Genomic DNA, 57,671 nt, shown 5'->3' with positions numbered 1-57,671 from the left:
GTAAACAAACAGCTTAAATAAATTCCAGTTCCTTGAGTTTTCCTAAAAACTCAAAAACTGATTTTTCACATTCTTCTTCAGAAACCTCATATTCAGTAAGAAGCTTTTTGATAATATCATCCACTGAAACCTCTTCCTGAATCATGTCCCATATATCATTTCCGGATCCTTTGATCATAAAATATTTTCCGGACTCAAAATCAATCATTACCTTTTCCCCTGAAAGATCTGTAACATTCAATTTCTTTTTAAGCTGAACCCTTTCACTTCTCTCCATTTTCATCGCCTTAGTACGCTCCCTTTCTTGTAATTAAAACCTTTATTGTCTTCAATATTATTTTAAAATCCAATAACAAACTCCAATTATCGATATAATTAAGATCAAACTCCACTACCTTATCGAAACTTGTTATGTCATTTCTCCCATTTACCTGCCACATTCCGGTTATTCCCGGTTTTATACTTATTCGTCTCCATTGTGATCTCCTGTACTGTGAGACTTCATCAACAGTCGGAGGTCTTGTGCCCACAATGCTCATTTCACCTTTAAGTACATTAAAAAATTGTGGAAGTTCATCAATACTGGTTTTACGGATAAATCTTCCGACCTTTGTAACTCTTGGATCATCTTTTAAAACGAACATACCTCCATCCATTTCATTCTTATCCAAAAGTTCCTTTTTCATATTTTCAGCATTTTCACACATACTTCTGAATTTATAGATACTGAAATTCCTACCGCTCTGTCCGACTCTAACCTGTTTAAAAAGAACAGGTCCCGGTGAATCCAGCTTGATCGCTATTGCTGTAATAATCATAATTGGTGAAGTAAGTATTATTCCTACAACACTTATAACTATATCTACTGCCCTCTTTACAAATTGCTCATAAGTATTAAGTGTAACCGTATGATATGTGATTAATGGATATGTACCCACCGAGCTCACATAGCTGTTTGGCCGGCTTAAGAGCTGGCCCCCCTGAACATCCATGATTACCTTAACAGTGACTCCCATTTCAAGGCATATATCTATATATTGCTGAATACTTTCAAGATTATCGTTTTCATGTAGCATGAAGTATATGTTATCAAGCTCATACTTGCGGATTATGTTTTCCAGATCCGAAAGATTTCCAAGTACATTGAATACCTTCTGTTCAAGAGTTCCTCTCTTAAGAATGTATCCTACATTATCAAGCTTCATGCTGGTTTTGTTCAAATAGTAATTGAACCTCTCATACTCCTCAAAAACGCCTACAAAGGCAGATCTTGGAGCCTGCTTGTCTGATGTCGACATCTGCGCAAATCTGCTGACAAGCATATTCAGACAGATAGCCACATACATCATCAGAAGAAAATGCAAATGAAATCTCCTGGCACCGAGGCCCGGATTATATAAATACATAAAAACGATAGTTGTAATTGACGCTATAAGCCAAGATTTACTAAGAAGTTTCCAAAAACGATCCAAGTAAAAGAAAAGTGTTACATTGTATATTCTGGCTTCTTTATTTGCCAGAATATATACCACTCCAAAAACAATAACAAGTGCAAAGCACTTAAGGTAAGTTGTTTCCCTTAGATAATTCCCATATAAAGCCTTTTCAATAGCATAGACAAAATACACGAGTAGGATGTCTACTATCATTTGGGCAACATTCGTATTAGCCCCTCTGTTACTACGATTCATTACCTTTAACCTTTATCAAACATCTCCATGAAGTGAAGAATCTTCTCCTCCACATTTCCACCCTTAACTTCGTAAGGCTGAAAATTATAAGACCTTGCTTTTTCTATATAATTTGCCAGTTCATCTATATCAGTACAGCTAAGTACCGATCCCTTATTAGAGAAAGCCTCAGCTATCTGAGTCTGATGATCATCAACATGTTCCCCGAACTTTGCCAGTCTCGGAACAACTATTACCGGTTTATCTGCTTTAATACCTGTTATTATTGTCCCAACTCCTGCATGAGTTATCAGCATGCTGCAATTCTTAATGTTATCATCATACTCATTTGTATCCATGAATTCTGAATACCTGCAGTTCTTAGGCTTATAAGTTGATGAGCCAATCTGAAGATAAAATTCCTCCTTCACTGCTCTACTGCCTGCAAGCTCATCAACGGCCTTCACTAATCTGTTCATCTGAAATTTTTGCGTTCCAAGTGTTACAAAAATCAAGATCTTTGCCTCCTAGATGCAATCTATCAGAACATTTCGCCTCCAAGCATTGATTTAGGATAGCTCTCAAGCATATCTTCCCACTGAACCATGAAAAGATCCGCCATATTGTAAACAAGCCTTCCTGTCAATGATGGATTATTCACTCTTGCAAAGGATTCTATGTAGATAACCTTGATCCCCATCAGCTTACCTATAACACAGAACGGATATGCAATCAGTGCCCCGGTTGTTATAACAAAATCAGGTTTCTCCTTAAGCAGTATCTGTGTTGCTCTTATAAACAGCCAGATAAACTTTGGAAAGAAAAGTACTTGCTTCCTGTCCATTTTGGGCAGCAGGTATTTCTTTTCACAGAAATTCTTAAGCTCAAAATCACTTTTCTCAGTGATCAGAAAGCTGTCATACTTTTTTTCAATACCCTTAAGCTTGGATATCTCTTCGAGATGTCCGCCTGAAGATGCAACAAACGCTACTTTGTTCTTGCCATTCATTTAGTTTTTCCCCCTCATATTGCATGAATTATTTATAGTTTCTTTATGGTAAATTTATAATTCTAACAATATTGTTACAAATATACACCTTCCACAATAAAAAAATCTATCAAATTAGTAAGAAATAATTTTTTTCGACTTTTTAGACAAATCTCAGACCATAGATTTTAGATGAATTAGTGCAATTTGTATAGTAATTTGTAAATAACAAAAAGCCGGAAAACGCAATATTTCAAAATGTTTTCCGACTTCAAAGTGAATTAAAATTCTTATGTTGATATCGATAGGTAGGTGGTGCCGAACATTTCATTTCTTAAATAAATCTTAATAAATAGATTCTATCATCAAGTTTATTTAATTAAAATTGGCAATTCTATCAAATTTGAAATATTATTTTCTATGATTTTGTCAGTTATGTAATTAAATTTCACGCAAAGGGTCACTTATCCCCCAGAAACTACTTACCAGCTGTTTAGTATTATATTTTGCTTTGTCCAACAAATGTCCAACACAAACTCTAAAGAAATATATAAAAAAATAAAGCATAGGTCTTCAACCTATGCTTTATTTTTAGTAGCGAGAGGGGGATTCGAACCCTCGACACCGCGGGTATGAACCGCGTGCTCTAGCCAACTGAGCTATCTCGCCATATTATGATGTTTATTTGTTTCGGTCTCTCGCCGGCCGACTTGATTAGTATATATCGACATGCATTTTATGTCAACAACTTTTTTAAAATTTTTTTCAAAATTTTTTTAGAAAATTTTTAATGTTTTTTTCCTATAGTTTTTTATCTTTTTGTATGCAATTTATTGACATGTAATGATTGTAATTTTACCATTAAATAGAACACAAATAATTGATTAATCGTTGGGAAATGCTTTAATACACAGATTTCTAAGCAAACTGTAAGGATATACTAACTATGGTAAATGTCGCTTCAGTTCTATCCTCAAATATAGTCGGTTTCCTACTTATGACGGTACTTCTTTTTAGCAGGGGCTGGCGTATACAGACCAAGAATTCCGAGAGTTTGATTATATTGATAATGATTCTCTCTGTCATCGTGGGTTGTTTCGTAGATCCGATAGCATTCTATTCTGATGGTAAGCCCGGGAAACTCCCATATTTCCTAGTACATGGTTCAAATACTATTCTTTTTAGCTTAAATGTGATAATCGGTCCTGCATACATCATACTGATAGTGCGTCACATTCATGAAAAATTAAGCCAAAAGCAGGTGCTATTGGTTGCCACTCTCTGCATCTCAGAGTCAATTATTCTGATAACTAATATATTCACACCTATTATTTATTATGTCGATGAGAATAATGTATATCACAGATTGTTCTTATATTGGTTCTATGTTGTGGTTGAGTTGTTCTTCTTATTATATGGTCTTTTTGTATATGTTTCTGCGAGAAGAAAAGGCCATTATTTAAGATTTTTTCCTGCATGGCAGTTTATTTTCCCGATTCTGGCCGGAATGTTTATCCAATCATTTTGTTACGGTACATCTCTAATATGGCCCTGTGTAGGTGTTGCAATTTGCTGCATTACAGTTTCACTGCAAAATGAAAGCATATATTGTGATAAGCTGACCGGAGCCTTTAACCGTTTTTATATACCCGAATTGGAAAAATCCATGTCGAAAGGCGATGGCAGATTTGGCGCTTTGATGCTTGATATGAATGGTTTCAAACAGATAAACGACCAATACTCTCACTCAGACGGTGACAGAGCCCTTATAGCCATGGCAGAAATACTGGCCGGTGTAGTCGGTGATAACGGCGTTATAATTCGTTTTGCCGGTGATGAATTTATAATTATCCTGAATGCCTATTCACCGGAATATGTTCAAACAATAAAAGAATCTATTCTTAAGGCAATCGATGATTTCAATGCTTCAAAAAAGCTCCCCTTTGAAATCTCAGCCTCCATTGGTGGCTCCATTTTCAATGCAAAAAATGACAGTGAGGAATCATTTATTCGCAAGATTGATGAGCTGATGTATGAGGATAAAGCAAAATACTACGCCAATCATAATCGCAGAACCCATTAAGATATTTTAATATTTAACTCTACCACCTGATAAATCTTGCTTTTAACACACAATATCATTATGATAAAAATTGAGCCGAAAGGTCATATGTGATAATTTATCACAGGGCTTTTCGGCTTTACTATTTTATAAGGCGAGGAATATTACTATGAGCTATGAATTAAATGAAAAAAGATTTCTTGATGAACTTGAAAAGGAGCTGGCAATTGATTCCGTGACAGGTCAGTATCATGAACTTCAGGATTATCTTGTTAAAGAGATTGAGGATCTTGGATTCAAAACTACCACCCTGCATAAAGGTGGCATAATTGCTGACATCGGAGGCGAAGGCAATCCGCTTCTTATCACTGCACACGGTGATACCATAGGCATGATGGTCCGTCATATAAATGACGATGGAACTATCAAAGTATGCAAGGTTGGTGGTCTCTATGCATACCATACTGAGCGTGAAAATGTCCGCGTCCACACCCGCAGCGGCAAGGTTTTCACAGGTTGCGTGCAAAGAAAAAATGCTTCAGTACATGTAACCGAAAATGAACTCAATGAAGAAGTAGCAAATTTTGATACAAATTCTTTTGTGGTACTCGATGAAGACGTTTCATCTGCTGATGATGTAAGAAAGCTCGGAATTGATATTGGCGACTATGTAGCAATTGAACCCAGATTTACATATTCAAACGGTTACATTAAATCTCATTATATTGATGACAAAGCTCTGGTAGCAGTTCTTATGGAATTACTTGCAGACGTTAAAGAAGGGAAAATAACGCTCAATCGTAAAGTATATCTCTATATCTCATTCTATGAAGAAATCGGTCACGGCGGATCCTTCATTCCTGATGATGTAAAAGATTTCCTTGCAATAGACATTGCCTGCATCGGTCCTGAGCAGACAAGCTCAGAGCACAAGGTTTCTGTATTCTGCAAGGACAGCCGTTTCCCTTATAATCTTGATATGACCAGAGAACTTGAGGAGGCAGGAAAAAAAGCAGGTGCTGACTATGTGCCCGACATCTTCACTCCTCACTATGGAACCGATGCTGATCCCGCACTTGTAGCAGGTTATGATATCAGACATGCTGCCATAGGCCCCGGCACAAGAGCAAGCCATGGTTACGAGAGAACTCACATTGATGGAATCAAAAACACATATAAACTTCTGGCTCAATATGTAAGTGAGTAATTCATTGATTCAAAATACTAATTGTAAACAGACTCGACCAGGTTCGAAAGAGCCTTGTCGAGTCTGTTCAAACATATTATTATAATTTATTCACTCTTCAAAATCATGATCTATCCATTTTCTTCCATTGGAAAGACCCGAAATTCGGTTGCCATATTTTAGCACATCCTTCTTGACACTTTCCGGAATTTCAACCGACTTAAAGATATCTTTCATATTGATATCAGGCATGAACATTTTCCAGGGTTTGAACGGATCAAAGCCATTAAAGAAGTTGTTACCTGATGCTGTATCCTTTTTATCCGATGTCGAATCCGCATTAAATATATCAAAAATATTATAGGCTGAATTATTCTCCATCCCGGCAGGAATTGTGCCTGCTGTAAAGCTGTTTGTCTTTTCAACATGTTCGCACTTTATGTCGATAAGCTTTTTCCCTTCTAGGACAGGAACCAGATTGTATGCATCACCTGCAAGTCTCTCGCGGGTAATGCGGTAGATATCAAGTTTTCCATTGGCATTTATCGGAATATCATCAACTATCATAAATTGTGTTGGCAGATTTTTAGGCTCAATCTTTTTATCTTTCACATAGACATCCTTGAAAGCTTTAAGTATGTTATTAACAGCATCTTCTCCCTTCTTTGCCGGAACTACATATAATACCGGCACGGTGTCATGAATTCTCTTATCCATAACCGGAACTACTGCGCATCTGTCAATTGCCTTGTGCTCAGCCATATTCATATCCACTAAGCCCGAATCGAACTCTTTTCCGCTGTTATTGACAAAGTACTTATCTGCTCTTCCGGCAAAGGAAATGCTACCGTCCTCATTTACACGAACAAGATCATGCGTACATAAAAAGTCCTTGCCATCAATCTCTGTATACTCAAAAAGCTTAACATTATCGAGTTCATTTTCACAATGCCCCTGTGAAAGCCTATACAGCACTCCAGTACGTGGACCATCCTCGACTTTATAAAACTCTCCGTCTTTTTCATCTTTTATACGTACTTCTTCACTGTTTTCAACATATCCCAGAATATCTTCTTTATTCTCTTTCGGAGCAAAAATCGGCTTTCCTCCGGTCTCAGAAGCACCATATGCTGATGTAATACTGTATTTAAATCCATGTTTTCTGAAAAATTCAGTATACTTTTCCATCTTTTCAGGAGAGACATATCCTCCTGACATTCCAACTACCTTCAGTGACGAGAAGTCCACATCATCGATATCCGTTCGGTCAAGCCACTTGTCCACCATGAATCCCGTTGTCATAAGGACACTTACATTGTAATAGTCTATAGCTCGTATAAACTTAGGATGCATGAATCCAAAGTATGTGACAATAATCTTTTCACCAGCAGCAAAACCTGAACATAGCTGCGCGGAAAGAGCCATTACAGAACTAAAATCAAACAGTTGAAGAATAGTAATAGGCTTTCCATCATCTTTTCCCTCGATAAACGAACGAAAGCCCTTAGGTATCACAGACACGCCTTCATTAAAGGCCTTATCAGTAAATGGTAATGGTTTTCTTGTTCCCATGGTTGTACCGGAGGTATGCGCAATAAATGCCACTCTGTCCCCTTCAGACTCATCAAGCTTTATATTCTCATCCTGATATTTCTCCAAAAGGTCATTCATGAAAACTGCACCATTTGTGCGCCTTAGCATATGATAATTAAGCTCATTGTAGGTCAGTTCTGCAGGCCCTACTGTAGGTCCGCCCATTAGAGAATGCATATAGATCACATTACGGATTCCAAATTCTTCTTTTATCTTTTCAATTTCATCTCTGATTTCCGGAGTCACCATGATATCAGCTATTATAATATCTGTGATTTTTTCTTTCTCGATCATGGTTTTCCACATTCCCCCGGGCAGGAAATCAGGATATGAAAAAAGCGAAACCTCAGCACCTGTCATATTAAGGCCAAACAATGCAAAAACAGTTTCAGCAGAAATCACACCGCAAAGTGCTGTTCTTGAATTGTTTTCCGCGCAGATATCCAGTGCAGAGTATACCCTTGCATAGTTCTCCCATTCCTCAAACATCTGCTCATAGGTGTATTCTCTGGTACAGTCCACTAAAGCAGCACGCAAAAGTATCTTCTCATCATATGCAGTCCTCTCTTTGATACTTTTCCATACCTTCATGTTATTGAATTCGCCGGATGCTATCCGTTTAATGTTTTCTGCTCTCTTATTATCCATTGCCGAATCATTTTTTCGGCTGTCACGTCTTATATCAGCCTGCTGTTCAAACCATGCAAGCATCTTATCAGTCACTTCAAGACTCCTTGGATGCTCAGGGTTTGTAATAGGAAAAATATGCTGAAGCTCTTCATTTCCCAAATAAACAAGCTTTGAAGTTCTACCGCGCTTCTTCAATGCCTGATTAAATTTAATGGAGTAGTTATTAAATGTATCTCCGCAGCTCGTTATAAGAAATGCAGGCGGAAGGTTCTGAATTATTTCAGGATGCTCAATATTCATGTATTTGAGGAATTTCTCATCATTACGCCTATCCCCATATATCAACTCCTGAAGAGTCTTATTGGTATAAAACATTCCGGATATATAGCCAACAGCAGCATATACCATTCTTGAAGGCTTATGTCCAATGGCATTTTGCAGTTTTTCAGAGCCATGCATCGCAGTGACATACGCCGCAAGATAAGCACCTGCACTGTCAGCCACCATGAAAATTCTGCTAAAATCCACATCATAATCAACCAGCATTTGGCCGACTCTATCGAGTCCTGCACATACATCATCAAGCTGCTCACAGAGAATAGCCTTTGGTACAAGTCTGTATTCCAGTGAAAACACGAGGTAACCCTTATGCGCAAGCAACCGGCAATAAGGTCTTTCAAGGCTTCTGTCACCCATAAAAAGGCCGCCTCCGTGAATTGCAATAATAACGGGAAGCTCTTTGCCACCATCATCCTTTGGTTTGAAAATATCCATAGCAAGAGCAACTTCATCCCTGTTTACATATGCCACGTTAAGAGTTTCCTCAACATCATCATATATAAGAGGTTCTTTTGCCCCGAACATAGCCATGCTCTTTTGCAGGTCCATACTCTGTAAGCGTTCGAGCATTGCTCTGGTAATTTCTCTTTTCACTTTTCTTCCGAAACTATCATTTTTATTCATAGAGAGCCCTCCTGGAAAATCATTTCTTCTGTTCAGGTATGGAACCCAGAACAAAATCAAGCACCTTCTGAAGTTTTTCAAGATTCTCAGGAGACATATCCATCTGCATCAGCTTTTTTAAAAGTTCAGGAGGGATAGTAATGCTTCCAAGCTTAAACCCTTCCTGCTGCCCCGCAGCCACTTCGGAAGCTTCCTGCACACCACCTGTATTAGCCTCACCATTCATTTTCATCACGTTCATTAAGCCCTGTAAAAACTGCATCTGCATCATAGACATATTCTGCATAAACTGCATTTGCATCATAAAGGACTGCTGTATTCCCTTCATGGGATTCATCATATTCATAGGATTCATCATATTCATAGGATTCATCATATTCATGGGGTTCATCATGTTCGTGGGATTCATCATGTTCATGGGATTCATAAAATTCATGGGATTCATCATGTTCATAGGATTTGCCATGTTCATGGAATTCATCATGTTCATGGGATTTGCCATATTCATACCTGATGAATTTGATCCGGTATCATTTACTTCCATGAAACAGTTTTTACCATTTTGATCATTGCCAAAGAAATCAAACATGCTATTTTCTCCTCGTCTAAAATGTACCGACACGATTAGTTCGTAATCCTGCCCGGTCTAAAATAATTGATGTCACTTATCCGTTAAACAGCTCGTACAGGTTAAATGCTGATCTTCCCTCCATTCCCTCCGGAAGTGTACCTGCTGTTATGCTTATCGCTTTTGGATCATGCTTTGTCTCAATATCAATCAGCTTATCACCATCTCTTACAGGAACTATGTCATAGGCATCTCCCTTGAGTCTTTCCCGGGTAATCCTGTAAATATCTATTTTTCCATTAGCATTACAGGGTATATCATCTACCAGGATAAACTGAGTCGGTAATACACTTTTCTTAATCAGGTCTTCCTCGATAAAAGCATGCATCAGAGCTTTTCTTACCATTCCTGCTGCGTTCCTGCAGTTCTTTTCCGGAACAATATATAAAACCGGAACAGTATCATGTATGCGCTTGTCAAGCACCGGTACAATGGCGCTCATCTCAACACCTTTGAACCTTGAAATTGCAGTCTCAACTATACCTGCATCAAAATGAACTCCGTCATTGTTTACAAAAAATCTGTCCGCACGACCTGCATAGGATACACTGCCATTTTCATTGACCCTGACAAGATCGTTTGAACACAAGAAGTTTCTGCCATCTATCACCGTATATTTAAAAAGTTCCTCACCATCCAGAACATTCATACAAAGGGAATCTGAAGCAATGTACATCACCCCTGTCCTTACCCCATCATCTACAGTGTAGAATTTATTATCATCCACATCCTTGAACCTGAAATTCTCTTTCGGCTTTGGAAATCCCAATATATCTTCCATAGAGCCCTCTGGTACCGAAAGCTGAGCGCCACCGGTTTCCGACATACCGTATCCTCTCTCGATATTGCCGTAGTAGCCATGCTTTCTCAAAAACTTATAATATTTCTTCAGCTTATCTACTGGCAGATAAGATCCACCACATGAAAAAATTCTAAGGGATGAAAAAGCATTACTCTTCAGATCAGGTTGTCTTATCCAGTTATCTACCATAAAGCCTGACGTAAATAGCACATTGATCTTGTAATAATCAACAGCCCTTACAAACTTGGGATGCATGAAACCAAAAAATGTCAGCACTATACAATCAGCGACCGCAAAGGTTGAGTTGACGACTCCACACATGCACAGATATGAGCTGAAATCAAAACTGGGAATTAGTCTGTACTGTTCGATACCCTTAGTATCTCCTCCCATCACATGAAAGCCCATCCCGAAATTCGATGAAGTTATATTCACGGATTTTTCGGTATAAGGAAGTGGTTTCCTTGTTCCCTTGGTTGTACCGGATGTGTGTGTAATAATAGCTAAATGATCCGGATTCCCTGTTCCATACTTAATCGGATTTAACGGATAACTCTTAAGTAGATCCTCCATGAATACAGTACCGGGAGTTCTCTTTAGCCTGTGATAATTGACTTCGTTATAAGTAAGCTCAGCCGGTCCGACACAAGGTCCTCCAAGTTTTGAATGCAGTAATATAATATTTCTTACACCCATCTCATCCTTAACGGCTTCTATCTCAGGCCACATTTCCGGTGAAATCATGATATCTGAAAGTATCAGATCTGTGATCTTTTCTTTTTCCACCATGGTTTTCCACTGTCCATGCGGCAGAAAATCGGGATATGAAAGCATCGATACGCTGGCTCCCGTCATATTAAGTCCATAAAATGCAAAGAGCGGTTCAGCTGATATCGTCCCTGCAATGCCCACACGAGAAGCATTTTCCTCTGTAATATCGAGAGCGGAAAATACTCTTGCATATCTTTCCCACTCTGCAAACATCTGCTTATATGTGTACTTTCTCGTGCAGTCTATAATAGCCGTCCTAAGAAGCAGTTCAGGATTCCATGAAACTTTTTCTATCAGGTAACTGTATATACTCTGCTCATTTATGCTTCCATCTTCTAGTCTTTTATTTATTTGCTTAAGTCTGTCTTCGTTCATTCTAAAACCTTATATTACTCACCTTTTTTATTAGTTTTCGCGGTAGAAGTTTTTGTAGTTTTTGCTCTCGTTGATGTTTTAACCGGAGTCTTCTTTGTTTTAGTCTCTTTCTTTGCCTCCTCTTTGGGTATTTCCGAATCATCTGATGTTGTCACACTATCAGAGATATCAACCTTATCTTCTTTAGCTTCTGTCTCCTTCTCCTGCGATGCATCATCAGAGTTATCCGCAGAATATGTGCCTTCAGTCATATTCTTCATTGCCTCATAGAACCGGTTTGTCATCTTTAAATTTTCTTCGTACATTTTCTGCATTGCATCAATGGAAATCTGATTCATTCTTGTCATGTATCCCATCATCTCTTCCATCTGCTTTAGCATCATAGGTCCCATATTCTGAGTCATATTCATTGTTTTACCCTGGAAAAATGGCATCATGTTCAGATATCCCTGCATCATATTTTGAAAAGCAGGCATCATATTCTGACACCCGGGCATCATGCTCTGGAATCCCTGCATCATGTTCTGCCAATTCGACATCATATTTTGGAAATTCGGCATCATGTTCTGGAAATTCGGCATCATGTTCTGGAAATTCGGCATCATGTTCTGGAAATTCGGCATCATGTTCTGTGCTCCCGGCATCATGTTTTGGAAGCCTTGCATCATGTTCTGGAAGTCAGGCATCATTCCCGGGAATAATGGCATACCGCACTGCGAACCTCCCATCTTACCCATCATGTTATTCATCATCTGCATTCCCATCCGATTCATGCTGTTAAAACTTTCAAATGCTTTTTTTGCTGAACTCATATTGGTATTTTCCTGCCTTTCTTCATTTTCGTTGAACGATACTTTACTAAACGGGATAGAACTCTTCATTTCTTTCGAGATATTATCAAATACTTCTTTTATCATGTCCGCTTTGCCTTCTTTATAAGGCTTTAACTTAAAATCAGTGATATGCTTAAATTTTTTCACATTGTCGACTGTGAAAACTTCACCCTCTACTTCGCCTCTCCCAATTTTATATAAATCTATCTTTCCATTTCCGTTTCTTGGAAGGCTCTCAGTGATCATAACCCTGAAGGGGATGTAGTCTTCGGGAAGCGTCTTTTCAACCACAAAGACCTGCCTCAAAGCATTTTTGATAGTATCTTTTGCATCCATCTCTCCCCTAAGGGTTTGCACACAAAGCATTGGCATATTGTCATGTAGCGTCTTGACATATATCGGAACCACGCAGCAGTTTTCAATGCCGGACTGCCTTGCTATCTCTGTTTCCACTCGCCCGGATTCATATTTTCTTCCCTCATCATTTATAAAGTACCGGTTGGCTCTCCCAAGAAAAGTTACTTTTCCATCATCGTCAATCCTCACAAAATCGTTTGTACAAATATACGGTCTGTCATCTATATACTCTGCTTTAAGTATCTCTTTATCATTGATCCTGGTTGTTGCAACAAACGGTGCCCAAAGGTACATCACGCCCTCTGAAGATCTGCTCTCTTCCGGAAGGAACCGGTCTTTTTCCTCATCATAGAGCCTTATGCTTACACCCGGAAGCGGATATCCTATAGACTCATCATCAAGATCCGGTAACGAGAGACAGCACGCTCCACAAAGCTCTGAGATTCCATATCCGTTTAGAATTGTGATATCTCCAGCACCATGCTCCTGTAAAAATTTGTAAAACCTTTTCTTGTCGGCCGCTGATACTGATGATCCACCAATAGCCACAAACTCTAGACTTGAGAAATCAAGCCCCTTACTTTCTGGCATTTTCATCCATCTCTCAAACATCGCACTTATCGTAAACAGAAAAGATATCTTATACTTGGGAATAGCTTTATAGAACCATGGATTCAGAACTCCACAGGGCACCATAACAACAGCAGCTCCCATGGCAAAAGGAAGATGAACCTGATCCACTATCCCATATGCATTGCTAAGATCAACTATGACAGCCGTAACCAGATCTCCCTCGGGAAGCTTTAGATTTTCCATCTCAAAGAAACTTGATACAGCAGCGTTAAAAGCAAAGTCTGAAAGAACGATTGGCTTACCCACACCGTTTGTGGTCCCCGATGTGTGCAGAATAAAAGCCTCATTATCACTGTCTTCCAAGTCATAGCTAACAGTTGTGTTTCCATAAGCCGCAAGAAGCTCATCCATACATATAGGAGCAAAACATCCCTTTATCTGCATATATTTCATTTCCTGCGCAACAGATATAAAAGAATTGACCGTAACTCCACTTATAGGAGTATGCAGTATGATTACATTATTTATTCCAAGTTCATTCCTGTGGATCAAAAGATCATTTATGAGATTGACCTGAGCTAAATCATCTGTGATTATGAAGTCAGTAAGCATCTCACTTTTTATGGTGTCCATTATCTTATGTGGGAAGAAAGCATTATAAGATGGCACAATTGAAACAGATGCCCCTGTCATATCAAGGCCATATACAGCAAAAATTACTTCCGCACTTGTTGTTCCCAAAATGCCAACTCTTGATTTATTGGCTTTAGTCATGCCCAGATGAGAAAACACTGCAGCATAACGCTCCCACTCTCTGAACATCTGTCCATACGTATACGTTAAATCTCCATCATATATCGCCACAATGCTCAGATTCTTAAGCGAAATCCCATTCACATCCCGGATAAATTTCCAGGCTTTCTGATTTCTGTTTACTCCGCGCCTCGCTTCAATTGATGAATTCATATATGCCTCGCTCAACTCTCTATCCCCCACATAAATTAAATTATATCTACTGTAATTTTATTACACGAGTTAATCAAATTGTGTTAACATGCAAATATTTAATATATTTTTAATTATTATTATGAATTGTATTTGAGAACTAAAAAGATAAAATCCAACGGAATTTCTATATGACAAAAATGAGCCCGGAAATAATTGCTATTTCCGGGCTCATAACTATTAAATTATCAAATTTTACATTCTGTCAGGTGCACTGAATCCAAGAAGATCAATACCTGTCTCAAGGACTTTAAGTGTCACATTAAGAAGTGCAATATATCCACTCTTCTTCTCTTCGTCAGGCTCAGACAAAATCTTTGTTGAGTGATAGAAGCTGTTAAGCGCATTTGAAAGCTCATAAATATATGCACAGATTCTGTTTGGCATAAGGTCTCTTGCTGCGCTTTCGACTGCATCTGCAAATCTTGTCAGAAGAAGCATAAGATTCTTTTCATCTGCAGATTCAGCATTTCTCAAAAGTGCTTCCTTAACATTTCCGCCTTCCTTCTCATATTTTGAAAGAATAGACTTGATACGTACCATTGTGTAAAGAATGTACGGACCTGTATCTCCCTCGAAGGAGGTGAATTTATCGATATCAAAAATATAATCTTTTGAAGGCTGGTTTGAAAGATCGCCATACTTGATTGCAGCAAGTGCAACTTTGTGCGCTGTATCCTTTGCTTCAGCATCATCAATATCCTGATTGCCTTCTTTAATACGGTTATACATCTGCTCATCAATTTCAGCAATGAGCTTTTCAAGACGCATTACGCCGCCCTCTCTTGTCTTAAAGGGCTTTCCGTCCTTGCCGTTCATGGTTCCAAAGCCTACGAAATGAAGCTCTGTCTCAGGAAGAACCAGCTTGGTCTTTCTTGCGCAGCGGAATACCTGTGTGAAGTAAAGTTCCTGACGCTTATCAACCACATATATAAGTCCTTCAGGCTTAAACTCTTCCATTCTCTGCTGAATTGTAGCAAGGTCAGTTGTGTTATAAAGAGAAGCTCCGTCTGACTTAAGTATCATGCAGGGAGGAATCTCCTTGGTATCAGTTTCCTCTGCAACATCTACTACAAGTGCTCCCTGGCTCTCATGGGCATATCCGTGCTGCTTCATGTACTCAACCATTCCGGGTATCACATCATGAACATCAGATTCACCTCTCCAGAGATCGAAATTAACATTAAGGTTCTTATAATTTTTCTTAAGGTCATTAACAGATACGTTAAGGATGTGGTTCCAAAGTGCACGATAACCCTTATCTCCATCCTGAAGAAGCTTAGTTGCTTCCATCGCTTCAGCCTTAAATGCCTCATCTTCTTTAGACTTAGCGCTGGCTGCAGGATAGATTTCTTCGAGCTCACTTATTGTAAAAGGTGCTTCCTTCGGATACTGTCCCTTATGGTCTTTATCAAAATATGGAAGATCAGGCTTACGTCTCTTAAGCTCAGTAATAATAAGCCCCATCTGAAGTCCCCAGTCACCAAGGTGGATATCTCCTGTTACCTTGTAGCCTGCATACTTAAGAATTCTCTTAAGGCTCTCTCCGATAACTGCTGAACGAAGATGTCCAACATGAAGAGGCTTCGCAACATTCGGTCCGCCATAATCGATCATGAAATTAGGCGCATGTAAAGGCATCTGAACACCAAAGTGATGCTCGTGAAGCATTTTTACAATATAGCTTCTCACAAATTCTTCACTTACTTTAAGATTCAAAAAGCCGGGCTTAACTGATTCTACTGATGAAAAGATATCACTTCCCTGAAGCTTCTCCGCAACAGCATCAGCTATCATGAAAGGAGCCTTACCATATTTCTTCGCTCCTGCCATAGCTCCGTTGCACTGATATTCACAAAGGTCAGGTCTGTTTGAAAGTGTTACCTTTCCCAGTTCAGCGTCATAACCTGCTGCCTCAAACGCAGCGGAAACTTCTTTTGATATAACTTCTAAGATTTTTTCCAAAGTCGTAGTCCTTCCCATTTACTGTATTATTTAAACAAACAATTAATCACATAGCATTCTAACACATTTCTAAAATATATGTTACTAAATTAATAATTTAACTACCCTGCTGTAACTCTTCGCGTTCTCTCTGCTGCCTCGAGAACTCACAACCGCAGAAATCCTGCCTGTAAAGTCCGAATTTGTGCGACAGCTCGATGGACCGCTTATATCCTTCTTTTTTCTTAAAATCAGATGGCAAAAAGCTAACACCATATTTTTCACTCATGCTCTGTCCGATTCTGTTTAATCTGTCAGCATCCTTAAGAGGCGAGATTGTGAGGGTTGTTGTAAAGAACTCAAATTTTTCCTTCAAAGCTATTTTTGCAGTCTCCTCAAGTCTAAGCTCAAAGCATTTTGTGCATCTGTCTCCGCCTTCATGACAATCCTCCAGCCCTTTAACCGCCTCAAGAAAATCACTGACTATATAATCACCTTCGATTATTTCTATTTTCCCTGCTCTCTCGTCCGAGTTCATTCCTTCGAAGGTCTGCTCATCGACCTGTCTGTTGTACTCTGCTATCAGACGCTTTTCCTCATCCACACGCTTTCTATATTCCGCAGCATTCATTATGTTGGGATTATAGAAAAAAACCGTAACATCAAAATACTGCCTAAGATACTCAAGGCAGTAGGATGAGCAGGGAGCGCAGCAGGCGTGAAGTAGAATCCTTGGACGCCGCCCCTCTTTCTCAAATTCCTTTATTTTCTTTTCAAGTTCTTTTGCATAATTAACTTTATTCATTATTTTAAATCCATTAATCGAATTACATCTTATTCCGACACATATAATAAGGTTTGCTCTATTGCAGACAAACTTCATCTATTTAGACAACACACTAGTCATATCCAGCATTTTTTTCAAAAAGAATCTTCTCTATTTCTTCTGTCACATTTATTCAGAAAGGATCTGCTCCATGCCTATCTTATATGGTGTCATCCCAACAGATTCATAGAATTTCATGGCACTTTCATTGCAGGTCCATACATTTAAAGTCACATTGTAATACCCCTGTTCCTTTGCCCAATTAATCACATACTCGTAGAGGCTCTTGCCAACATGCTGGCCACGGGCATTCTCATCAACACAAAGGTCATCAATGTAAAGCGTCTTTATAGGTGTCAGAAGGTTATCATCTTCCGGGTGCTCCTGATGTACACAAAAAGCATATCCAAGCATCGTATCCGTATCATCTGCAGCTGCAAATATCGGTCTGGTATCATCCTTTAAAATACCGGCTATTTCCTCATCTGTATATTTATTTGCTTTCTTAAAAAGATCAGGCCTTCCAATATGATGCACCAGATTAACCTGTCGTAAAAGTTCATGAATCTGTGGTATGTCTTTTTCATTAGCGCGTCTAAAGTTCATAATAAAGTCTCCCATTGTTAAACCAGCTTACATCATTAAACATTCTTCTTATGTTAATAGTGTGCCGTTAGTCTATATCAAGAATTTTCCCATCAAGAACAGCCTCTGTCAGTTCGCCGCCCTCATAGGTAAGTTTTAATGAAAAGAAGGGCTGATCCGGATTTTTTATCAGATCAAGGAAAATCAAATCTCCTTTCCAAAGATTAATATCTAAAAGCGAATCCTTTGATATCCATTCAAGCGTGCCCTCATCACAATCAATCAGCTCTCCATCGAAATCATCAGACGTAAAAAGGCACATGTAGTCTGTGATGTCTTTTGTAAATGCTTCATTCACATTACCGTCTGCGGCAACTTCCAACTCCTTTGCAGGCTTAGAGATAAAGGTCACGATACCTCTAAATCTTGCTGAATTCAATGTAAGACCTGTTTCTTCAAGCACTTCACGTCTTACGCAGTCATCCGGACTTTCTCCGTTTTCGAGGTGCCCTCCGGGAGCAATCCATTTTCCTTCGTTGATGTCATTCTTTTTCTTTATCCTGTGAAGCATGAGATATTTATTATCTTTTTCTATATAGCATAAAGTTGTTATTTCCATAAGCTTTTCCTTGTGAAGTATTTCCTTACTAAATTGGTAATTCCAGGTATATCAAAAGAATAGTTATATCAGTTTATGAATGTCATCGATAGCCTATTCTTTGATATTTTATTCACTTATAATTTATCCCTTGATAATTTATTCTTCTCTACTTTATTCCTTGATGATTTCTTCCAGGTCATTTACATCCAAATCCGGATACAGTTTAATTCCATACCAAAGATCTTCATCCTGCCAGATAGCCATCTTGCGATTATAGTAATCAGCATAAACCGCTATAGTTTTATCATCTACTACTATACCGTCTTCCTCAGTAAAGCTATCAGTTCCCAGTAGTTTATTCTGTATTGCAGCTTCATTATCAGAAATATAATAATACACCGAATTATCTTCAAGAGTATACTGTATCTCCCCGAGATCTTCATAATATGAATAGTAAATGTGATCTGCCTTACTATCAAGATTCGTCAGTGTCTTAAAATCATAGCCCAAAGCTTTAGCAAGTTCCTCTTCTGAATCTACAGAAGTTCCAAAATCCTCAGACTTGATATTCTTATCTGGAGTCCCAACAGTTTGTTCTGCTGCCTGATCTGAATCTGCATCATCTTCATAGGTATTCCCTTCAATGCTGTCTGCTTCTTCAGTACTTTCCATAGCAGCCTCAGCTAAAGCACTCTCATCAGCATCTTGCATCGGACTTGACTCTTCCCGAGTACCTGCAAAAGCTTCTGCTTCAGCAGAACTATTATCTATATTAAGACCTGCTGCCTCTTTTTTATCATCAGAGGAATACTCAGCAGCTTCTTCCTCGATTAAGGAATTATCTTCCGTTTCATATTCATTAACCGAATTGTCTGCTGCCTCTTCCGTTGCCTCATACGCATAGTCAGCACTTTCCGTTGTCTCAGCAGCATACTCAGATGAGCTGGTTGCAGACTCGGAATTGTTGTTAAGAAGTCCCATTCTTATAACTCCATAAGATCCGGCTATAATCAAAGCAAAAATTGCAACTTTAGATCCATAAGAGCGTATAAATCTAATGATCTTAGCAGAAGCATTTACCCTCTGATCATTTTTGCCTAAGTTACTTGATTCTATATGATTTGCACCTGGATCATTTATTCCAGAATTACTTGATTCTGTATTAGAGCTTTGCTCATTTAATTCTGAATTATCAGCTCCAGACTCATTTGAGTCTATTTCCATTATTTCCGTACTATTCTCATTAATTCTGTCTTCACCTACCGAGCCATTGTCATCAAGCTTCTTTTCAACATTTTGAAGGATTCGGCTTCTCATTTCTTCGGAGACAGTAATCTTTTCCATAACTTCATTATATTTACTCAAAGTCATACGCCTCCTTCAAAATATTTTTTAACTGCTGCCGTCCACGATTCAAGTCGGATCTGATGGTAGACTCATTTCTGTTAAGAATTTTTGCTATTTCTTTAGTTGAATATCCCTCCTGATAAAAAAGGTGAATGACCTCTCTGAATTTTTCAGGAAGCTGTTTAACAGCATCCCAAACAAAGGCAAGGTCCTCTTTGTTTTCAGCCACCAGTTCTTCTGAAAGCTCATCAGTTTTCCTGATTCCAAGATATTCAAGCTTGTTCTTGCTTAAATTAGCAGCCACAGTAAGGAGCCAGGCTTTTTCATGCTTTTCATTTTCGAATACAGGCGCATTTTTTATGTACTTTATCAGAGTATCCTGAAGAATGTCCTCAGCATCACTCATGTTATGCAAATAGGAGTATGCAACTCTCAGTATTGAATTACCATACTGATCAAGGATTTTCCCTGCTTTTATTACAGTATTATCATCCGGCTGAACGAATTCGGATTCTGCCTTAATTGCAGCATTATCAGCTGCATATACAGTACGATTCTCTGCCTTTCTTGCAGTATTATCATCTGATAGCATAATCAATGTTTTTGCCATTCTAACAGATGAAGATAGTGATTCTGAATATGTCTGATGTTTTTTCCCGAACATCATATTCAGTCCGGATATTATTCTGTTTTTCCCAAAAGCTTTTCCCATCTCAGATATTATTGTTTTAAGCCTATCAGGCAGATCATAAAATATCTGAGTTCTATGCAGTGTTATGACGTTCATAGTTTCCCCTAACATTTTTTCATCCTAACACTGCATAGTATAACATAGATTATTATTTTTCCTCAGAAAAATAATAATCGTAGTTGAGCAGGTCCTCGCATAGCTGTTTTTATCTTTTTGCTACCATTCTAACAAGCTGATTGAATTCATCTTTATACTCATCTCTGTTCTTTACTGTCTTATACATATCCATGATGTCTTCTAATGATGCTGTTCCTTTATACTCACTATTTCCAAGTATCATTGCAAATTCAGCTACCATCCCTGCAAATCGTATATTTTCACTTCCCTGATCACTAAAGTTTCTGCCATCAACAACTACTGAGAAAAGCTGTGACTTATCAGCTCCGGGCTCTTTGTAACGAACACTTACTGTTGCATATTCAGAAGCATATTCCTGATCAGAATTGTCGTTATCTGCCTCTTTATTATCCTGATACTTAAGCTTTATTGCGCTCTTGCTGTCTTCAGGTACGATTTCATACAGTGCAACTACGCTATGACCTGCGCCTATTTCGCCGCCATCCTTTGTATCATCGTTAAAATCGGCATCGTTCATGATTCTGTTCTCATAGCCTATAAGCCTGTAAGAATTAACCTTCTGCGGATTAAACTCAACCTGGAGCTTAACATCCTTTGCAACAGTTACAAGTGTCTGTCCCATCTCGTCAACAAGAACTTTTTTACCCTCAAATAAGGAATCAATGTATGAGTAGTTACCATTTCCGCAGTCAGCAAGTCTTTCGAGATTGTCATCCTTATAGTTACCATCACCAAATCCCATAATTGATAAAAAGATTCCATCATCCTTTTTATTGGTAATAAACTTCTCAAGATCGTCAGGGCTTGATATTCCTACATTTAGATCTCCGTCAGTAGCAAGGATTACTCTGTTTATTCCTCCCTTTATATAATTCTTCTTTGCAATTTCATAAGCCTTCTGTATTCCTGCCTCTCCATTTGTGCAGCCATTTGCTTCAAGTGAATCAATAGCGCTTATGATCTTTGCTTTTTTCTTCATGCTTACACCTGAGAGCACCACCTTCTCTTCCCCTGAGTAGGTAACTATGGAAATAACTCCTCTATCCGGTAGTTCATCCACAAGCGCCTTAAATGTCTTTTGTAAAAGAGGGAGCTTGTTATCTTCATCCATTGATCCCGATACATCTATAAGAAAAACAAGATTGCTCTCAGGAGCCTCACTAAAATCTATATCCTGTGTCTTCATGCCCACAAACATCAACTGATGATCCTCATTCCAGGGGCAGCTGGCAATTTCTGTGGTTATTCCGAACTTGTCTCTTCCCTCAGGTTTATTCAGGTTATATGAAAAATAGTTGATAAACTCTTCGGGGCGCACTGCATCAGGATTGATTTCAGAAAGTGTATAACCATCCTCTATCATTCTCCTTACGTTTGAATAAGAAGCGGTATCTACATCAGCAGCAAAGGTTGATAACGGTTTTGACAAAGTGATGTTGTATCCGTTTTCCTCATCCTTTTCATAGGACTCTGTATTATTCTCTAATGCTTTACCTGAATATGGATCTTCATAAAAAGGAACATCACAGCCCTCATCTCCAAGCATCTGTGGCATATAAGCATCATTGCTCTCACCCTCATAATAGCCGTCTTCCTCATATTCTGCGGCCTCCGTAGTATCATAAGACGCCACCTCTGCCTCAGCAATTTCTTTTTTGTTACCGGTTGCCTCATAACCTTTATCTACTGCAGTATTTGTTTGGGCATCATAATTCCTGTTTTCTGCAGCAGATGAATTATTACTTGTAGTTTCGGAATAAGTTGATTCCTCAGAATAAGTCTGCTCACTTGTAGCAACTGTTTCGCTGCTTTGCCCGCATCCGCTGACAGAGCTTGCCAAAATTGCTCCGCTTAATATCATTGATATTGCATTCATTTTTCTTCTCATAATAATATCCTCCAAATGTATATAGTGTTTTTGCTGTTCTAACCTATATACAGATGGAGGATATAAAATGTTGCACTTATTCTAAAAAAATTTAAAAAATTTAAATTTTGGCAATATCAACCAGTTCAAGTGTATCTTCCTTGTAAGCATCCTCAAGGCTTGTTACCAGGGCTCTTGCTGTATCAAGAGCTGTAATTACGTTAACGCCTGTCTCGATGGCCGTTCTTCTGATAAGGAATCCGTCACGGCTCTTATCGCGACCCTGAGTAGGTGTATCAATAACAAGGTCAATTCTGTGGCCTAAAATAAGGTCGATGACTGTAGGTGATTCCTGATTGATTCTGTTGACCTTTCTTGCCTTAACACCGTTTTCATTTAAGGTATCAGCAGTTGAGCGGGTTGCATAGATTATATATCCAAGCTTTTCAAAACGTCTTGCTATATCTATAACTTCGCCCTTGTCTGAATCCTTAACTGTGATGATCATCTGCTTGTGCTTAGGCAGTCTGATACCGGATCCAAGGAATGCTTTATACAAAGCCTCACTGTAGGATTTGCTTATTCCAAGGCATTCTCCTGTACTCTTCATCTCAGGTCCAAGGCTTATCTCTGCTCCTCTTATCTTTTCAAAGGAGAACACAGGCATCTTAATTGCTATATGCTCTGCCTCAGGCTGAAGTCCGGGCTTGTATCCAAGGTCAGTGAGCTTTTTACCCATCATAACCTGTGCAGCAAGATCAACAATCGGAATTCCTGTAACCTTACTGATGTAAGGAACAGTTCTAGAGGATCTGGGGTTAGCTTCAATGATATAAACCTCATCACCTACTGCTATGAACTGTACATTTATAAGTCCGACTACGTGAAGTGCTTTTGCAAGTCTCTCAGTGTAATCTGCAATTGTCTGCTTAACCTTATCTGACAGTGACTGTGCAGGATATACTGAAATTGAATCTCCGGAGTGAATACCTGATCTCTCAATGTGTTCCATTATTCCGGGGATTACTATATTCTCACCGTCACATACTGCATCAACTTCTGTCTCAATTCCCTGCAGATACTTATCAACAAGTATCGGATGATCCTGAGCAATTCTGTTAATGATATTTATGAACTCTTCTATTTCACGGTCAGAAAGTGCAATCTGCATGCCCTGTCCGCCAAGTACATAAGAAGGTCTTACAAGTACAGGATAACCTAATCTGTTTGCTACTTCCTTAGCTTCTTCGGCTGTATAAACGGTAGCACCTTCAGCACGCTTAATACCTGTCTCTTCAAGGATTCTGTCAAAGATTTCTCTATCCTCGGCAGCATCCACATCCTCTGCCTTGGTTCCGTAAATCTTAACACCCATTTTCATAAGATCCTGAGTAAGCTTGATTGCTGTTTGTCCACCAAACTGAACAACCGCTCCGTCAGGCTTTTCAAGTCTTACGATGTTTTCTACATCTTCAGGTGTGAGAGGCTCAAAATAGAGCTTATCAGCTATATCAAAGTCTGTAGAAACAGTCTCAGGATTGTTGTTTATGATAATTGTTTCATATCCGGCCTTTTCAAAAGCCCAGGTAGCGTGTACTGAGCAATAGTCAAACTCAATACCCTGACCGATTCTTATCGGTCCTGATCCAAGAACAAGAATCTTCTTTTTCTTTTCAGCAGATTCACCACTGCTATCAAGAGCTTCATTCTCCTCATCCTGATCGCTGTAAACTGAGTAGTAATAAGGAGTCTCTGCAGCAAACTCGGCAGCACAGGTATCAACAAGCTTGTATGCAGCTTTTATGCCATAAAAATCTCTCAATGCTTTAATAGTATCAACTGAGAATCTTGTAAGTCTGCTTATTACCTTATCAGGATATTCAAGCTTCTTTGCCTTAAGAAGTGTATCATAGCTGATGATTTTCTTAGCTTCTTCAAGCTCAGGTACATTTTCCTCAGATACCTTGTGTCTGGCTATAGTGCTCTTTTCACCCACTCTGAGGAGCTTTAATTCCATCTTGACTAAAGTGTGGATCTTATCAATAAACCACAGATCGATCATGGTTATATCATGTATCTCATCATGACTCATGCCGCGTCTTAACGCCTCTGCGATAACCCATATTCTCTGGTCATCAACAACTGTAAGGCGGTTTTTAAGCTCTTCATCATCAAGCTCTGAAAAATCATAGCTTGTAAGGCAGTCCACATGCTGTTCAAGCGAACGGATAGCCTTCATCATTGCACCTTCAAAATTGGTGCAGATACTCATGACTTCACCGGTAGCCTTCATCTGAGTTGTAAGTGTACGTTTTGCCGTAATAAACTTATCGAATGGAAGTCTGGGGAATTTGACTACGCAGTAATCAAGCGCAGGCTCAAAGCTTGCGTAGGTCTTTCCAGTAATGGCATTCTTAATCTCATCCAGTGTATATCCAAGTGCTATCTTTGCAGCTACTTTTGCAATCGGATATCCGGTTGCCTTACTTGCAAGTGCTGATGAACGGCTAACTCTGGGGTTAACCTCGATAACGCAATATTCAAAGCTTGTGGGATGAAGTGCGAACTGTACATTACATCCACCTGTGATCTGAAGCTCATCAATAATATTGAGTGCAGCACTTCTGAGCATCTGATACTCTTTATCGGTAAGTGTCTGAGAAGGTGCAACTACTATACTGTCACCTGTATGAACACCTACAGGATCAATGTTTTCCATATTGCAGACTGTTATGCAGTTACCTGCACTGTCACGGATTACTTCGTACTCGATTTCCTTCCAGCCTGCTATGCAGCGCTCAACCAGAACCTCGTTTGCTCTTGAAAGACGAAGTCCATTCTCCAGTATCTCTTCACATTCAACTCTGTTGTGAGCGATACCGCCGCCGCTTCCACCAAGGGTAAATGCAGGGCGAAGTACAACCGGGTATCCGATTTTTTCAGCAAAAGCAACACCGTCATCTACATTGTGTACGACAAGTGATGCAGCACAGGGTTCGCCGATTTTTTCCATTGTATCTTTGAATTCCTGACGATCCTCAGCCTTCTTAATTGTCTCTGCAGTTGTTCCAAGGAGCTTAACATTATGAGCTGCAAGAAATCCTGATTCAGCAAGTTCCATACCAAGGTTAAGTCCTGCCTGACCTCCAAGGGTGGGAAGCACGCTGTCCGGCTTTTCTTTTTCTATAATCTGTTCAAGAACCTTTACAGTGAGGGGTTCAATGTAAACCTCATCTGCAATGTCCTTATCTGTCATAATCGTAGCAGGGTTAGAGTTTACAAGAATTACCTCTATTCCCTCTTCTTTAAGTGAGCGACAAGCCTGTGTGCCGGCGTAATCAAACTCAGCAGCCTGACCGATTACTATCGGTCCTGAGCCTATGACCAAAACTTTTTTCACATCTTTATTTTTAGGCATTCTATCTTCCTTCCTATGCTTTACTTCGTTGTTTTTCCTGATGCTTTAAAATCTGACGAACGCATGGCTTATTGCTTCGCACACATCATACCTATAAAGCGGTCAAAGAGGTATCCGCTGTCCTGTGGACCACAGCATGCCTCAGGATGAAACTGCACTGTGAATATGTTTTTGCCCACATATTTAAGGCCTTCATTTGTTCCATCATTTACATTAACAAATGCAGGAACCGCAACCTGCGGATCAAGCTTATCGGTATCTACCACATAGCCGTGGTTCTGAGAAGAAATATAAACTCTTCCGGTCTCCAGATCCTTAACCGGATGATTACCACCGCGGTGGCCATATTTCATCTTGTAAGTATCAGCGCCTGTTGCAAGGGCCATCAGCTGATGTCCGAGACATATAGCAAAAATCGGCACATCTGATGCATAGAGCTTCTTGATCTCCTCAATAACCCCTGTACATTCCTTTGGATCCCCGGGGCCATTACTCAGCATTATGCCGTCCGGATTACCCTCAAGTATCTCCTCTGCTGTTGTATTGTAAGGATAAACCGTAACATCACAACCTCTTGCTGCAAGAGATGCTGCAATATTATCCTTTGCTCCAACATCCAAAAGGGCAACCTTTAACCCTTTGCCATTTAATTCCTTAACGAGGCTGGGACGCTTTTCTCTCTTTGAGAGGTCTCCTTTGAGGGAAGCCTCAAAATCATCTTTATTAAATACTGCACTTCCGGAAAGAGGTCCATTTTCAGCAAGATCCTTACTACCTGTTATTTCCTTCTTTTCCTTGCAGGAAACTTTTTCAACAACCTTGCCTGTAGTATATGCCTTGAGCTTTGGTATTATCTCATCAACATTGTAATTCTCATTAGTTGTGATCATACCGTTCATGGTTCCCTTTTCGCGAAGAATACGAACGAGCTTACGGGTATCTATTCCTTCTATTCCGGGGATCTCATATTCCTCAAGAAATTCCTGGATTGTCATGTCGCAACGGAAATTTGATGCCACATCTGACAGCTCTCTGACAATCACACCATCAAGCCATATGCGCTCGGACTCCATATCGTCCCTGCACACTCCGTAATTACCGATCAGTGGATATGTCATGCAAACTGCCTGTCCAGCATAAGATGGATCCGTAAACACCTCGGTATACCCCGCCATGGAAGTATTAAAAACTATCTCGCTAATCACTTCCTTTTTGGCGCCTATGGCATTTCCCTTGAAAACGGTGCCATCCTCCAAAATCAAAAATGCTTTCATTCGCTCCTCCTGAAAATAATAGATAAATGTATGTTGCCTTTCCATTTGCAAGCTCTCCTTTGCATGCAAGCATGCATTCGAGCTTGCGCATGGAAATGCTTATTATTCAAAGTACTTCACACCACTTTCAAATATCTTCATATCCTGCTCACCGAAGATATTTACAGCAACGCCATCGCCTCTTCTCTCTGAATGGCACATTTTTCCAAGACATCTGCCATCGGGTGATGTAATACCCTCAACTGCCATGTAGGAACCATTTATGTTCCAGAGATTGTCAAGATGTACCTCTCCGTTAGGATCGCAATACTGTGTAGCAATCTGGCCGTTCTCAAATAAGTTCTTAAGTACATCTGTGGGTGCTACAAATCTTCCTTCACCATGAGAAGCAGGATTTACATATGTTCCTCCAAGCTGTGCGCCCTGCATCCAGGGTGACTTGTTACTTACAACCTTAAGGTATGCCATTGTTGAAATATGACGGCCAATAGTGTTGAAAGTAAGTGTCGGACTCTCAGGTGTCTGACCTGTGATTTCTCCGTTAGGAACAAGTCCGAGCTTGATCATAGCCTGGAAACCGTTACAAATACCAAGTGCAAGACCATCTCTCTTCTGGAGAAGTTCATTTACAGCTTCCTTGATGCTCTCATTCTGGAAAGCTGTTGCAAAGAACTTCGCACTTCCGTCAGGTTCATCACCGGCTGAAAATCCACCGGGGAACATGATGATCTGTGCCTGTTCGATAGACTTTTTGAATTCAGCAACTGACTCAACAATGTCCTGTGCATTTCTGTTTCTGAATATCTTAACAATTGTGTTTGCGCCTGCTCTCTCAAAAGCCTGTGCTGAATCGTACTCACAGTTACTTCCGGGGAATACAGGAATAAATACTGTAGGCTTTGCTGTCTTATTCTTGCAAACATAAATCTCCGAAGCCTTATATTCTTTTGTCAGAGCGCCATCTTCAAAGATGCTCTTCTTATCTGCGCTCTCTGTATCTTCTTCTGAAACAGGTGCTACTGAAGGGAATACCTTCTCAAGCTTGCTCTTCCAGTTTTCAAGAGCCTCTGCCTCATCTATAACTACATCGCCGACTGTGAACTTACCATCGTCAGTAACACATCCGATCTCTCTTGCTTCTCTAAGTGCAAGTACATCTCCGGCCTTGTCAGCAGGAACCTCAAGAAGGATATTGCCGATTCTGTTTGTGAAAAGATCTTCATGCTTTACGCAGCCAGCAATCTTAACGCCAAATCCGTTACCGAATGCCATGCGGCTGATAGCTGCAGCAACACCATAGCAGTCAATAGCATAAGCTGCCTTCACATAGCCCTTCTGCATAAGGTCATGAATTTCATCATAACGGGCCATTACCTTTTCATAATCAGGAAGGTCATACTCATCCTTGTCGATAGGAAGCTCAATGAGGTAATCTCCGGTTGCCTTAAGCTCAGGTGTGATAACATCCTTGCCCTCAGCTACATCAACTGCAAAGGAAACAAGTGTCGGAGGTACATTGATCTCGCCTGATGCTCTCTTTTCATCACCCTCGTAGAAGAATGAACCGGACATTGAATCCTTACCGCCGATTGAAGCGATACCATATCTCATCTGTGCCTCAAAGGAACCAAGAAGTGCTGTGAAAGGCTGACTCCATCTGGTCTTATCAGCTGTCATTCTCTGGAAGTACTCCTGGAATGTGAGGTGAAGCTTTTTATAATCACCACCTGTTGCAACTATTCTTGCGATTGATTCTGTAACAGCATAAGCAGCTCCGTGATAAGGGCTCCAGGATGAAAGATAAGGATCAAAGCCATAAGCCATCATGGTTACTGTATCTGTTTTACCACCGAGAACAGGAAGCTTTGCAACCATAGCCTGTGTCTCTGTGAGCTGGTATTTTCCACCGTAAGGCATTGTTACAGTGCCTGCACCGATTGATGAGTCAAACATCTCAACAAGACCTTTTTGTGAACATACATTGAGGTCTTCCATAAGTGAAAGCCATGCCTTCTTTACATCATTTGTTTCGAAAGCCTTTGCAACGCCTTCGCTTGCATATTTATTGAAGTAGTTATCATCTTTTTCAGGAATAAGTACCTCTACCTCTGTCTCCTGATGTGCGCCGTTTGTATCAAGGAATGAGCGCTTGATATCTACAATCTTCTTACCTCTCCACTTAAGGACAAGTCTGGGCTCCTCTGTTACTACAGCAACCTTAACTGCCTCAAGGTTTTCTTCAGCAGCATACTCAAGGAACTTATCTACCTGTGAAGGATCTACTACAACTGCCATTCTCTCCTGTGATTCAGAGATAGCAAGCTCTGTTCCATCAAGTCCAGCATACTTCTTGGGTACCTTATCAAGATCTACGTCAAGACCATCTGCAAGCTCACCAATGGCAACTGAAACACCGCCGGCACCAAAGTCGTTACACTTTTTAATAAGCTCTGAAACCTCAGGTCTTCTGAAAAGTCTCTGCAATTTACGCTCTGTAGGCGCATTACCCTTCTGAACCTCAGCTCCGCAGGTAAGGATTGAATCAGCTGTGTGAGCCTTGGAAGAACCTGTCGCACCGCCGCAGCCGTCACGTCCTGTACGTCCGCCAAGGAGTACTATGATATCTCCGGGATCTGAGCTCTCTCTGATAACATGCTCCTGAGGAGCAGCACCCATAACTGCACCGATTTCCATACGCTTTGCAGCATAATCAGGATGATAAACTTCCTTAACATAGCCTGTTGCAAGTCCGATCTGGTTACCATAGCTTGAGTAACCTGAAGCAGCGCCTCTTACAAGCTTCTTCTGTGAAAGCTTTCCTTTAAGTGTGTCAGCAACAGGAACTGTAGGATCTGCCGCACCTGTTACACGCATAGCCTGATATACATATCCTCTGCCTGAAAGTGGATCTCTTATAGCACCGCCAAGGCAGGTTGCAGCACCACCGAAGGGCTCAATCTCTGTAGGATGGTTGTGAGTCTCGTTTTTGAAAAATACAAGCCAGTTCTCTGTAACAGGGCCGTTGCCATAATCAACGTCTACAGGAACAACAACTGTGCAGGCATTGTTCTCTTCAGACTCTTCCATATCTGTGAGTTTTCCGTCTTTCTTAAGCTTTTTCATACCCATAAGAGCGATGTCCATAAGTGAAATGAACTTCTCTTCGCGCTTCTTGGGATCAGCATAGATATCTTCTCTTGCGCTTAAATATTTATCATAAGAAGCCTTGATGGGAGCCTGATAGAAGCCCTCTCTGAAGCTTACATTCTTAAGCTCTGTTCCAAAGGTTGTATGACGGCAATGGTCAGACCAGTATGTATCGAGAACGCGGATCTCAGTCATTGAAGGATCGCGCTTTTCATCATCATGGAAGTACTGCTGAATCCACTTAAAGTCATTAAATGTCATGGCAAGTCCAAATGACTCGTAAAGCTTTTTAAGCTCGTCCTCTGCCATATCCTTAAATCCATCAAGAATCTTTACATCCTCGGGCTCGTCGAAGTTGTCAACAAGAGTCTCGGGCTTTTCTTCATCTGCAATTCTTGAATCAACCGGGTTCATTACGTACTCTTCTATTTTCTTAAGCTCATCTTCTGTAATATCACCCATGAGCATATATGTAACAGCAGTTCTGATAACAGGCTCTTCATCGCCCTTTATAAAACGTACACACTGAACAGCAGAGTCAGCTCTCTGATCAAATTGTCCGGGGAGTGCTTCTACGCTAAAAATGCACGCACCTTCGGGAATTTCAATCGTTTCATGGTATAAAATATCAACCGGTGGCTCTGAAAAAACTGTGGTACAAGCTTTATCAAAAACCTCATCTGAGATGTTCTCCACATCATAGCGGATAAACTCTCTCACCTTAGACACACTGTTAATTCCAAGATAGCTCTTGATCTCTTTTCTGAGTTCCTTCGCCTTTCCTGCATAGGGTGCCTTTTTCTCAACATACACTCGTCTGACTTTGCTCATAAATTCCTCCTAAAAAGTAATATAAAATGCTCCAAGAAAAAAATCTTGAAGCATTAATTATCAATCGGCACTAAGCCCTCCAATATATATAGCAATTCGCGGTCAACCGCGGCCTCGCTAACACCAATAGTTTTTGCGGATACTTTTAGACCCTCAACCACATACATAAGGTTGCGGGCACATCCGTACGGATCAGCGCAGAGAAATTCTCCCTGTCTAACACCATTTTCAATTAATGTCTGAACAATCTGAACACCTGCATCGAACTGCTTGCGAAGAGGATTATCAGAAGGTGTAACTTCAACAGTAGAAAAATATTCATAGGAAGCTAATACAAGGCTATTCTTCTTTCGAAGAATTTCCTTTTTCTGCTCTTTTAAGAAAAGAGCAAGCATATCTGCTGCTGCCATATCATTATCAAATGCCTGTGAAATAGAATCATCGTCTTCATCATCCGACAATTCAGATAATATCGCCAGAAAGATTTCTTCTGTAGATGAAAAATAAAGATAAAGCCCTCCACGACTGATATCACAAGCTTCCACGATATCCTTCATGGTGACATCCTTAAATCCCTTATCTGCAAAAACCTCACGGGCTTTTTCCAGAATGTATTTTCTTTTCTGAGTAGATTTCTCACTCATTCAAAACACTCCTGAAAATACTTAATTAATAAGACATTGTTCCCCAAAAATGAATCAGATCATCCATCTTATATACAAGCTGGTACAGTACTCCGGTGTAAACACCCTCTGCCCAAACAGTTCCTTTAGTCTGACCTTCAAGTATATACTTCGAAAGAATTCCTGCAAGATCATCCATATCAGTGATCTCAGCATCATTTATAAACAAAAGCTCATCCTTGTAATTCGCAATATGATTCCTGGTATAAACATAGGTATAATTACGGTTCATCATCTTGGTCTGCTGAGCCTGCTTTACAAAACTGAGCAAATTGGAATCATATACAGGAAATGGCATTGATTTTTTTAAATCACTGTTGGAATAGCTCTCAGCGACCTGCTGCTTGGTATGTTCCTTAAGCCAGGTCATATACGGTACAAGACTTGCAACATCATCCTTATATCTTGAGATGATATCTTCTACACTGTTTTCGCCATCTTTTCCTTCAAACATATGCTAGCCCCTCGCCTTCACATAACGTCTAAATTTACGGAACTTATCTCAAAGAATTATAACATAAGAAAGAAAAATGTATAGATGGCAATTTGTTCAATAATTGTTTTTGGGTTATACTTGTTGCTAAAAGATTTGTACATAGCAGGTTAGTAGGAAACTTTTCCAAGTGATCTGTTCAGATTTAAAACAAAATAATTATGAAAACGGAGATTTAAAATGAAATATTTTCTTCTATATATAAAGCAAACTTTACGATTTGTATTAAAGCCCATGTCTTTCTTACCGGCTATAGTAATGATGTGCCTTATCTTCAACTTTTCGGGACAGGATGCAGATACAAGCTCACAGCTAAGCTACAAAGTCGGAGTTGAAGTTCTCACCATGACAAATGAGATGCTGGACAGGGGATGGTCACAGTCACATATTTCAGAGCTTAGCACCACATATCAGTTTTATATAAGAAAGCTTGCGCACTTTTCAGAGTATCTTCTGCTGGCAATAACTGTTGCCTTCCCATTATATGTATATGGACTAAGGGGATTTCCTCTTGTAATTATTGCGGGGCTTATCTGCGTTGGCTACGCGGCACTTGATGAGTACCACCAGTCTTTTATCGCAGGCAGAACTCCTCAAAGACGCGATGTCATTATCGACAGCAGCGGAGCTTTTGTAGGAATTATAATAACGAGGATTCTTGGCTGGACCGGGCGAATGACCATATTCAGGCCCCTTGCACTTGAAAAAAACAAAAAGAAGAAGCGATAATCCGACAAACCGGCATGTTGATAATATGGCTAAAAATCGGCATACCAATTAACCGGTGTTTCATTATTGCCTGATCAGTTTTGAAAAGGGACTTTGTACCATTTTTGTACAAAGTCCCTCTTTTCATTTCTTGTGCTATACGCCCCTGCAATTAGTACTGTGGGCTGTAATATCAGCTAATATAAATTACTTTGAAATAAGTAAGGTGATTATTTATTTACCTTAACCTTGAAAAGAACTTCCTCTTCATGAGCCTCATAGTTCTCATTTCCTGCTGTCGTTATCTTAACCTTTACTTTATAGGTTCCCTTCTTAAGACCCTTCTTGACAGTTATCTTTCCGGTTTTGGAATTAACCTTGATTTTCTTATTACCACTTATCTTCTCGTAAGTAACATCTCCCTGTGCAGCATCAACATTTACTGCTTTACTTGCTGAATACTTGAGGGTTTTCTTTTTAACCTTAGACTGTTTTACTTTGATTGTCTTTCCCTTTAAGGAAACAGTATTCTCAGCCTTTTTGATTGTCCATGAAATTGTCTTTGCATCCTTGCTGCCATCACTCCAGGAATAACCATCCTTTAATGTTGCAGTTGCTGTATATGTACCTGCATTTACTGCTTTATTACCGGTAAGAGTGAATCCTTCTCCCTCTGTAACACCAGTCTGCTCATTACCATTGTAGACAAAAGTTTTTCCCTCAGGAACATTTGTCTCAATTAACACTGACTTAACAGCAGGTGCAGGTTTTGTATTTTTATCTGTCTTTGCTACTCCGTTACCATTACTGTTATTATTTTTCTGAGCGTTATTTCCCTGGTTGTTATTCTTAGGAGTTACAGGCTTGTTATCCTTGGGTGTTACAGGCTTGTTATCCTTGGGTGTTGCAGGCTTGTCTTCCTTTGGTGTTTCAGGCTTATCTTCCTTAGGAGTTTCAGGCTCATCTTCACCTAGTGTCTCAGGCTTGTCTACTTCAGCAACATCTTCTGTAAGAAGTATAGTTCCAAATCCTGCTGTAGATGCATAACCCTGTCCTGAATTATCTGCCCAGTTGAGTGTTCCTATTCTGCTTCCAGTGCTGTCTGCATCATTAAGCTGAAGATCAAATCCAACCTTTGTTCCATTTGCAGGCTCAATATCTGTCCACTTGAATGCAGCCTCAATCACATATCCATCAGCTGTTGCAGCAGCTGCAGAGTTTACATTGTCAACGACACACTTTGTACCATTAAAGCTCGGTGTGTTCTCATAGTTTATTCTGTACTGCTTATCATCCTCCTGATAAGAATTGGTCTTGCCATTATTCTCATCAATGAAGAATTCAACTGAATCCTGCTCCCATGCATTACTATTATCTTTGTTCAGATCTGAATCTGTCACCTTGGCAAGAACATAGAGATTCTCATTATCCCAAAGGATCTTAGCGCTTGCCCTTGATTTTACACCTGTATCAATTGTGAGCTGCACATCTTTAGCGTTAGCCCATGCATCATCTGTAGGATCACCATCTACTACAACAGTACCTTTATTTACTACGAAAAGAGGCTTAACCAGTGTAGTTGCAAAGTACTTGCCGGACTCACTCTGCTTCAGTGTTGTATCTCCAAATGCAAAAGTCTGATCACCATCAGTGAAGATAACATCCATTTTTACCTTATTTGAAGAAAGTGCCTCTGCATTAACATCGATAGCAACTACCTTTTCATAACCGTTTTCAGTACTTTCAGCATCTGTACGATTAACTGTTACAGGTTTAATTTCTGATCCGTCATCTGCGAAAATTGTAAAGCTGTCATTTTCATCAACTGTAGCATCTGCAACTGTTACCTTTACATCAATTTCTCCATCATTCCACATCGGAACGAATGTAGCTTTGCTGTCTCCCTTACCAAATTCGTAGGTCTCTCCTGCTGCAAAATCGTCACTAAGCTTCTGAACCAATGTGATATTCTTTATCTCAGGTTCAAGCTCACCTGCATTTGCGATTACATAGAAGCAATCCTTAGCCTTGTAGTAATCATCAAAAAGAAGCGGATACTGCTTTGCATTTCCATTTGAGCCGCCACCATTGTTATTGGCAGTCTGTAACCATGAATGTTTATCTGTAATTCCCCAGATTGTCATTCCGGTGAAGTTAACGCCTTCATCTCTAAGTCTTCTGATTGTGTCATATACATCTTTATATCTCTGTGCAAGTCTTGAATCAGTTGCACTTGATGCACCCTTAAAGTCAAGCTCTGTTATCTGAACTTCATCAACTATCTCAGCATATCTCTTAGCTGCATCCTTAATCTGTGAAACAGAAGGCTGCGCTGCATCTATCTGATAATGAGCCTGCATACCCATACCATCAATTCTGGCTCCGGGAGTAGCTTTAACTGCTCTGAGAAGTTCACATATACCGCCAACTTTACTTGAAACAGTTTCATTATAGTCATTGTAGAAAAGCCTTATATCGGCAGGCATGTATCTATTAGCATACACGAACGCATTCTGTATAAATTCAGGAGAATTATATACTCTCCACCAGGATGAGTTCTCACTACCGTTTCTATAAGTACCTGTTCCATCACTTACAGCTTCATTTACAACGTCCCAGCCATAGAACATTCCGGCATATTTACTTCCTTCTGCTGTGAAATGCTCTGCAACGCTTCTAATATAGATCTCCAGACGTTTGTTCATAACTTCAGGAGTTACCAAAGCCTTGCTTTCATCATAGTCTTCATGGAAAAAGAATTCAGGTGTCTGTGAGTGCCATACAAGTACATGACCTCTGATTTTTATCTGCTTATCAGGATTCTTCTCATTCCATTCTACAAATTTATCAAGACGGCTTTCCGGAGTTGAATAATCAAGTACAGGGAATGGAACATATTCTCCATTAAGCTCAACTGTTGTAATCTCTGCACCTTTCTTAATCATTGCATCAGGCTTAAGCTCATTACCAAGTGTTACACCGTTAAAGTGCTTGTAAGCAAGCTGCATATCAAGCTCGTCGCCAAACTCATCATAGCTTGCTGCTGTACCAATGATAAAGTCATCGCCTAAAAGAGCTGTAACCGGATCACGAAGATCAACTATTTCATCCTCAACTCCAGCTTGAGGCCTTAATTCTGCGGGAGTTGTATCGATTACCACCTGAATCTCCTCAACATTGCAGGTAAATGGATAAGTCTGCTCATTCATAGCCATAATAGCTACCGCATCAACATCTTTAGATACACCGGGATACATAGTGTAGCTTGTCTTTCCACTTTTGCCATAGTCAGCCTTTAGTTCCTTGTGCTTGCCATCTTCATCAAAACCACCATATACCTTAAGGCCAAGAGTCTTGGTAGGCTCGGTAAACTTAAAGGTTACTGACTTTACATCTCCTCCGGGAATTGTCTTTCCAAGATCAAGTCTGTACTCGCGCCATGCCTGCTCAAATTCAAGTTCTGTGCCTTCTACAGCAGTATCGCCCCAGCTTTCAACGAACTTAAGGTCATCACCTTTGAAGCTAAGTGTCTGCTCAAATTTGTCAGCTTCAGCCTCTTCTTTATCAACAATGATCTCATCAACAGTTATTCCATACGCCGTGTCATCCATTGACATTATTCCAAGACATCTTACTGATTCCTCGATATTGGTTGAAACAACATATTCATCTTTTCCTGTAGCGTTATAATCTACAAATATCTCCTTCATTCCATCATCGTACAGTTTAAGAGCCACCTTACCACCCTGATCTTTTACTTTGATGGTGATTTTCTTGAATTGTTCAGCAGGAATAGATTCTCCTAAATCATAAACAAACTCATCATACTGCTTCTCAAATTCTATTCTGCCCTTTGTTGTATTGCTACTGTTCCACCTACCATGAAATTCCGGAGCATTCTCACTTACTTCATACTCTTTTACTTCTGCTTCATTCTCAGCATTGTCAGCCTTTTCACCAGTTTCACTTTCGGTTACAGGAGCTGTTTCCTCTGACTCCTTGCCCTGTTTATCCTCTGTTACTTCAGGTGCTTTTTCTTCCTGCGCTGCTTCCTGCTCATCTGAAGGCTTTTCTGCAACTTCTTCCACTGTTTTTTCTTCAACCTTTTCTGCAGCTTCTTCCACAGGCTTTTCTTCAGACTTTTGTTCTGCTTCTTCCGCTGATTTTTCTCCGGTTTTTTCTGCAGATTCTTCTACAGCTTTTTCTGCAGATTCTTCTCCAGTTTTTTCTTCTGGCTTTTCTGTAGATTCTTCTTTTGCTTTTTCATCTTCTGAACCTGTTTCCCCATTTGGCTCAGTTTTCTCAGACGCCTGTTCAGCTTCCGATTTTGCATTCTCAGCAGTTCCTGCTTCTTCACCTTCTTTCCCCTGTTCAGTTGAATCAGCATTCTCTGCTTCAGCTGCTCCTTCAACTGCCGGTACTTCCTCAGCTGCATAAGCTTGCAGCGTACCAGTTCCGACAGTTGAAACAGTCAGCATTCCTGCCATAAGTAACGATGACAACCCCAACTTCTTTTTGTGCATACCTTTCCTAAACCTCCTTAAAAATAAAGTGTTATTGTGCAATTCCCCAATTTGCACACAGTTGCACTTCTAATTATTCTGTAAATTTTGACGGTACGCTTATCAAAAGATGCTGACTTTTTATCACTTTTTGCCAATAAATTCTTGTTATTTTTTTAAACACGGCTGGATTTTACTAAAGAATATTGTATGCAAGCGTTTTATCTTACGACTTCTTGCATGTAAATAGGAAAATAAATTTAAGAATATGGAAATCTAACAGGAAATTAGTAGAAAAAAAAGACTCGATATCAATTGATATCGAGTCTATAGCTAGCAGGGGAAGCAGGATTCGAACCCGCATGAACGGTTTTGGAGACCGCAATACTAGCCATTGTATGATTCCCCTATCCTTGACGTTTTCTGTCGCCAACGAAAAAGATTATAGCATAGCGAAAAAATGTTGTAAACAGTTTTTTTTAATTTTTTCAAATAGTAAAATTGATTGTAAAATTGATTCAACTAAAAATTATTTATAGCTGAGGAGGAGTCATGAAAAACAAAATTATTTCCTGCATTCTTGCAAGTCTTTTTATGTGCACTGCGCTTTCCGGATGCGCTAGTAAAAAGGCACCGGAGATTCCTGTGATCGATGATTTTTACAGAACAACCTATGAAATTTTTGTATATTCATTTTATGACAGTGACGGCGATGGTATTGGTGACCTTAATGGTGTGACCGAAAAGCTTGATTACATAAACGATGGTGATCCATCAACCACCGATGATCTTGGATGTAATGAGATCTGGTTAATGCCTATTTGTCCATCAACAACTTATCATAAGTATGATGTTACAGATTATTTAAATGTGGATCCGGAATATGGAACCCTCGATGATTATAAGAAGCTTGTGGAGGAAGCCCATAAGCGTGGAATACGCGTGATAAATGATACTGTTATGAATCACACTTCATCTTCTCACCCATGGTTTTTGGAGGCAAAAAAATATCTTCAGAACCTGCCTTCGGGAGAAGCTCCGAATCCACAGGATTGCCCTTATATAGATTATTATCATTTTACTGATAAAGCAGATAAGGGCTATAACAAGCTTGAAGGCACAGACTATTACTATGAATGCCAGTTCTGGTCAGAGATGCCTGACCTTAATCTCGATAATACTTCTGTTCAGAAGGAGTTTGCTGATTACGCAAAATTCTGGCTGGATCTTGGTTGCGACGGCTTTAGAATGGATGCTGTCACCTCGTTTACAACCGAGAATATCGGTGAAAGCACTAAGGAACTTGGCACTTTCGTTAAGGCAGTTAAAGATATAAATCCTGACGCTTATATTGTTGGTGAAGCATGGACTTCATCCAGCAGTTATTCAAAGTATTATGCAAGCGGTATCGATTCTCTCTTCGACTTTGATTTTTCAGGAAGTGAAGGTTTAATTGCAAAATGTGCCAAGGGCAAGATGACTCCCATAAGATATGTTCAGTCACAGATTGATGAGGATGAGCTTTACTCTTCTTACAATGAGAACTATGTTAATGCGCCCTTTTACACAAACCATGACATGGCAAGAAGTGCAGGTTATTATACAGGCAAAAATGCAAAGAACAGCATTAAGCTCTCAGGTGCACTCAATCTTTTGATGAGCGGTAATGCCTTCATATATTATGGTGAAGAGCTTGGCATGAAGGGTTCAGGTCAGGATGAAAACAAGCGTGCTCCCATGCAATGGGCTTCTGAAGGTTCAACCGGAATGACCAAGGGTCCTGCCAATATGGATAAGTTTGAAATGCCTTACGGATCATTGGAAGATCAGAAAGATGACCCTGATTCTATCTATAATTATTATAAAAAGGCAATTAGTCTAAGGAACACTTTTCCTGCAATTGCAAGAGGAAAATGCAGTCTGATTGAAAGTCTTTCAGGAGACAGGAATGTTCTGTGGATCAAAGATGCCTCAGATAAACTGGATGATACTATCAAAGATTCCAAGGTACTCCTTGCGCTAAACAATGGAGATGAATCTATAGAGATTGATCTTGGTAAGGATGATGCCACTGAAGGTTTCAGAACCCTCTCTGCTACCCTTTCAACGGGAACTGATGAAGCCACGCTTGAAGGTGATAAGCTGATTTTACCTGCAGGGGGAATTGCTGTTATTACGATGTCTAACTAAGTCAAATACAACGCGGTTGTCGCCAGATGAACATGCAATTATGTTCATCTGGCGACTTCTTTACACGAATAAATAAAGAAAGCCTTAATTCTTTATTAAATACCTCTTTATATAATAAATTTATACTATTTAGGAAGTATAATAAATAATCATGCAAATGTTAATTGCGTCATAAGGTTACATTATTTATTAACTCTTTTGTTATACGTATAATCGTTATTATTAGGAGGTAATATGGATAATAATACTGTTCTAACCGAAACCAAAAGCAATGTAAAAACTACTCAAGGGGTGAAATTCAAGCTTATTCTGTCCATGGTATTAATAGTTGTTATCCCACTATTAATATCTATAACGATCAGCTTTCTAAATTCGATAGAAAAAGCCAAAACTGATGCTGAGACCATTAATGTTAAGCAGGCAGAAATTGTTGCCAGCGCATTCTCTGATAATCTTTATCAGCAGCTAAGAACTCTTGAGTCTGCAGCAAGCTCTCCGTACACGATTGAATTTGTGAAAAAAGCTGACGCCCTCACGGATGAAGACAAAGCCAGAATGATTTCATTTTTGGATAATCTCAACGTCCCATATAACGATGGCAATAGCATAGTTATTACTGCATCAACCGGTGATCAGCTTGCAAGAACAGGTGATGGAGCTCTCTCCAACATCAGCGACAGAGACTATTTTAAGAGTGCTATTGCAGGTCAGTCAGTTATCTCCGATATGGTTATATCCAAAGCAACAGGCAGCCGAATAATAATTCCTGTAGTTCCTGTTTATGATGACGATTACAAAACTCCTATAGGCACAGCTCAGAGAAGTTATGATCTATCAACTCTTCATAGTCTGCTTAAAAATAATATCGAGCAGTCTCAGCGCGCGTTTATAACAGACTCAAAAGGAATAGTCATTGCACACTCTGACTACGAAATAGGTCCGGACGATCCTGAAGATAACAGAAGTGATAGAAAATTCTTCACATTAGCCAGTCAGAATGGTGAAGGAACATATATTTCCGATGATAAGGGAAGTGAAAAACAGATCGTTTCTTATTACAAAGATCCACTGACAAACTGGGTTGTAATCGTTTCTTCTAATTATGATGCTGTAATGTCGTCCGCATACAGAAGTGCAATAGTAGTAATCATCATAGCTGTTATCATGACAATTATTGCTATATTTATGTCATTTGCCATGGCGAAATCCTTCACCGGTCCTATGCAAGAAGTAAATGCAGCCCTTCATCATCTTGCAGATGGTCAGTTCCTTACAATTAACAAGTACACAAATCGCAAGGATGAATTTGGTGAGATGATAGGAAATACAAATTCAGTTTTGAGTGTACTTGGCAAAATTGTAACAAGTATCAAAGAATCTGCAGTTGCAGTCAATGGTTCATCAGTAGACCTTGCTGATACCGCTAACCAGATTTCTCAGACAGCGGAGGATGTTTCAAATGCTGTTCAGGAGATTGCTTCCGGTGCTACACAGCAGGCTGATGAGATACAATCCGCTACTGAAAATGTTGGCAGAATCGGAGAAGCTATAGCTGATGTTCGGACATCCTCAGATGATCTTTCAGATATCGCAGGCAAAATGAAGGAAGCTTCCGAAATATCCAGTAATTCGTTGCGTTCTCTGCAGAACTCTTCAACTGAGATGACAACAAAAATCGACGATATTTCACAAACAATCCAGGCTACGAAGGATGCTGTTAATACTATCAGCGAAAAAGTTGAAGGTATTACATCCATTGCAACCCAAACCAACCTTCTATCCCTTAATGCGTCTATCGAGGCTGCAAGAGCCGGCGAAGCAGGAAAAGGATTTGCTGTTGTAGCTGAAGAAATCGGAAAGCTTGCTGAAGATTCCAAGCAGATGGCAGATGACATAAAGCTTGAGATGGAACAGCTTCTTTCGCAATCTAATGCTGCAGTAGCAGCCGCCGCAGATGTCAAGCAGGGCAACAATGACCAGCAGATAGCGCTTGGTGAAACTCTTGCTGCCGTTAACGGAATGCTCGAAGATATCAGTAATACGGTTAGCGGAGTTAAACTCATATCAAATGGCGCTGAGACCTGTGATAACTCCAAAAATGCTGTTGTTGATACCATGAGTGCACTATCAGCCATATCTGAAGAGAATGCTGCATCCTCAGAAGAAACCGGAGCCTCCATGCAGGAGCTTTCTGCAACAGTTACTACTCTTGCAGGATCTGCTGACAAACTTAAGCAAATTTCCGAGAAGCTTAGCGCAGATATAGACTTCTTCAAATAAGATAAAAAAGACTTCAATGCAACGTACATACTGCATTGAAGTCTTTTTTCATATATTATAAATGTCTTACCACTTCAAATCTCTCAAGGCTTATCTCCTCTCCCTTCGGAATTCCTGCCTTCTGACAGGCGATGTTTATCTGCTGGATTACATCATCAACTCCGTCAAGATTTGGAAGAAGCAGTCCTCTCTTGTGCCCGGAAGTCACTATAACTCCATACCTCTTAACATCAAGATCATCAGGCGAAGATATGGGTTCAGGTTTATCAAGAACATCCACACTTATTTCAAGCCAGGGAAGTTCTTCTCTTGTTATCATGGGAAATCTCGGGTCATTGGTTGCTGCACTTATGGCGTTTTGCAGTATCTCCTCTGCAACACATTCGCAGGTAGGAAGTATTGTTCCAATACATCCGCGGAGAGCGCCATTTTTATGAATTGATACAAAAGCGCCTGCTGTCTGAGTCAGCATTTCCTGTGGCAGATTTTCATAATAAGTTCCCCTTAAATCCTTCACATGATAGGTTTTCCCTGCACTTATGTAGCTTTCAAGAGAAAATCTTGCAAGGCTAACATAGGGATCCTCATCTTTTTGCCTCTCTCTAAGTTCAGACAGTTTCTCTTTTCTCCATTCATCCAGAAAATGCCTGCTATCATCAGGACCGCCAACTTCAAAGGTACAGATTCCATAGCCTACTCCAAAGGTAGCCTCATGAACCAAGGCTTTAGCCTTTACACTAAGTCCGTCCAAAGCTCCTGCCATCATCACAAATGACTTATGCCCACATTCTGCAGCTTTTTCACAAAAGCTTTCGTCAAAGTCAAAAAGGTTTTTAAACTCTCCACTGCCACACACCTCCATGATTCGCTTATCATACTCAGGAGCCTCGGGAGCAAAGCCATATGGACCTTCTTCTTTCATTTTATGCGCAAGGTCTCCACTTGCCACATAAACAACTCTTCTTCCGGTTTCTTCAACTGCCTTCTGAATAATCTGACCCATCTGATAATGAAGCGCAAGAGGAAGCCCTGACAGCCCGATTCTTACAAGCTTAAAATCAGTATATTTTTTACAAATGAAATAAAGCGGAATTAACGTTCCGTGATCCAGGGAAGGATCCCTCTCCCCGAGAGTTCCTGCAGGGAATTCATGAATTGACAGTCCGCCCTGCCCCTTTTGGTTTCCATCTGACTTTTCATAAAAATCGGGTCCGCCCATCTCAGCAATCCGGGAAATTTTCTTCACAAGCTCCTCATCATACTCAGCATCAAAGCTCACTTCCTCAGCCTGAAACCTCCCCATATCACCATAGGCACTTTTCCCCGGAGAAATGTGAAAATAATCAGAATACATGACGCTGTGAGGACTTGAAATAATTATAGTTTCCGGCTTTAGAGACGCTATTTCATCAGCAACTTTTTCATAAGCCTCAATAACGTTACTTATTTTCTTCTCCTCACCTCTTCCTACTTCCGGCAGGATAATTGGCGGATGTGGCACCATAAAAGCTCCAAGAATTGGCATAAGTTACCCCCCTCTTCATCTATAAACAATGGTTTTTATCTGACTCAGACCGGTCTGTTGGCAGTACCGTTACCCAATCATGCTCCGCATTCCTGGGCGGTACCAGGCTCTATATTTTTCAGAGCATGGATTTCGCTATCTTCAGAGATTTATAGATTCCCGTTTTTCTGAAGAAAAACAGGAATCTATGAATTCTTAAGCACAGTCGTTATAACTTTGAGATAATTATACACTAAATTATGATATAATCAGATAGAACAAACAATTTTAAGGAGGAGATGAAAAAATGTTTTGTCCTAATTGCGGAACAGAGAATCCGGATTCAACAAATTTTTGTACTAACTGCGGTGCAAAGCTTGTGCCGGATAATGATGCTCAAAACCAGGCACCTCAGAATGGTCCTTTTGGTTTTGACCCTAATAATACTTACAATGGTAATCAGGGGAATCCTCAAGGATTCAATTATCAGAATGATAGCCAAAATGGCGGTTTCAATTATCAAAATGGCAATCCAACCGGATTTAATTATCAAAATGGTGATCCAAACGGTTTCCAGCAGTATCCCTACTACAATCCCAATCCCGGTATAACAGGCAGAAGTATAGCTCTTGCTATAATTTTCTCTCTTATAACCTGTGGTATTTACAATATTTACTGGTTCATTGTTCTTACAGATGAGACCAATGTTTTGTGCAATCGTCAACATGAGACTTCCGGTGTAGTAGCATTTTTACTTTCAATCGTTACTTGCGGAATTTATAGCTGGTACTGGGCATTTAAGCTCGGCGAGAAGGTTGATCAGATAAAAGGTGAGCAGAGTTCAAGCAACTCTATTCTTTTCATCATTCTTCAGCTTATCGGTCTTGGTCTCGTAGTTGAAGCTATAGCACAGGATGCGATAAATAAGGCTGTAAATTATCAGTAATTTTTTTCAGACTATGATGGCTACAGAAGGGGGACAACATGATTCGCGCGATTAAAGATGACATAACAAAGGTCACAGGCTTCGATGCTATAGTTAATCCTGCTAACAACAGTCTGCTTGGCGGCGGCGGTCTCGATGGTATGATTCACCGTGTTGCCGGTCCTCAGCTTAAGACAGAATGCCGCAAATTAAACGGCTGTGAAACCGGAGATTCAAAGCTTACTCTTGGTTATAATCTTCCATCCGAATATGTTATCCATTCTGTAGGCCCTATCTGGATGGGCGGTATAGCCGGTGAGGCTCAGCTTCTTGCCTCATGCTATACCAGTGCTCTCAAATTAGCCTCTGACAACTACATCAGAAAAATCGCTTTTCCTCCAATATCAACAGGTGAATATGGCTATCCCATGGATAAGGCTGCTAAGCTCGCCGTAGCTACAGTCTCTGCTTTTGTTGCAAATCATCCTGATTCCTTTGACGATGTATGTTTCGTCCTTCAGGATGACCTTGGATTCAATGCTTTCTCTGAAGAGTTAAAAAATGTTGAGCTGGTCAAAAAGGCAGAGCCTAAGAAGAAGCCTTCAAGAAAAGGAAGAAAAAATGCTTCTAAAGATGTAGATGAGATAGATGAATTATTCTCCGAAAATGACGAAGATGAAGCTTCTCTGGAGAATGGTGCAGGAACCGCTGCGGATGAGACTTCTCAGAAGGATGATGGAGAAAACAGCGCGGATGAGACTTCCGAAAACAGATTCAGTGCGGAACCTGTTTCTTCTGCAGGTGATACAAATGCTTCAGATAACCTTCAAAACTCAGAAGGAATCTGTAGTGACACCAACAGTAACTCAATAAGCTCTTCAGCTGATACTCAGAGCATTCCGGAGATTGCGCTTCCCGAGACACCGCCGGATTTTCCTATTGCCCTTTACAACAAATATCATATAGACTGGCTTATCGATGAAGTTTCAAATGGCAATCCCCACACCTATGTGTGCTTTTATCTTGCGGAAAAAACCTATGAATTCTGCCAGTTTTCACTCTGGTATCAGGGCGATCCGATATTTATCAATGGCAGGAAATACCTCACAGCCCAGCAGTACATATCAGCTGAAAAAGCTCTTCTTTTCAATGATTTTAATACCTATGCAAAAATCATGAATGAGCCTGATCCTGCTCTATGCCAAAAGCTTGGTTCAGAGATCAGAAATTTCGACGAAGTAATCTGGAAAAAGTGCTACCGTGAAATCATATTCAACTGTAATGTGGGAAAATATCTGTCAGATAAAGCCTTTGCCGAAGCTTTAATGTCTACCGGAGACTCCGTTATTATTGAAGGAAGTCCTATGGATGATATTTTGGGCTCAGGATTATCAAAAGAAACTCTTCTGTCTAAGGAAGGTGTTCTAAAGATTCCGCCCCAGAACTGGCACAAAGAGGATTCAGATTTTCAGGCAAAAAATGAACTGGGCTTTATCCTTATGGCAGTCAGAGAATTTTTTAGTAATAGAAACTAATTTCCAAGGCCATCTTTGATGGCCTTATTTACTTTCTCATCCATCTCTGAAGCAACCTGCGTTGTAAGCATATCCATTATTCTGCTACTACCTTTTGAGAAGGTCATTGCAGAATGTGCATCCTTAGCATTAGTTTTCTTGTAATCATCTTTATGATTCATGTCATAGCTCTGCCTCATTACCTGATCAAGAGTACGCATAGCCTGCATTGAGTCATAAACCTCATCAAATTCTTTTCCAAACTTACCCTTAAGCTCCTCTCCACGACTGAGTTGGTTTGTTATGGAGTCGATTATATCTTTTCGGTTTCCTTTTCCAAGCGATAAAGTACTGCCCTGCCTGCTACCGCGCCCTGCGTTATCAAGATACAGATCCGTAAGTTTATTCATTGAAGAAGATAAATCATATGACATAGATGTAACCTCTTATTATTTGTTGTGTTACGATGCACCCTGTGAAAGCCCCAGCCATTGCATGCTTCTGTAATTATATCTAAGCAAGATGACACTATATTCCATTTTCTATATCGGCATGTTCTTATTATTTCATAACAGAAATATCTTTGTGCTGATTCTAAATGTTGAATTACCAATTCAGGAACATATATAATGATGTATGGGTCAAAATTTGATTTTGGCCTTACTTGAAAGATTCGAATAAGCTCGTTTCTTCAGGATTCTCGCGACTCAAAAAGGATAAAACAAAATTTATATGAACAATACTACAACTTACGATACAACAGAATATACAGGAATTCCCAAGGCCATCCTGGTGGGGCTTTCAACAAGTGACAGAGACACCGGTTCCTTTGACCGCTCCATGAGTGAGCTTTCCGCTCTTACTAAGGCTTGTGACCTTGAACCTGCTATGACGATCACACAGACACTTTCTCATCCTGACCATGCAACTTTCATTGGAAGCGGTAAGGTTGAGGAGCTGAAAAACCTCATCAGCATGCTTGATGCAGATATCATTATTTTCGGTGATACCCTCTCTCCTATTCAGCTAAGAAATCTTGAGAGAATCCTTGATACTGAAGTCATCGACCGCACCGGACTCATTTTACAGATTTTTGCAAAAAGAGCCAGAACCAGAGAAGCCCGCATGCAGGTTGAATATGCACAGCTTCAGTTTATGCTGCCAAGACTTGCAGGTATGAGAACAGAACTAAGCCGTCAGGGTGGCGGCAGCGGCAGACTATCCAATAAGGGTGCCGGTGAAAAGAAGCTTGAGCTGGACAGACGCCGAATCGAACAGCGATGTGCAGAACTCAGAAGAGAGCTTGAAACCATAGAACGTGAAAGGGATACTCAGAGATCAAAGCGAATGAATTCAGACATCCCACGCATTTCATTAGTTGGCTACACAAATGCAGGTAAGTCCACTCTTCTCAATTCATTTCTTGATGCAAGCCATATTGAGGAAAAAGAAAATAAAAAAGTCATGCAGAAGGATATGCTTTTTGCGACCCTTGATACCACTGTAAGAAGAATAGATCTTCCGGGCCACAGACCGTTTCTCTTATCTGACACCGTCGGTTTTATCAATGAACTTCCGACAACGCTGGTAAAAGCCTTCAGGTCCACGCTTCAGGAAGCCATATATGCTGATCTCTTGCTTGAGGTTATTGATTTTTCAGATCCGGATTATATGACTCATATCGAAGTCACAGAGAAGACTCTGCGAGATATAGGCGCTTCTCAGATACCTATAATATATGTGTTCAACAAGGCTGATCTGGTTGTCGGGAACTCAGAGCACACCGCCATGAAGATTCCCCATGTCCGTGACGATAGGATTTATATGTCCGCAGAAAATGCTATTGGACTTGATGAACTGACTACTCTTATTGAGCATACCTTGGAAGGTGAGAAAATAGATTGCGAATTTGTAATTCCCTACTCTGATGGTGCTGCACTTTTTGACATCACTTCGCGTTCTGAAGTTTCAGAGACTGAATATACTGAAGAAGGAACGCACCTCATACTTAAATGCAGCAAGAAAATGGCTAAAAAATACCAAATTTATACAATATAAAAAGCCCGCACTTTGCTCGATATTATCGAGTCGAGTGCGAGCTATTTTTGTTTTACTCAGCACCTTCAACCTTAGGCGGAAGTGGTACTCTGCTGTATGTCTCAGTCATCAGTCTTAGGCGGAAGTGGTACTCTGCTGTATGTCTCAGTCATCAGTCTTATGCTGTTTGCAAGATCCTCAGACAGATAATTAGGTGTAAGTCTCCACTGCCAGTTTCCTTCAGAAGTTCCCGGTGTGTTAATTCTCGCCTCTCTTCCCTTGCAAAGATAATCCTGCAAAGGCACTATGCATAAATCTGCTACTGATCTGTAGGCCTCTCTGATAATATCCCAGACAAAAGCTCCGTAATCGGTATTTATAGAATTAATATACCTTCTTGTAAAATCACGTTCACCTTCGGATATTTCCTGTACCCACGCAAAGGTTGGAGTATTGTCATGCGTTCCTGTATAAACCACACAGTTGTTGATATGGCGGTGATTAACATACATGCTGTCCCAGCTGGTAAAGCCATACTGAAGTACCTTCATTCCGGGGAATCCTGAATCCGCAAGGAGCTTCATGTTTTCCTCTGTGGTATTCCCAAGATCTTCAGCTATCATATTCAACTTCCCAAGTTTTTTCTCAAGAGCTCTGAAAAGATCCATTCCGGGTCCTTTCATCTGTTTTCCGTTTTTGGCAGTTTCATCACCGTAAGGAACCTCGTAATACTCAGCAAAACCATGGAAATGATCGATACGAATAACATCAAACCATTCATAATTTCTCTCAATCCTGCGAACCCACCAGGAATAGCCATTCTTTTTGAGAGCCTCCCAGTCATAAACAGGATTGCCCCAAAGCTGTCCGTCTGCTGAAAAAGCATCAGGAGGACAGCCTGCTACAGACTTTGGTGTAAGATCCTTGTCCATTTTAAATGCTTCAGGATGTGACCAGCTGTCTGCGCTGTCCATGGCAACATAAAAAGGCAAATCTCCTATTATTTTGACGCCATGATTTGCAGCATATTTATGAAGCTTTCTCCACTGCTCGTCAAACTTAAACTGCTCAAAGAAGATAAATTCAATTTCATCCTTGAACTCTTTTTTTGCTTTTTCTAGAGCCTTTGAATCTCTCTGCTTTAACTCCTTTGGCCATTCAAGCCAGGATTTTCCACCCTGATCTGCCTTTATTGCAACATACAGAGCATAATCTTCCAGCCAGTATTTTTGCTTTTTCTGATACTCTTTGAATTCCTTCAGTTCACCTTTTTGCAGGAAATTCTCGTATGCTTTTTTTAGAATAGGCTGGCGGTTCTCATATAACTTTCCATAATCAACGCGCTCGATATCGTTCCCGAAATCTACTCCATTTGTATCATCCCAGGTCAGAATACCGTCTTCTATGAGTCCTTCAAGAGATATAAAATATGGATTACCTGCAAATGCTGAAATCGGCTGATAAGGTGAGTTTCCAAAACCGGTAGGTCCTATAGGAAGTATCTGCCAATACCCCTGGTAAGCCTTTTGCAGAAAATCCACAAAATCATACGCTTCTTTTGAAAAACAACCAATGCCAAAATTAGATGCCAACGAAAAAATTGGCATAAGAATTCCACTTTCTCTGTGCATAAATTCCCCTCCAACAAAACATTCTGTCTATATTATAGCTCTTACATCTGATTAGTGCCATAAAATTACATTTTGTGAGCGTTGTTATCTGTGAATTTGTGCTATAATTAAGAAATATTAGTAAAATTTTTCTAAAAGAGAAAGGAGATTTATATTTATGAAGGGGAATAAGAAGTTAGGATTGGCGCTTATGGCATTAGCCATGGCAGTTACCGTTACAGTAGGTGTGAAGGCCAGCGCAAAGGACGAGTTTTACGAGAAAGGTCATGAGTTCTACAATGAGAAGAGCTCAGGTAATGGCGAACTTGCTAAGCCCGTTATGTACAAGGTAACCAAAGTTCCTACAGGAACAAGTGAAGACAAAGCCGGCGAAGTTATCGTAGTTGGCTGCAAGGACGATGCTAAGAAAATCGTTATTCAGGCAAACATTACTGCTCCTGATGGCGCTTATTACAGAACCAAGGGTATTCAGGCCGGTGCCTTTAATGGCAGAAAGAATCTTACATGGGTTCAGATCAATGATTCTGATATTACCGAAATTCCTGAGTCCTGCTTCAGCGGCTGCACAAAATTAAAGACTATCCAGATTCAGGATCCCGATATCAGGAAAATTGGTAAAAAGGCATTCTACAACTGCAAGAATCTTAAAACTTTCAAAACAACATCTACAAAAATCACTAAGAAGAGCGCTGTTGGAAAGAACGCTTTCAAGAACGTAAAGAACGTTAAAGTTTATGCTACTTCAACAAGTCGTGCCAAGAAACTTGCTTCATTCTTCAAGTCTCGCGGCGCAAAAGCAACCTCTTATGATGACATCGATGACGAAGATGATGATGATTGATTTTTAGTATAGCAATAGATAACAATAAGGACTCCGTTTTTACGCGGAGTCCTTTCTCTTTTGTAGAATACTTATTCAGATTATACAAGCTCTTGTCTTGCTTGTAGTAGAGTACTTAGCCCCCTAGTGTAGCTGTTTTATATTAACTCGACTATATGCTTGCTATAATTTGAACTTTTATTATTTGTCTGCCTTCCTGGTAGCCTTCTTTTTCTTAGCCTGATTGCCAATTGCAACACCGGAGCCGATACCAACTACACCAAGTAATGCAAGGAGCCAATATGGCTTGGAATCATTTGCAGGAGCATCTGATTTTGCTGTATTCTCGTCTTTAATTTCTGTTGTCTTTCCTTCAGCATTATCTTCTACACTTCCGTCAATGTCAGCTATCTCGTTCATTGTCTCTTCTATTGCTGCTTCTTCAGCTTCTGCAATCTCATTTGCAGCATCTGTAGTTTCTGCAACAACAGTTTCAGACTCAGTGTTTGCAGAATCATTATCTGCTGCTTTTGCTGAAATAACTCCGGGTGTTCTCTCTCTTCTTACTCCGAGTACTGCAGGCTTCTCATCTAAAGTCTTAGTTGTATTACCAGAAGTATTGTTATCAGTAGTGCTGTTTACCTTATCGGAATTTTTAGCCTGAACTGATACAGAGTCATTATCGTTTAAGCTTTCCGGATCAGAAGTCTGATTGCTATCATTATTTACATTATTTGAAGTAGCCTTCTTTGACTTCTTATTCTTTTTATCCGTCTTATTATCAGAGACATTTTCATCTGATGCGTTATTTGAAGTTACGTTATTTGAAGTTTCGTTATTTGAAGTTTCGTTATTTGAAGTTTCGTTATTTGAAGTTTCGTTATTAACCTGCTCAGATTCGCCTGCTACAACAGGTGAAGCACTTCCGGTGCTATCACTTACGTTACTGCCTGAACCATTATCAACAATTCCGCTATTGTTCTGTGAATCGTTGCTATCAGATTCGTTATTTCCAGTTCCATTAGAAGGATTAGCAATCACATCATTACCATTTTGATCAGCGACATCTGAACCGTTACCCTGCTCAGCTTCACCTGAACCATTGCCCTGCTGGTTATCATCAGCACTATTATCATCAATGGTTGCTACAACTTTGAAGCTACCCTCAGCATTGTAAGCATCCTCTGCTCTTTCAGCTTCCTTCTTTGCAAGATCAACATTTTTTGCCGCTTCCTTAGCACTTTCTTTTGCGCTGTTATAGCTCTTAAGAGCTTCGTTGTAATCCTCTTTCATATCATCAAGAGCCTTGGAGCTAACACCTGCACTAGCCTGAAGCTTTCTAAGTTCTTCTGCAAGAGCCAGTACCTTGTCTCTTGCTTCTTTAACAGCATCACGCTTCTTTTCTGCAATATCCTTAGCTTCTGCAAGCTTTTTAGCAGCCTCATTTGCATCTGACATTTTTTCATTAGCTTTTGTAAGAGCTGAGTTAGCTTTTTCCAGAGCCTTATCTGCTTTAAACTTAGCGCTGTTTGCATCCTCTAATTCCTTATCTGCCTTTTTCTTGGCTTTAAGTTTATTATCATAGTCCTTTTTAGCATCGTTGAGCTTATCTTCTTTTTTAGAAAGCTCCTTATTTGCCTTTTTAAGATCTTTTTGAGCATCTGCAAGTTTTTCCTGCTTCTTTGAAAGCTCTTTTGACATTTTATCCAGATTCTCAGAAGCTTTTTTTGCTGTATCTGAAGCCTTCTTCAATTCTTTTTCTGCATCCTTAGCCTTATCAGATTTATCTCCATAGGTTTTAATTGCCTTTTTATAAGCTTTTTCTGCTTTGTTCTTGTCATCCTCTGCAGCCTTCAGTTTCTTATCGGCTTCATCTTTTTCATTTTTTGCCTTTTTCAGTGACTTTTCTGCTTTCTTAACTTCACCGTTAGCAGTTTCTACCGCTTTTTTCTTTTCATTAACCGCATTTTCAGCTGCTGCCTTATCACTTTCTGCTTTCTCATACTCAGTATTTGCAGTATTCCTTGCTGCTTCTGCTTTAGATGCCTTATCAGCTGCATCATCTGCCACTTTCTGTAATTCAGCCAGACTTCCTTTTTTATTCAAAAGATCATCCTGGGCGTTTATAATGTCCTTATCTTTAGAATCCTTACTATTCTTATAGGAATCAATATCATTCTTAAGTCCTGCGATTACAGTATTAGCTGATTCAATAATTTCATTTTGCTTATCAATCACATCCTGAGCAGCCTTCTTAACGGAATTATAATTAGCTATCTTACCCTCTGCTTCTGATTTCTTTGTATTGTTTTCATTCAGCTTATTATTTGCATCAGTTATTGCCTGGTCAGCTTGTTTGATTTTCTCCCCTTCTGCAGCAGCTTTCTGACTAGCCTCACCCTTTAATTTTGAAGCTTCATTCTTTGCTTTCTCAGCATTCGTCTTATCTGTATTAAGAGTATTTATATCAGCTCCTAAGCCCTGAGCCTCCTGCTTTTTGCTATTTACAGTTGTCTGAAGGCCTTCAATTGTCTTATTTACCGCATTATTATTCTCATTCGCTTTAGTTACTTTATCTGCTGCGGCAATGTATTTTTCATTTTCAGTATTATAGTTTTCCTCAGCTTTTTTAGCAGCTTCACTTGCCGTTGTGGCAGCCTTCCTTGCGTCTTCAGCATTCTGCTTAGCGTTTTGTGCTTCTTGATAATCTTTTATATTATTGCTAATTACATTATCCAATTTTTTCTGAGCATCAGTCTTTTCTTTCGTTGCATCTGATTTTGCTTTCTCTGCAGCTGCTACCTGCTTTTCTGCCTCATCAAGGGCATTTCTTGCCTCTTGTGTACTCTTCTGATATTCTGTATTACCAGCCTTGAAAGTAGCCTCATCTATTACAGTCTTTTTCGTGTTTTTATCAAAAATTTCAATATGATCCGTCGTTCCTCGATTTATTAATGATAGTTCCTTACCATTTTTATCCAATGTACGGAAATCATATGTGCCAATTAACTTATAATCTACTTTATTCTTTTTCTTTACAACTTCATATACTTTAATGTAATGGTCAAAAATAATACTTGATTCTACGAATAAATCAGCTGCTTTTAATTCTTTATTTTTTTGAAGAATATCATAAACTATTAAAGCTTCAGCAATTTCTACATTATTTTCTGTTTCACCGGTCCATAATAAAAACTTCCCTCGTTTGCTATCGTTCTCTGTGATATCATCCATCAGTTTCTCAATATCACTTGCACCTTTATATTCCTTACTGGCATCTTCTAATTTTTTCTCGGCTTCGGTTTTTTTCGAATTAGCCGACTCCAGATTCTCTTCTGCTTTACTAACTTTTCCTTCTGCTTCACTTACAGCTTTCTCAGATTCCTCAAATTTCGTGTTTGCTTCCTGAGCTATTTTTTCTTTCTCTGCAGCATTATTCTCTGCCTCGTTTGCTTCACCTGCCTTAGTATCCCATTCACTCTTAGCAGCATCAGCCAAATCTTTAGCAGTTGAGGATTCATCCTCTAATTTCTTAAGATCTTCTTTACTAACTAATTTCTTTTCCTCTTCTGTAATCTGCTTTTCAGTATTTGTTACGATTTCTTCAGCAGCATTCTTGGCAACTGTTTTTTCTGAGATTTGCTTATCAAGGCCTTCAATTTCTGCAGTCTTATTTTTCTCTATCTCCTCCTGATCTGATACAGTCTTGTCATAACCTGCCTTGGCTGTCTCTGCGTCGGACTTAACTTTTTCTGCTTCCTTCTTTGCTGTTGTTGCTTCACCAATTGCAGTTTCTGCATCTTTTACATTTTTGTTCTCTTCTCCGATTTTTCCATCAGTTTCTGAGATGATTTCGTTCTGCTTAGTAATCTCTTCGTTTGCTCCTGTTATGATGTCTTCCTGACCTTTAACAGATTTTTCTGCATTTTCAATATCTCCAGTGATCTTCTTGAGCTCTGCAATTGCATCATCAAGTACACCCTGTGCCACTTCCTGCGCATTCTTTGCCGTATTAAGATTTTCATCAGCCTTTTTCTTATCTGACTGCTTTTGGGAAAGTTCGTCTTCTAAGCCCTTTAATTTTTCAGCAGCTGTAGCTTCAATCCCGGATGCAGTTTTCTTAGCTTCGATAGCCTTGTCAAGTTCCTCTTTAGCTTCTTTCGCATTAGCCTTTTTGTTGTTTACATCAGCCTTTGCATCCTCATATGCCTTATTAGCAGCTTTGGCTGTATCTGACTTTTCACCATATTTTTTAGTTGCAGCATCCAGATCTTTCTTCTTTGAATCTACAGTTTTCTCGGCATCAGCAACCTCACCAACTGCCTGATTGTACTTATCTGATTTGTTTATAAGATCTTTAGCAGCGTCATCAAGATCTTTTACAGCAGCGTCATATTTGTCCTGAGCCTTATCACGTTCATCAGTAGCCTTATCAACCTTTTCCTGCAATTTCTTGGCATTCTCTTCGCAAATCTCTACTGCCTGCTTAGCATTTTCGTATTCCTTGCTGCTCTTTTCAAGTTTCTTCTGAGCCTTATTTGCTTCCTTTCCTTTTTCCCTGGCTTCCTCTTCTTTCTCGGAAACCACCTCACTTGCATCCTGAACCTTCTGTTCTTTTCTGGTTACATTAGCTTCAGCCTTTTCCTGAGCTTTCTCAGCTTTTTCAAGATCATCCGCGGCATCCTTTAACTTCTGCTCTGCTTTCTCATAAGCCCTCTCAGCTGCATCAATTGTTGCCTTTACATCTCCGGAAAGCCCGGTATTTTCAGCATCTTCAGAATCATTAAGTCCATTCTTCTCAAGAATCTCTTTAAGTTCGTTCTTCGCATCGTTGACAGCTTCTGCTGCCTTGTCATATTCAGTCTGAGCTGCATCAACCTTTTCTTTTGCGTTGTCTTTCAAAGCCTCTGCTGTCTTAAGAGCACCCTCTGCTGTTTCAAGCTGATTCTTTGCATCTTCTACAGCATCATTGGCTTCTTCAACAAATTTCTTTACTTCTTTCTTTGCTTCATTTGCAGCCTGTTCAGTTTCATATTCCTTCTTGGCTTCTTTCTCAACAGCATCTGCTGCATTCTTCGCATCTGTTACATCTTTATCAGTTTTTTCTTTTGCCTTCTTAGCAGTTCCTGCGGCGCCCTGCGCAACATTTTTGTCAACCTCTACAGTCCCTACGACATCCTCATTTGTTGCCTCTTCATAAGCGCTGATAGCCTTATTTGCTTTTTCATTTTTCTCATCAAGGACATTTATATCACTCTCAATATTTTCAAGAGCTTCCTTAGCTTTACCGAGCTCTGTGTCTACTGGGTCATTTGTTACAGCAGAAGCATCATTCTGTGGCGACTGATTGTCAGCGGAATCATTTACTTCCGGCACTTCCATCTGTGCAGGTGCTACGTCCCCTGACTTTATATCATTTTCTATGGATACCTTAGTGTCTGCAGCATTTCCGTTCTCAGCACTTCCCTGATCTGCTGCATGTTCTTCACTTTGTACGAAGGTCTGATTTTCAGCAGGCATTTCGCTTTGTGCAGGTGCCTGATTTTCAGCAGGCATTTCGCTTTGTGCAGGTGCCAGATTTTCAGTAGCTGCTTCGTTCTCTGCCTGTTCATTTGTATCTGTCAGAGACTGATCATCAAAAGTCTCATTGTTACCATTATCTGAAGTATTTTCAGGAGTAGTTACTTTCTGGATATTTTTATCTGAATTAACAGCCGCATCTATAGCAGCTTTAGCTTCCTCAACTGCAGCTAAGGGCTCTTCATTAAGTGAAGCTTCTTCTGTTTTCTCGTTGTTTGTTTCCCCTTCTGCAACCTGCTGATCACTGTTTGGAAGTGCATCAGCTTCCTCAGCCAGTGCTGTTACAGGCTGAATTATCATGGCTGCACTAAGCCCCAATGTTGCAGTTTTTACAAGATACTTGTTGATTGTTTTATTTTTCATAGCTTTCCTCATTTCCCCTTTACTAGCTGCAATGGCTTTTGCCATTTGTTAATTCCTATGTTGAGGAGTATATAATATTTTATTTCAGAAAAAATAACAGAAAATGAAAGAAAACTTCCAAAACTCGTACTTGAAAAGTTAAAGTTTCCATGAATAATTGAATATTCAAGACTTGGCAAATATCGAATAAAAATCGTAGTTTATTTAATTTAACTATATAAAATTTATTTATGATACAACTAAATGGATATTTCGTTCAAATATCGTCAATTATTAATTGTTAAATAATGCATCAATTAATTCAATGTCTATAATACGTTGATATTTATATGTTATATAGTTATAAAAAACTGGGAAAAGAATTATTAGTATGAATCTAAGAAGAATAAAAATAACAAATGTGAAATTCTCGCGAGCAAAGCGCTTTTTATTTTTATAAAATCCAACAGATTTTCCAGAAGATAAAAAGCCCGTCCTATCTTCATGATTGAACGGGCTGAATAAATAGTTTTTTACATTTCTTTTAGCAATGCACACAAGTAGTCCCAGGTAGACTTGGTAGATGCTACACTCAGCTTCTCATTTGTGGAGTGGATATCCTGCATATCAGGGCCTATGGAAACACAGTCCAGATTTTCGATTTTCTCTGAGAAAAGACCACACTCAAGTCCGGCATGAATAGCCTCTACTCTCATATCCTTTTTATAAAGTCTCTTATAAACTTCAAGCATCTTCTCACGAAGAGGAGATTCCTCACGGTATGCCCAGCCGGGATACTCGCCGGTTGTCTCAAATATTCCTCCAAAGCTTTCAATTATGATTTCCATCTTTCTAAGAAGTGCATCTTTGGCAGGTGCAATCGAGCTTCGTACAGAATAATCAAGAAGGAAGGCTTCAGTCATTGTTCCGGCGCTCTGGCTTGCTGCACTGGCCCCTTCTATAGCGCCTGACTGATTGCTTACAATCTTCAGAATTCCAAGGTTAAGAGATGTCTCCACAAGACCTTCAATAGAAGCGCTCATTGCCTGCACACCATAAGGCATTGCACAGATACATCTGGCAAGCTCTATAACTTCTGAGCAGGGAATAATTCCGGATACAACTTCGCGCTTCTCATGAATTTCAGTATATGCGTCAACACTTGAATCCAGATTGACTGATTCCATATTTGAAACATCTGTCTTTTCAGGCGGAAGACTGTTTTCAACAACTTCCTCAACTTCAATGGAAAGTCCGGGATCCTTAATTCCAAGCTCTGCCTTCAGGTCCGCCTCAACCTTATATGCTATTGATGAGAGTTTTCCAAAAAGTGAGAAGAATGATACATCAGGTCCTT

Annotated in this window: 35 protein-coding genes, 2 tRNA genes and 1 pseudogene (1 of these 38 only partly in view); 10 read left to right on the top strand and 28 right to left on the bottom strand. The window is 39.8% G+C overall.

The features are described from left to right. Positions 1-13: 13 nt before the first annotated feature. The 5 genes from T501_RS04875 to T501_RS04855 form a co-directional block, all read right to left on the bottom strand. Positions 14-283: a PqqD family peptide modification chaperone gene (locus T501_RS04875; RefSeq protein WP_442856341.1), complete on the bottom strand. Its 270-nt coding sequence runs from the start codon at positions 281-283 to the stop codon at positions 14-16. Between the two features lie 4 nt (positions 284-287). Beyond that, positions 288-1,691, bottom strand: a complete 1,404-nt coding sequence (locus T501_RS04870) for a sugar transferase (protein ID WP_044913632.1) — start codon at positions 1,689-1,691, stop codon at positions 288-290. Between the two features lie 5 nt (positions 1,692-1,696). Continuing rightward, positions 1,697-2,185, bottom strand: coding sequence for a PssE/Cps14G family polysaccharide biosynthesis glycosyltransferase (gene pssE, locus T501_RS04865; protein ID WP_026509712.1), 489 nt, complete (start codon positions 2,183-2,185; stop codon positions 1,697-1,699). 26 nt (positions 2,186-2,211) lie between these two features. Then, positions 2,212-2,679, bottom strand: coding sequence for a PssD/Cps14F family polysaccharide biosynthesis glycosyltransferase (gene pssD, locus T501_RS04860; RefSeq protein ID WP_026509711.1), 468 nt, complete (start codon positions 2,677-2,679; stop codon positions 2,212-2,214). A 574-nt stretch (positions 2,680-3,253) separates the two neighbouring features. Beyond that, a tRNA-Met gene (locus T501_RS04855) sits at positions 3,254-3,327 on the bottom strand. Positions 3,328-3,712: 385 nt separating this feature from the next. Between T501_RS04855 and T501_RS04850 the strand changes: the two genes are divergently transcribed. Both T501_RS04850 and T501_RS04845 read left to right on the top strand, forming a co-directional pair. Beyond that, the gene (locus T501_RS04850; RefSeq protein ID WP_197027917.1) at positions 3,713-4,741 is read left to right on the top strand and encodes a GGDEF domain-containing protein; all 1,029 of its coding nucleotides are present in this window, start codon (positions 3,713-3,715) and stop codon (positions 4,739-4,741) included. A 148-nt stretch (positions 4,742-4,889) separates the two neighbouring features. Next, on the top strand, positions 4,890-5,927 hold the full coding sequence (locus tag T501_RS04845; RefSeq protein WP_044913629.1) for a M42 family metallopeptidase: 1,038 nt from the start codon (positions 4,890-4,892) through the stop codon (positions 5,925-5,927). Positions 5,928-6,017: 90 nt separating this feature from the next. Here the strand turns inward: T501_RS04845 and T501_RS04840 are convergent, their stop codons facing one another. The 16 genes from T501_RS04840 to T501_RS04765 all read right to left on the bottom strand — a co-directional run bounded on the left by T501_RS04840 (position 6,018) and on the right by T501_RS04765 (position 32,242). Further along, positions 6,018-9,092 carry an AMP-binding protein gene (locus T501_RS04840; RefSeq protein ID WP_044913628.1) on the bottom strand — a complete coding sequence of 1,025 codons (3,075 nt, stop codon included), beginning with the start codon at positions 9,090-9,092 and terminating at the stop codon, positions 6,018-6,020. A gap of 19 nt (positions 9,093-9,111) precedes the next feature. Next, entirely contained in the window at positions 9,112-9,681 is a 570-nt protein-coding gene (locus T501_RS04835) for a hypothetical protein (protein WP_044913627.1), read from the bottom strand. 76 nt (positions 9,682-9,757) lie between these two features. After that, positions 9,758-11,668: an AMP-binding protein gene (locus tag T501_RS04830; RefSeq protein ID WP_044913626.1), complete on the bottom strand. Its 1,911-nt coding sequence runs from the start codon at positions 11,666-11,668 to the stop codon at positions 9,758-9,760. 14 nt (positions 11,669-11,682) lie between these two features. After that, positions 11,683-14,397, bottom strand: coding sequence for a class I adenylate-forming enzyme family protein (locus tag T501_RS04825; RefSeq protein ID WP_155994788.1), 2,715 nt, complete (start codon positions 14,395-14,397; stop codon positions 11,683-11,685). A 234-nt stretch (positions 14,398-14,631) separates the two neighbouring features. Further along, positions 14,632-16,401: an arginine--tRNA ligase gene (gene argS / locus T501_RS04820; protein WP_026509704.1), complete on the bottom strand. Its 1,770-nt coding sequence runs from the start codon at positions 16,399-16,401 to the stop codon at positions 14,632-14,634. 97 nt (positions 16,402-16,498) lie between these two features. Next, positions 16,499-17,185: an epoxyqueuosine reductase QueH gene (locus T501_RS04815; RefSeq protein WP_044913624.1), complete on the bottom strand. Its 687-nt coding sequence runs from the start codon at positions 17,183-17,185 to the stop codon at positions 16,499-16,501. Between the two features lie 150 nt (positions 17,186-17,335). Next, positions 17,336-17,812 (bottom strand): GNAT family N-acetyltransferase, encoded by a 477-nt coding sequence (locus tag T501_RS04810; protein WP_044913622.1) that lies wholly within the window; start codon positions 17,810-17,812, stop codon positions 17,336-17,338. A 67-nt stretch (positions 17,813-17,879) separates the two neighbouring features. After that, a complete protein-coding gene (locus T501_RS04805) occupies positions 17,880-18,410 on the bottom strand; it encodes an NUDIX hydrolase (RefSeq protein WP_026509701.1) in 531 nt (176 codons plus the stop codon). 153 nt (positions 18,411-18,563) lie between these two features. Then, the gene (locus T501_RS04800; protein WP_155994787.1) at positions 18,564-19,757 is read right to left on the bottom strand and encodes a prolipoprotein diacylglyceryl transferase; all 1,194 of its coding nucleotides are present in this window, start codon (positions 19,755-19,757) and stop codon (positions 18,564-18,566) included. After that, entirely contained in the window at positions 19,750-20,526 is a 777-nt protein-coding gene (locus tag T501_RS04795) for an RNA polymerase sigma factor (RefSeq protein WP_242845481.1), read from the bottom strand. Before T501_RS04795 ends, T501_RS04800 begins: the two co-directional genes overlap by 8 nt. Positions 20,527-20,635: 109 nt before the next feature. Continuing rightward, positions 20,636-22,456 (bottom strand): vWA domain-containing protein, encoded by a 1,821-nt coding sequence (locus T501_RS04790; RefSeq protein WP_242845480.1) that lies wholly within the window; start codon positions 22,454-22,456, stop codon positions 20,636-20,638. A 100-nt stretch (positions 22,457-22,556) separates the two neighbouring features. Next, positions 22,557-25,853: a carbamoyl-phosphate synthase large subunit gene (gene carB, locus T501_RS04785; protein ID WP_044913619.1), complete on the bottom strand. Its 3,297-nt coding sequence runs from the start codon at positions 25,851-25,853 to the stop codon at positions 22,557-22,559. A 68-nt stretch (positions 25,854-25,921) separates the two neighbouring features. Beyond that, positions 25,922-27,127, bottom strand: a complete 1,206-nt coding sequence (locus T501_RS04780; protein ID WP_026509697.1) for a carbamoyl phosphate synthase small subunit — start codon at positions 27,125-27,127, stop codon at positions 25,922-25,924. A gap of 102 nt (positions 27,128-27,229) precedes the next feature. After that, entirely contained in the window at positions 27,230-31,105 is a 3,876-nt protein-coding gene (locus tag T501_RS04775; RefSeq protein WP_044913618.1) for a phosphoribosylformylglycinamidine synthase, read from the bottom strand. Between the two features lie 53 nt (positions 31,106-31,158). Further along, positions 31,159-31,749: a TetR/AcrR family transcriptional regulator gene (locus T501_RS04770; protein WP_044913617.1), complete on the bottom strand. Its 591-nt coding sequence runs from the start codon at positions 31,747-31,749 to the stop codon at positions 31,159-31,161. Positions 31,750-31,774: 25 nt separating this feature from the next. Then, a complete protein-coding gene (locus T501_RS04765; RefSeq protein WP_044913616.1) occupies positions 31,775-32,242 on the bottom strand; it encodes a hypothetical protein in 468 nt (155 codons plus the stop codon). 219 nt (positions 32,243-32,461) lie between these two features. Between T501_RS04765 and T501_RS04760 the strand changes: the two genes are divergently transcribed. Continuing rightward, complete coding sequence (locus T501_RS04760; protein ID WP_050008138.1) at positions 32,462-33,010, top strand: VanZ family protein; 549 nt, start codon at positions 32,462-32,464, stop codon at positions 33,008-33,010. A 209-nt stretch (positions 33,011-33,219) separates the two neighbouring features. Here T501_RS04760 and T501_RS04755 read toward each other — a convergent pair whose 3' ends face one another. Continuing rightward, entirely contained in the window at positions 33,220-37,512 is a 4,293-nt protein-coding gene (locus tag T501_RS04755) for an endo-1,4-beta-xylanase (RefSeq protein WP_044913615.1), read from the bottom strand. Between the two features lie 316 nt (positions 37,513-37,828). Further along, positions 37,829-37,900: transfer RNA gene (locus T501_RS04750), tRNA-Trp, on the bottom strand. 143 nt (positions 37,901-38,043) lie between these two features. Here T501_RS04750 and T501_RS04745 point away from each other — a divergent pair. Further along, a complete protein-coding gene (locus T501_RS04745) occupies positions 38,044-39,681 on the top strand; it encodes an alpha-amylase family glycosyl hydrolase (RefSeq protein WP_044913614.1) in 1,638 nt (545 codons plus the stop codon). Between the two features lie 234 nt (positions 39,682-39,915). After that, the gene (locus tag T501_RS04740; protein ID WP_044913613.1) at positions 39,916-41,961 is read left to right on the top strand and encodes a methyl-accepting chemotaxis protein; all 2,046 of its coding nucleotides are present in this window, start codon (positions 39,916-39,918) and stop codon (positions 41,959-41,961) included. Between the two features lie 55 nt (positions 41,962-42,016). Here the strand turns inward: T501_RS04740 and amrA are convergent, their stop codons facing one another. After that, a complete protein-coding gene (gene amrA / locus T501_RS04735) occupies positions 42,017-43,486 on the bottom strand; it encodes an AmmeMemoRadiSam system protein A (RefSeq protein WP_044913612.1) in 1,470 nt (489 codons plus the stop codon). Between the two features lie 286 nt (positions 43,487-43,772). Here amrA and T501_RS20640 point away from each other — a divergent pair, with 286 nt between their 5' ends. The 3 genes and pseudogenes from T501_RS20640 (at position 43,773) to T501_RS22655 (ending at position 45,925) form a co-directional block, all read left to right on the top strand. Beyond that, positions 43,773-44,411 (top strand): DUF4234 domain-containing protein, encoded by a 639-nt coding sequence (locus tag T501_RS20640; protein ID WP_081675176.1) that lies wholly within the window; start codon positions 43,773-43,775, stop codon positions 44,409-44,411. A gap of 38 nt (positions 44,412-44,449) precedes the next feature. Beyond that, a pseudogene (locus T501_RS22660) lies at positions 44,450-44,950 on the top strand (macro domain-containing protein); the annotation flags it as partial. 450 nt (positions 44,951-45,400) lie between these two features. Beyond that, complete coding sequence (locus T501_RS22655) at positions 45,401-45,925, top strand: NADAR family protein (RefSeq protein WP_242845482.1); 525 nt, start codon at positions 45,401-45,403, stop codon at positions 45,923-45,925. Here T501_RS22655 and T501_RS04720 read toward each other — a convergent pair. Next, positions 45,922-46,338: a hypothetical protein gene (locus T501_RS04720; RefSeq protein ID WP_044913610.1), complete on the bottom strand. Its 417-nt coding sequence runs from the start codon at positions 46,336-46,338 to the stop codon at positions 45,922-45,924. The genes T501_RS22655 and T501_RS04720 overlap by 4 nt on opposite strands. A 298-nt stretch (positions 46,339-46,636) precedes the next feature. On the opposite strand from T501_RS04720, the gene hflX reads away from it, so the two are divergent. After that, a complete protein-coding gene (hflX, locus tag T501_RS04715; protein ID WP_044913609.1) occupies positions 46,637-47,962 on the top strand; it encodes a GTPase HflX in 1,326 nt (441 codons plus the stop codon). A 101-nt stretch (positions 47,963-48,063) separates the two neighbouring features. Here the strand turns inward: hflX and malQ are convergent, their stop codons facing one another. Beyond that, positions 48,064-49,572, bottom strand: coding sequence for a 4-alpha-glucanotransferase (malQ, locus tag T501_RS04710; protein WP_044913606.1), 1,509 nt, complete (start codon positions 49,570-49,572; stop codon positions 48,064-48,066). A gap of 157 nt (positions 49,573-49,729) precedes the next feature. Between malQ and T501_RS04705 the strand changes: the two genes are divergently transcribed. Next, complete coding sequence (locus T501_RS04705) at positions 49,730-50,413, top strand: leucine-rich repeat protein (protein WP_044913605.1); 684 nt, start codon at positions 49,730-49,732, stop codon at positions 50,411-50,413. Between the two features lie 180 nt (positions 50,414-50,593). On the opposite strand, the gene T501_RS04700 is transcribed toward T501_RS04705, so the two are convergent. Together T501_RS04700 and T501_RS04695 are read right to left on the bottom strand one after the other, a co-directional pair. After that, complete coding sequence (locus T501_RS04700) at positions 50,594-56,335, bottom strand: hypothetical protein (protein WP_155994786.1); 5,742 nt, start codon at positions 56,333-56,335, stop codon at positions 50,594-50,596. Between the two features lie 512 nt (positions 56,336-56,847). After that, a protein-coding gene (locus tag T501_RS04695; RefSeq protein WP_044913601.1) for an aminoacyl-histidine dipeptidase crosses the window boundary here: on the bottom strand, positions 56,848-57,671 show its end. It continues 829 nt past the right edge of the window; only the last 824 of its 1,653 coding nucleotides appear in the window; its start codon lies beyond the right edge, outside the window — the gene reads right to left on this strand; it ends in the stop codon at positions 56,848-56,850.

The sequence above is a fragment of the Butyrivibrio sp. WCE2006 genome, assembly GCF_000701985.1.
Taxonomy (GTDB): Bacteria; Bacillota; Clostridia; order Lachnospirales; family Lachnospiraceae; genus Butyrivibrio.
The sequence above is the reverse complement of the archived record's forward strand: the minus strand, read 5'-3'. Positions and strand labels throughout refer to the sequence as shown.

What these genes read in the sequence shown, in the direction of transcription:
- T501_RS04765 (WP_044913616.1), bottom strand. Translation starts at nt 32,242, where the DNA reads ATGTTTGAAGGAAAAGATGGCGAAAACAGTGTAGAAGATATCATCTCA.
- T501_RS04845 (WP_044913629.1), top strand. Translation starts at nt 4,890, where the DNA reads ATGAGCTATGAATTAAATGAAAAAAGATTTCTTGATGAACTTGAAAAG.
- pssD (WP_026509711.1), bottom strand. Translation starts at nt 2,679, where the DNA reads ATGAATGGCAAGAACAAAGTAGCGTTTGTTGCATCTTCAGGCGGACAT.
- T501_RS04870 (WP_044913632.1), bottom strand. Translation starts at nt 1,691, where the DNA reads ATGAATCGTAGTAACAGAGGGGCTAATACGAATGTTGCCCAAATGATA.
- T501_RS04875 (WP_442856341.1), bottom strand. Translation starts at nt 283, where the DNA reads ATGAAAATGGAGAGAAGTGAAAGGGTTCAGCTTAAAAAGAAATTGAAT.
- malQ (WP_044913606.1), bottom strand. Translation starts at nt 49,572, where the DNA reads ATGCACAGAGAAAGTGGAATTCTTATGCCAATTTTTTCGTTGGCATCT.
- T501_RS04790 (WP_242845480.1), bottom strand. Translation starts at nt 22,456, where the DNA reads ATGAGAAGAAAAATGAATGCAATATCAATGATATTAAGCGGAGCAATT.
- T501_RS04795 (WP_242845481.1), bottom strand. Translation starts at nt 20,526, where the DNA reads ATGAACGTCATAACACTGCATAGAACTCAGATATTTTATGATCTGCCT.
- T501_RS04830 (WP_044913626.1), bottom strand. Translation starts at nt 11,668, where the DNA reads ATGAACGAAGACAGACTTAAGCAAATAAATAAAAGACTAGAAGATGGA.
- T501_RS04825 (WP_155994788.1), bottom strand. Translation starts at nt 14,397, where the DNA reads ATGAATTCATCAATTGAAGCGAGGCGCGGAGTAAACAGAAATCAGAAA.
- T501_RS04760 (WP_050008138.1), top strand. Translation starts at nt 32,462, where the DNA reads ATGAAATATTTTCTTCTATATATAAAGCAAACTTTACGATTTGTATTA.
- hflX (WP_044913609.1), top strand. Translation starts at nt 46,637, where the DNA reads ATGAACAATACTACAACTTACGATACAACAGAATATACAGGAATTCCC.
- T501_RS04815 (WP_044913624.1), bottom strand. Translation starts at nt 17,185, where the DNA reads ATGAATAAAGTTAATTATGCAAAAGAACTTGAAAAGAAAATAAAGGAA.
- T501_RS04705 (WP_044913605.1), top strand. Translation starts at nt 49,730, where the DNA reads ATGAAGGGGAATAAGAAGTTAGGATTGGCGCTTATGGCATTAGCCATG.
- T501_RS04770 (WP_044913617.1), bottom strand. Translation starts at nt 31,749, where the DNA reads ATGAGTGAGAAATCTACTCAGAAAAGAAAATACATTCTGGAAAAAGCC.
- T501_RS04700 (WP_155994786.1), bottom strand. Translation starts at nt 56,335, where the DNA reads ATGAAAAATAAAACAATCAACAAGTATCTTGTAAAAACTGCAACATTG.
- carB (WP_044913619.1), bottom strand. Translation starts at nt 25,853, where the DNA reads ATGCCTAAAAATAAAGATGTGAAAAAAGTTTTGGTCATAGGCTCAGGA.
- T501_RS04740 (WP_044913613.1), top strand. Translation starts at nt 39,916, where the DNA reads ATGGATAATAATACTGTTCTAACCGAAACCAAAAGCAATGTAAAAACT.
- T501_RS04720 (WP_044913610.1), bottom strand. Translation starts at nt 46,338, where the DNA reads ATGTCATATGATTTATCTTCTTCAATGAATAAACTTACGGATCTGTAT.
- T501_RS04835 (WP_044913627.1), bottom strand. Translation starts at nt 9,681, where the DNA reads ATGTTTGATTTCTTTGGCAATGATCAAAATGGTAAAAACTGTTTCATG.
- T501_RS04810 (WP_044913622.1), bottom strand. Translation starts at nt 17,812, where the DNA reads ATGAACTTTAGACGCGCTAATGAAAAAGACATACCACAGATTCATGAA.
- T501_RS04755 (WP_044913615.1), bottom strand. Translation starts at nt 37,512, where the DNA reads ATGCACAAAAAGAAGTTGGGGTTGTCATCGTTACTTATGGCAGGAATG.
- T501_RS04805 (WP_026509701.1), bottom strand. Translation starts at nt 18,410, where the DNA reads ATGGAAATAACAACTTTATGCTATATAGAAAAAGATAATAAATATCTC.
- T501_RS04840 (WP_044913628.1), bottom strand. Translation starts at nt 9,092, where the DNA reads ATGAATAAAAATGATAGTTTCGGAAGAAAAGTGAAAAGAGAAATTACC.
- T501_RS20640 (WP_081675176.1), top strand. Translation starts at nt 43,773, where the DNA reads ATGTTTTGTCCTAATTGCGGAACAGAGAATCCGGATTCAACAAATTTT.
- amrA (WP_044913612.1), bottom strand. Translation starts at nt 43,486, where the DNA reads ATGCCAATTCTTGGAGCTTTTATGGTGCCACATCCGCCAATTATCCTG.
- T501_RS04775 (WP_044913618.1), bottom strand. Translation starts at nt 31,105, where the DNA reads ATGAGCAAAGTCAGACGAGTGTATGTTGAGAAAAAGGCACCCTATGCA.
- T501_RS04745 (WP_044913614.1), top strand. Translation starts at nt 38,044, where the DNA reads ATGAAAAACAAAATTATTTCCTGCATTCTTGCAAGTCTTTTTATGTGC.
- T501_RS04780 (WP_026509697.1), bottom strand. Translation starts at nt 27,127, where the DNA reads ATGAAAGCATTTTTGATTTTGGAGGATGGCACCGTTTTCAAGGGAAAT.